47 protein-coding genes, 2 tRNA genes and 1 pseudogene (2 of these 50 only partly in view) are annotated in these 56,918 nt (G+C 71.7%); 18 read left to right on the top strand and 32 right to left on the bottom strand.

All coding sequences use genetic code 11. From position 1 onward, the window contains the following. The 3 genes from sigR to ACIBTS_RS30575 form a co-directional block, all read right to left on the bottom strand. On the bottom strand, positions 1-390 hold the 5' portion of the coding sequence (gene sigR / locus ACIBTS_RS30585) for an RNA polymerase sigma factor SigR (RefSeq protein ID WP_399323673.1). 306 nt of this gene lie to the left of the window's left edge; only the first 390 of its 696 coding nucleotides appear in the window; it begins with the start codon at positions 388-390; its stop codon lies off the left edge, out of view. A gap of 270 nt (positions 391-660) precedes the next feature. Next, complete coding sequence (locus ACIBTS_RS30580; RefSeq protein WP_399323600.1) at positions 661-1,290, bottom strand: alpha/beta family hydrolase; 630 nt, start codon at positions 1,288-1,290, stop codon at positions 661-663. Between the two features lies 1 nt (position 1,291). After that, positions 1,292-2,107 (bottom strand): SOS response-associated peptidase, encoded by an 816-nt coding sequence (locus tag ACIBTS_RS30575; protein ID WP_319670159.1) that lies wholly within the window; start codon positions 2,105-2,107, stop codon positions 1,292-1,294. Positions 2,108-2,158: 51 nt separating this feature from the next. Here ACIBTS_RS30575 and ACIBTS_RS30570 point away from each other — a divergent pair, with 51 nt between their 5' ends. The 4 genes from ACIBTS_RS30570 to ACIBTS_RS30555 all read left to right on the top strand — a co-directional run bounded on the left by ACIBTS_RS30570 (position 2,159) and on the right by ACIBTS_RS30555 (position 5,711). Next, positions 2,159-2,881: a M50 family metallopeptidase gene (locus ACIBTS_RS30570; RefSeq protein WP_319345817.1), complete on the top strand. Its 723-nt coding sequence runs from the start codon at positions 2,159-2,161 to the stop codon at positions 2,879-2,881. A gap of 48 nt (positions 2,882-2,929) precedes the next feature. Further along, on the top strand, positions 2,930-4,279 hold the full coding sequence (gene aroA, locus ACIBTS_RS30565; protein WP_399323597.1) for a 3-phosphoshikimate 1-carboxyvinyltransferase: 1,350 nt from the start codon (positions 2,930-2,932) through the stop codon (positions 4,277-4,279). A gap of 11 nt (positions 4,280-4,290) precedes the next feature. Continuing rightward, positions 4,291-5,301: a ribosome small subunit-dependent GTPase A gene (gene rsgA / locus ACIBTS_RS30560; RefSeq protein WP_099935996.1), complete on the top strand. Its 1,011-nt coding sequence runs from the start codon at positions 4,291-4,293 to the stop codon at positions 5,299-5,301. Positions 5,302-5,387: 86 nt separating this feature from the next. Next, positions 5,388-5,711: a multidrug efflux SMR transporter gene (locus tag ACIBTS_RS30555; RefSeq protein WP_079659776.1), complete on the top strand. Its 324-nt coding sequence runs from the start codon at positions 5,388-5,390 to the stop codon at positions 5,709-5,711. A gap of 75 nt (positions 5,712-5,786) precedes the next feature. Here the strand turns inward: ACIBTS_RS30555 and ACIBTS_RS30550 are convergent, their stop codons facing one another. After that, complete coding sequence (locus tag ACIBTS_RS30550) at positions 5,787-6,401, bottom strand: TetR/AcrR family transcriptional regulator (RefSeq protein ID WP_079659777.1); 615 nt, start codon at positions 6,399-6,401, stop codon at positions 5,787-5,789. Between the two features lie 140 nt (positions 6,402-6,541). Here ACIBTS_RS30550 and hisN point away from each other — a divergent pair, with 140 nt between their 5' ends. From hisN to ACIBTS_RS30530, 4 genes and pseudogenes are all read left to right on the top strand, one after another. Next, positions 6,542-7,342 carry a histidinol-phosphatase gene (gene hisN / locus ACIBTS_RS30545; protein ID WP_399323593.1) on the top strand — a complete coding sequence of 267 codons (801 nt, stop codon included), beginning with the start codon at positions 6,542-6,544 and terminating at the stop codon, positions 7,340-7,342. 201 nt (positions 7,343-7,543) lie between these two features. Then, a complete protein-coding gene (locus ACIBTS_RS30540; RefSeq protein ID WP_399323591.1) occupies positions 7,544-7,936 on the top strand; it encodes a cyclic nucleotide-binding/CBS domain-containing protein in 393 nt (130 codons plus the stop codon). Between the two features lie 148 nt (positions 7,937-8,084). Beyond that, a complete protein-coding gene (locus ACIBTS_RS30535) occupies positions 8,085-8,501 on the top strand; it encodes a Fur family transcriptional regulator (RefSeq protein WP_334577377.1) in 417 nt (138 codons plus the stop codon). A gap of 7 nt (positions 8,502-8,508) precedes the next feature. Then, positions 8,509-8,832 (top strand): annotated as a pseudogene (locus tag ACIBTS_RS30530) (hypothetical protein); the annotation flags it as partial. A gap of 187 nt (positions 8,833-9,019) precedes the next feature. Here the strand turns inward: ACIBTS_RS30530 and ACIBTS_RS30525 are convergent. The 4 genes from ACIBTS_RS30525 to ACIBTS_RS30510 all read right to left on the bottom strand — a co-directional run bounded on the left by ACIBTS_RS30525 (position 9,020) and on the right by ACIBTS_RS30510 (position 14,553). Beyond that, positions 9,020-9,093: transfer RNA gene (locus ACIBTS_RS30525), tRNA-Met, on the bottom strand. Between the two features lie 307 nt (positions 9,094-9,400). Further along, positions 9,401-11,236: a tetratricopeptide repeat protein gene (locus tag ACIBTS_RS30520; RefSeq protein WP_399323588.1), complete on the bottom strand. Its 1,836-nt coding sequence runs from the start codon at positions 11,234-11,236 to the stop codon at positions 9,401-9,403. Positions 11,237-11,442: 206 nt separating this feature from the next. Then, a tRNA-Met gene (locus tag ACIBTS_RS30515) sits at positions 11,443-11,516 on the bottom strand. Between the two features lie 40 nt (positions 11,517-11,556). Beyond that, entirely contained in the window at positions 11,557-14,553 is a 2,997-nt protein-coding gene (locus ACIBTS_RS30510) for a UPF0182 family protein (protein WP_399323671.1), read from the bottom strand. A gap of 164 nt (positions 14,554-14,717) precedes the next feature. Here ACIBTS_RS30510 and ACIBTS_RS30505 point away from each other — a divergent pair, with 164 nt between their 5' ends. Further along, positions 14,718-15,260, top strand: a complete 543-nt coding sequence (locus tag ACIBTS_RS30505; RefSeq protein WP_319676710.1) for a PPA1309 family protein — start codon at positions 14,718-14,720, stop codon at positions 15,258-15,260. A gap of 34 nt (positions 15,261-15,294) precedes the next feature. Here ACIBTS_RS30505 and ACIBTS_RS30500 read toward each other — a convergent pair whose 3' ends face one another. The 4 genes from ACIBTS_RS30500 to ACIBTS_RS30485 all read right to left on the bottom strand — a co-directional run bounded on the left by ACIBTS_RS30500 (position 15,295) and on the right by ACIBTS_RS30485 (position 18,554). Further along, positions 15,295-16,389, bottom strand: coding sequence for a PDZ domain-containing protein (locus ACIBTS_RS30500; protein WP_399323586.1), 1,095 nt, complete (start codon positions 16,387-16,389; stop codon positions 15,295-15,297). Positions 16,390-16,443: 54 nt separating this feature from the next. Continuing rightward, positions 16,444-16,608 carry a hypothetical protein gene (locus ACIBTS_RS30495; protein ID WP_319676712.1) on the bottom strand — a complete coding sequence of 55 codons (165 nt, stop codon included), beginning with the start codon at positions 16,606-16,608 and terminating at the stop codon, positions 16,444-16,446. Positions 16,609-16,810: 202 nt separating this feature from the next. Further along, on the bottom strand, positions 16,811-17,269 hold the full coding sequence (locus ACIBTS_RS30490; protein ID WP_319677096.1) for a molybdenum cofactor biosynthesis protein MoaE: 459 nt from the start codon (positions 17,267-17,269) through the stop codon (positions 16,811-16,813). A 175-nt stretch (positions 17,270-17,444) separates the two neighbouring features. Further along, positions 17,445-18,554: an SDR family oxidoreductase gene (locus ACIBTS_RS30485; protein WP_079659791.1), complete on the bottom strand. Its 1,110-nt coding sequence runs from the start codon at positions 18,552-18,554 to the stop codon at positions 17,445-17,447. Positions 18,555-18,746: 192 nt separating this feature from the next. Here ACIBTS_RS30485 and ACIBTS_RS30480 point away from each other — a divergent pair, with 192 nt between their 5' ends. Both ACIBTS_RS30480 and ACIBTS_RS30475 read left to right on the top strand, forming a co-directional pair. Continuing rightward, on the top strand, positions 18,747-20,219 hold the full coding sequence (locus tag ACIBTS_RS30480) for a zinc-dependent metalloprotease (protein ID WP_399323583.1): 1,473 nt from the start codon (positions 18,747-18,749) through the stop codon (positions 20,217-20,219). After that, complete coding sequence (locus ACIBTS_RS30475; RefSeq protein ID WP_399323581.1) at positions 20,216-20,731, top strand: NUDIX hydrolase; 516 nt, start codon at positions 20,216-20,218, stop codon at positions 20,729-20,731. The genes ACIBTS_RS30480 and ACIBTS_RS30475 overlap by 4 nt, the downstream gene beginning before the upstream one ends. 190 nt (positions 20,732-20,921) lie before the next feature. On the opposite strand, the gene ACIBTS_RS30470 is transcribed toward ACIBTS_RS30475, so the two are convergent. The 4 genes from ACIBTS_RS30470 to ACIBTS_RS30455 form a co-directional block, all read right to left on the bottom strand. Next, positions 20,922-21,677: an AIM24 family protein gene (locus ACIBTS_RS30470; RefSeq protein WP_319677092.1), complete on the bottom strand. Its 756-nt coding sequence runs from the start codon at positions 21,675-21,677 to the stop codon at positions 20,922-20,924. A gap of 18 nt (positions 21,678-21,695) precedes the next feature. After that, positions 21,696-22,376 carry an AIM24 family protein gene (locus ACIBTS_RS30465; protein ID WP_079659796.1) on the bottom strand — a complete coding sequence of 227 codons (681 nt, stop codon included), beginning with the start codon at positions 22,374-22,376 and terminating at the stop codon, positions 21,696-21,698. Positions 22,377-22,387: 11 nt separating this feature from the next. After that, positions 22,388-24,043 (bottom strand): TerD family protein, encoded by a 1,656-nt coding sequence (locus tag ACIBTS_RS30460; protein WP_399323578.1) that lies wholly within the window; start codon positions 24,041-24,043, stop codon positions 22,388-22,390. A gap of 148 nt (positions 24,044-24,191) precedes the next feature. Then, positions 24,192-24,788: a M48 family metallopeptidase gene (locus ACIBTS_RS30455; protein ID WP_079659800.1), complete on the bottom strand. Its 597-nt coding sequence runs from the start codon at positions 24,786-24,788 to the stop codon at positions 24,192-24,194. A 242-nt stretch (positions 24,789-25,030) separates the two neighbouring features. Between ACIBTS_RS30455 and ACIBTS_RS30450 the strand changes: the two genes are divergently transcribed. Together ACIBTS_RS30450 and ACIBTS_RS30445 are read left to right on the top strand one after the other, a co-directional pair. Continuing rightward, positions 25,031-26,245 (top strand): TOMM precursor leader peptide-binding protein, encoded by a 1,215-nt coding sequence (locus ACIBTS_RS30450; protein WP_399323576.1) that lies wholly within the window; start codon positions 25,031-25,033, stop codon positions 26,243-26,245. Next, entirely contained in the window at positions 26,238-27,626 is a 1,389-nt protein-coding gene (locus tag ACIBTS_RS30445; protein ID WP_399323574.1) for an ABC1 kinase family protein, read from the top strand. Before ACIBTS_RS30450 ends, ACIBTS_RS30445 begins: the two co-directional genes overlap by 8 nt. 21 nt (positions 27,627-27,647) lie before the next feature. Here ACIBTS_RS30445 and ACIBTS_RS30440 read toward each other — a convergent pair whose 3' ends face one another. The 5 genes from ACIBTS_RS30440 to ACIBTS_RS30420 all read right to left on the bottom strand — a co-directional run bounded on the left by ACIBTS_RS30440 (position 27,648) and on the right by ACIBTS_RS30420 (position 31,594). Next, complete coding sequence (locus ACIBTS_RS30440) at positions 27,648-27,860, bottom strand: hypothetical protein (RefSeq protein WP_399323572.1); 213 nt, start codon at positions 27,858-27,860, stop codon at positions 27,648-27,650. A gap of 136 nt (positions 27,861-27,996) precedes the next feature. Then, positions 27,997-28,320, bottom strand: a complete 324-nt coding sequence (locus ACIBTS_RS30435; RefSeq protein WP_399323571.1) for a hypothetical protein — start codon at positions 28,318-28,320, stop codon at positions 27,997-27,999. Next, the gene (locus tag ACIBTS_RS30430) at positions 28,317-28,685 is read right to left on the bottom strand and encodes a WhiB family transcriptional regulator (protein WP_019072119.1); all 369 of its coding nucleotides are present in this window, start codon (positions 28,683-28,685) and stop codon (positions 28,317-28,319) included. The genes ACIBTS_RS30435 and ACIBTS_RS30430 overlap by 4 nt, the downstream gene beginning before the upstream one ends. Positions 28,686-28,861: 176 nt before the next feature. Continuing rightward, entirely contained in the window at positions 28,862-29,179 is a 318-nt protein-coding gene (locus ACIBTS_RS30425; protein WP_399323569.1) for a hypothetical protein, read from the bottom strand. A gap of 210 nt (positions 29,180-29,389) precedes the next feature. Beyond that, positions 29,390-31,594 (bottom strand): ATP-dependent DNA helicase UvrD2, encoded by a 2,205-nt coding sequence (locus ACIBTS_RS30420; protein ID WP_399323567.1) that lies wholly within the window; start codon positions 31,592-31,594, stop codon positions 29,390-29,392. A gap of 196 nt (positions 31,595-31,790) precedes the next feature. Between ACIBTS_RS30420 and ACIBTS_RS30415 the strand changes: the two genes are divergently transcribed. Continuing rightward, positions 31,791-32,048, top strand: coding sequence for a mycoredoxin (locus ACIBTS_RS30415; protein WP_079659806.1), 258 nt, complete (start codon positions 31,791-31,793; stop codon positions 32,046-32,048). A 243-nt stretch (positions 32,049-32,291) separates the two neighbouring features. Then, positions 32,292-33,029 carry a hypothetical protein gene (locus tag ACIBTS_RS30410; RefSeq protein ID WP_399323565.1) on the top strand — a complete coding sequence of 246 codons (738 nt, stop codon included), beginning with the start codon at positions 32,292-32,294 and terminating at the stop codon, positions 33,027-33,029. A gap of 62 nt (positions 33,030-33,091) precedes the next feature. Here ACIBTS_RS30410 and nudC read toward each other — a convergent pair whose 3' ends face one another. The 5 genes from nudC to ACIBTS_RS30385 form a co-directional block, all read right to left on the bottom strand. Continuing rightward, positions 33,092-34,036 carry an NAD(+) diphosphatase gene (gene nudC / locus ACIBTS_RS30405; RefSeq protein ID WP_399323563.1) on the bottom strand — a complete coding sequence of 315 codons (945 nt, stop codon included), beginning with the start codon at positions 34,034-34,036 and terminating at the stop codon, positions 33,092-33,094. A 155-nt stretch (positions 34,037-34,191) separates the two neighbouring features. Further along, positions 34,192-35,604 carry a dipeptidase gene (locus tag ACIBTS_RS30400; protein ID WP_399323561.1) on the bottom strand — a complete coding sequence of 471 codons (1,413 nt, stop codon included), beginning with the start codon at positions 35,602-35,604 and terminating at the stop codon, positions 34,192-34,194. Positions 35,605-35,614: 10 nt separating this feature from the next. After that, complete coding sequence (locus ACIBTS_RS30395) at positions 35,615-39,175, bottom strand: UvrD-helicase domain-containing protein (RefSeq protein WP_399323559.1); 3,561 nt, start codon at positions 39,173-39,175, stop codon at positions 35,615-35,617. A gap of 44 nt (positions 39,176-39,219) precedes the next feature. Beyond that, positions 39,220-42,540 (bottom strand): ATP-dependent helicase, encoded by a 3,321-nt coding sequence (locus ACIBTS_RS30390; RefSeq protein ID WP_399323557.1) that lies wholly within the window; start codon positions 42,538-42,540, stop codon positions 39,220-39,222. A 159-nt stretch (positions 42,541-42,699) separates the two neighbouring features. Continuing rightward, a complete protein-coding gene (locus tag ACIBTS_RS30385) occupies positions 42,700-43,086 on the bottom strand; it encodes an MGMT family protein (RefSeq protein ID WP_319345860.1) in 387 nt (128 codons plus the stop codon). Between the two features lie 186 nt (positions 43,087-43,272). Between ACIBTS_RS30385 and ACIBTS_RS30380 the strand changes: the two genes are divergently transcribed. The 3 genes from ACIBTS_RS30380 (at position 43,273) to ACIBTS_RS30370 (ending at position 49,324) form a co-directional block, all read left to right on the top strand. Further along, positions 43,273-45,990 (top strand): lysylphosphatidylglycerol synthase transmembrane domain-containing protein, encoded by a 2,718-nt coding sequence (locus ACIBTS_RS30380; RefSeq protein ID WP_319675350.1) that lies wholly within the window; start codon positions 43,273-43,275, stop codon positions 45,988-45,990. A 74-nt stretch (positions 45,991-46,064) separates the two neighbouring features. Next, positions 46,065-47,609: an alpha/beta hydrolase gene (locus ACIBTS_RS30375; protein ID WP_399323555.1), complete on the top strand. Its 1,545-nt coding sequence runs from the start codon at positions 46,065-46,067 to the stop codon at positions 47,607-47,609. Between the two features lie 149 nt (positions 47,610-47,758). Further along, positions 47,759-49,324, top strand: a complete 1,566-nt coding sequence (locus tag ACIBTS_RS30370) for an alpha/beta hydrolase (RefSeq protein ID WP_399323553.1) — start codon at positions 47,759-47,761, stop codon at positions 49,322-49,324. 86 nt (positions 49,325-49,410) lie between these two features. Here the strand turns inward: ACIBTS_RS30370 and moeZ are convergent, their stop codons facing one another. The 6 genes from moeZ to ACIBTS_RS30340 all read right to left on the bottom strand — a co-directional run. Next, positions 49,411-50,589, bottom strand: a complete 1,179-nt coding sequence (gene moeZ / locus ACIBTS_RS30365; RefSeq protein ID WP_399323551.1) for an adenylyltransferase/sulfurtransferase MoeZ — start codon at positions 50,587-50,589, stop codon at positions 49,411-49,413. A gap of 63 nt (positions 50,590-50,652) precedes the next feature. Then, the gene (locus ACIBTS_RS30360) at positions 50,653-51,411 is read right to left on the bottom strand and encodes a spherulation-specific family 4 protein (RefSeq protein WP_399323549.1); all 759 of its coding nucleotides are present in this window, start codon (positions 51,409-51,411) and stop codon (positions 50,653-50,655) included. Further along, positions 51,399-52,361 (bottom strand): NAD(P)-dependent oxidoreductase, encoded by a 963-nt coding sequence (locus tag ACIBTS_RS30355; RefSeq protein ID WP_079659822.1) that lies wholly within the window; start codon positions 52,359-52,361, stop codon positions 51,399-51,401. Before ACIBTS_RS30355 ends, ACIBTS_RS30360 begins: the two co-directional genes overlap by 13 nt. Before the next feature lie 471 nt (positions 52,362-52,832). Then, positions 52,833-54,107 (bottom strand): hypothetical protein, encoded by a 1,275-nt coding sequence (locus ACIBTS_RS30350; RefSeq protein WP_399323548.1) that lies wholly within the window; start codon positions 54,105-54,107, stop codon positions 52,833-52,835. After that, on the bottom strand, positions 54,104-55,876 hold the full coding sequence (locus ACIBTS_RS30345; RefSeq protein WP_399323546.1) for a DUF3492 domain-containing protein: 1,773 nt from the start codon (positions 55,874-55,876) through the stop codon (positions 54,104-54,106). The genes ACIBTS_RS30350 and ACIBTS_RS30345 overlap by 4 nt, the downstream gene beginning before the upstream one ends. Before the next feature lie 310 nt (positions 55,877-56,186). Then, a protein-coding gene (locus ACIBTS_RS30340; RefSeq protein WP_399323545.1) for a DUF3152 domain-containing protein crosses the window boundary here: on the bottom strand, positions 56,187-56,918 show its 3' portion. It continues 711 nt past the right edge of the window; the window shows 732 of its 1,443 coding nt (coding positions 712-1,443); the start codon falls outside the window, past its right edge; it ends in the stop codon at positions 56,187-56,189.

Genomic DNA, 56,918 nt, shown 5'->3' with positions numbered 1-56,918 from the left:
CGACTCGGCGCGCGCCAGCTGCCAGTCCTCGATCTCCTCGGCCGCGGAGCGCTGGGGTTCGCGCTGCTTCTTGCGGTACGAGTTGATGAAGGTGTTGGTGAGGATCCGGTACAGCCAGGCCTTGAGGTTGGTGCCCTCACGGAACTGGTGGAAGGACGCGTACGCCTTCGCGTACGTCTCCTGTACCAGGTCCTCCGCGTCCGCCGGGTTGCGCGTCATGCGCAGGGCGGCCGAGTACATCTGGTCGAGGAACTCGAGCGCGTCCCGTTCGAAGCGCGCACTGCGCTCGGCGGTGGACTCCATGCCCCTCTCACCGCTCACGCCCTGGCCCTCGGGCAGCTCCGCCTGGCCGTTGTCGGTCCCTGCGTCGGTACCGGTGACCGGACCCACCTCCTCAAGATCGCGGGCAGGACCGAAACCGATCCCACTCGAATCGGAGGATAGACGACTACCCGTGCCCGCCGCCGCTCGAATAGGAGCGGTCTTGGCCGCATGCAGCACCGTCCAGTCCAGGTCGGCACGGCTGCTGGCGGTCGGGCAGATGGTCGAACCCATGCGGCGGACTTCCTCTCCCACTGACGTCGGTGCCGGATGTTCAGCACTTCTGTCCGCCTCAACATCGAGCCGCCCTTCCCCATTCCCCGGCCCTTGGGGCCTGTCCTAACCCAGTGACGCGATCCACTCGACGACCGAGGCGGTGACGACCTCCAGCGCCTGCTCCTGGGTGATCGAGGCCCGCTTGGGCACGGCGAACCCGTGATCGCCGTACGGCACTTCCACGAGCTCGTACGCGCCCTCGGGGAACTCCGCCGGCTTGCCGAAGGCGTCGTTGCCGCCCTGGACGACGAGGGTGGGCGCCCCGGCGCCGAGCAGTTCGTCGGCGCGGGACTTCTCCGGCCTGCCCGGCGGGTGGAGCGGGAAGCCGAGCGCGAGCACGGCGTGCGCCCCGAGCTCGGCCGCGGTACGGCAGGCGACCCGCGCGCCCGCCGAGCGCCCGCCGGAGATCACCGGCAGGCCGGGCCGGGCGACGGCCGGCCAGATCCCGCGCCAGCCGACGTCGAGGGTCTTCGGCGCGGTGGCGACCTTCTTGCCGGCCACCCGCCAGGGCTGCTCCACGAGGGCGACGCTCACCCCGTGCCCTGGCAGCACCGCGGCGAGGGCCTGAAGGTCGCGGGCCTCGATGCCGCCGCCCGCGCCGTGGCTGACGGCGAGGACGAGTTTCGGCTTCTCGGCGGGGCGCCAGGTGATGCGGGCGTCTCCCGCGTCCGTGCCGATGATCTCAGTGGTCACGCTAGAAGAGTGTGCCCTCTTCCGGCCCCTCCAGCTCCTTCAGCAGCTCCGGGCCGTTGTTGCGGACGTTGCTGACGGCCGTGGACACCGGGTAGGCGCGCATCAGGCCGGCCGGCGGGGGTTCGAGGAGCCGGCGCAGGTCCTCGACGTCGGTGCGCGCCGGGTCCAGCCAGGCGTCCCAGCGGTCCGGGGTGAGCATCAGTGGCATCCGGGGGTGGATGTCGGCGAGGGCGTGCGGCCCGTCGGCGGGGGCCACGGCGAGCGGGGAGGTCTCCGCCTCGGTCGTGATCACCGAGCAGGTCACCCACCAGGACCGCGGATGGTCGTCGGGCAGGGTGCGGTCGCGCCAGAACTCGTACAGCCCGGCCATCGCGAAGACCGAGCCGTCGGCCGGGAGCACGAAGTAGGGCTGCTTGCGCGGCCGCTTCTTCTTCCCCTCGACCTCGAGCTCCCGCTCGTCCTTGGCCGTGACCCACTCGTAGTAGCCGTCGGCCGGCAGGATGCAGCGCCGGGCGGCGAAGGCACGACGGTAGGAGGGCTTCTCGTGGACGGTCTCCGCGCGCGCGTTGATCATCCGGGCGCCGCCCTCGGGCGTCTTCGACCAGGAGGGCACCAGCCCCCACTTCAGCTTGCGCAGCTGGCGAACCGGACGCTGGTCGTCGGCGTCCTTCAAGGGACGGTCGAGGACGGCGTAGACCTCCTTGGTCGGCGCCACGTTGTAGTCGGGCTCCAAGGTCTCCTCGGGCTCCCACTTGTCGATCTCAAAGACTCCTGCGAGATCCTCGGGCCTGCGACTCGCTGCATACCGTCCGCACATACGTGCCACACTGCCAGACTCCGTACAACGAGAGGGAGCCACAGCCAAACCATGGAGAGCATCGCCGCCCTCGCGCTGCCCGACCTGTGGGACCGTCTCGTCGGCACCCAGTCCGACCCCGACCTGTGGGTGGTGATCGCGACCGCGGTCGCGGCCCTCGCGGTCGTCGTCCCGCACAGCCTCTGGCGCATCTCGCGCAACGCCATCACCATCGCCCATGAGGGCGGCCACGGTCTGGTCGCGCTGCTGACCGGCCGCCGGCTCACCGGGATACGTCTGCACTCCGACACCAGCGGCCTGACCGTCAGCCGCGGCAAGCCGCACGGCCTCGGCATGATCCTCACGGCTGCCGCCGGCTACACCGCCCCGCCGCTGCTCGGCCTGGGCGGCGCCGCCCTCCTCGGCGCCGGCCGCATCACCCTCCTGTTGTGGGTGGCGACGGCCCTCCTGGTGGTGATGCTGGTGATGATCCGCAACGCCTACGGCGCCCTGACGGTGCTCCTCACGGGCGGCACCTTCCTGCTGGTGTCCTGGCTGGCCGGCCCCCAGGTGCAGGCGGCCTTCGCGTACGCGGTGGTGTGGTTCCTGCTGCTCGGCGGCGTCCGCCCGGCCTTCGAACTCCAGGCGAAGCGCTCGCGCGGCGGAGCGGGCGACTCGGACGCCGACCAGCTCTCCCGCCTGACCCATGTGCCGGCGGGCCTGTGGCTGTTCCTCTTCCACGCGGTGAGTCTGTGCGCCCTGATGGGCGGCGGCAGGTGGCTGCTGGCCCTGTGACGTCAGCGGCGCCGCACTCGGATGTCGGCCGGAGACTAAAGTGGGCGCATGCCCGTGAACCCCGCACACACCGCCCTCTGGCCCGCCCCGCACGCGAGCGAGGCCGTCGACGCGACGGTCCACGTGCCGGGGTCGAAGTCCGTCACCAACCGCGCCCTCGTCCTCGCCGCCCTCGCCTCCGAGCCCGGCTGGCTGCGCCGCCCGCTGCGCTCCCGCGACACCCTGCTGATGGCGGCCGCCCTGCGCGAGATGGGCGTCGGCATCGAGGAGACCGTGTCGTCCAGTTCCTCCGGCGCGGGCAGCCCCGACGGCACCGGTGAGGCCTGGCGCGTCCTCCCCGCGGGGCTGTGCGGACCGGCCACGGTGGACGTCGGCAACGCCGGCACGGTGATGCGTTTCCTGCCGCCGGTGGCCGCCCTCGCCGACGGCCCCGTCCGCTTCGACGGCGACCCGCGCTCCTACGAGCGCCCGCTGAACGGCGTCATCGACGCGCTGCGCGTCCTCGGCGCCCGGATCGACGACGACGACCGTGGCGCGCTGCCGCTGACCGTGCACGGCTCGGGCGCGCTGGACGGCGGCCCGGTGGAGATCGACGCCTCCTCGTCGTCCCAGTTCGTGTCGGCGCTGCTGCTGTCCGCCCCCCGCTTCAACCAGGGCGTCGAGGTCCGACACATCGGCTCCTCGCTGCCGTCCATGCCGCACATCCGGATGACCGTGGACATGCTGCGCGCGGTCGGCGCCCAGGTGGACACCCCCGAGTCGGGCGGCGAGCCGAACGTCTGGCGGGTCACGCCGGGCGCCCTCCTCGGCCGGGACCTGACGATCGAGCCGGATCTGTCCAACGCCCAGCCGTTCCTGGCGGCGGCGCTGGTGACCGGCGGCCGGGTGCTGATCCCGGACTGGCCGGCCCGCACCACCCAGCCGGGTGACCGGCTGCGCGAGATCTTCACCGAGATGGGCGGTTCCTGCGAGCTGGCCGACTACGGCCTGGTCTACACCGGCTCGGGCTCGATCCACGGCATCGACGTCGACCTGAGCGACGTCGGAGAGCTGACGCCGGGCATCGCGGCGGTCGCCGCCCTCGCGGACTCCCCGTCCACCCTGCGGGGCGTGTCCCATCTGCGCCTGCACGAGACGGACCGGCTGGCCGCGCTCACCAAGGAGATCAACGAGCTCGGCGGCGACGTCACCGAGACCGCCGACGGCCTGCACATCCGCCCGCGCCCGCTGCACGGCGGGGTCTTCCACACCTACGACGACCACCGCATGGCGACGGCCGGTGCGATCATCGGCCTGGCCGTGGAGGGGGTGCGGATCGAGAACGTGGCGACGACGGCGAAGACCCTGCCGGACTTCCCCGACCTGTGGACCGGCATGCTCGGGGCGTCCGGGGTATAGGGACTCTCGCCATGCGCCGCTACGGCAAGCACACCGACGAGGACGACATCCGCAGCCGCCCCAACCGCAAGGGCAACCGGCCTCGTACGCACATCCGGCCCAAGCACGAGGACTCCGTCGAGGGCATGGTCCTCACCGTCGACCGGGGCCGGCTGACCTGCCTCGTCGAGGACCGTGTCGTCCTGGCGATGAAGGCCCGTGAACTGGGCCGCAAGGCCGCCGTCGTGGGCGACCGGGTCTCCCTGGTCGGCGATCTCTCCGGCAAGAAGGACACCCTCGCCCGCATCGTCCGCATCGCGGAGCGCACCTCGGTGCTCCGCCGCACCGCGGACGACGACGACCCCTACGAGCGGGTCGTCGTCGCCAACGCCGACCAGCTCGCCGTCGTCACCGCCCTGGCCGACCCGGAGCCCCGCCCCCGTCTGATCGACCGCTGCCTGGTGGCGGCCTTCGACGGCGGTCTGACCCCGCTGCTGGTGATGACGAAGTCGGACCTGGCGTCGCCGGACAAACTGCTGGAGCTGTACGGCCACCTCGACATCCCGTACGTCGTCACCAGCCGTGAGGAGCTGGAGAACGGCGACGCGGCGGAGCGGGTGCGCGAGCAGCTGGCCGGGCGGATCACGGCGTTCGTCGGTCATTCCGGCGTCGGCAAGACGACCCTGGTGAACGCGCTGGTGCCACAGGAGCGGCGGCGGGTGACCGGCCATGTGAACGCGGTGACCGGCCGCGGCCGCCACACCACGACCTCGGCGCTGGCGCTGCCCCTGGCGGGCACGGACGACTGGGTGATCGACACCCCGGGCATCCGGTCCTTCGGCCTGCACCACGTCGACCCGTCCCGGGTGATCCACGCCTTCCCCGATCTGGAGCCGGGCACCGAGGGCTGCCCGCGCGCGTGCAGTCACGACGAGCCGGACTGCGCCCTGGACGCATGGGTGGCCGAGGGCCACGCCGACCCGGCGCGGCTGTACTCCCTGCGCCGGCTGCTCTCCACGCGTGAGCGCACGGAAGGCGACTGACCACCGCGTTGTTTGCGTGGGCCCGAGTCCGGTAAGTGCATACTCGCACCGAGCCGGACCGGGCCGGACCAACGGAGGGACAGCACATGGCGTGGCTGCTGGTCGTCGTGGCCGGATTGCTCGAGACCGGTTTCGCCGTCTGTCTCAAGCTGTCCCACGGCTTCACCAGGCTCTGGCCGACCATCGCCTTCTGCGCGTTCGCCCTGGGCAGCTTCGGCCTGCTGACGCTCTCCCTGAAGAAGCTCGACGTGGGGCCGGCCTACGCCGTGTGGACGGGCATCGGCGCGGCGGGCACCGCGATCTACGGCATGGTGTTCCTCGGCGACCTGGTGTCGGTCCTGAAGATCGTCTCGATCAGCCTGGTGATCATGGGGGTGATCGGCCTCCAGCTGTCGGGCTCCGCTCACTAGGTCACTAGGCCACCAGGTCACTAGGCCACCAGGTCACCAGGTCACCAGGTCACCAGGTCACCAGGTCACCGGGCGCTATGCCTTGAACTGCCGGTGCAGCGCCCCCCGCACCAGTTCCGCGACCCCGTCCTCTCCCGGCGGCGGCACGGACAGGCAGGACAGGGCGAGGCGGACGGCGAGTTCGCAGGAGCGGGCCAGGTCGGCGGCGTCGGCCCGGACGGCGCCGGGGCCGGAGAGCACCGCCACGGCCCGGTCGCGGACGGCGCCCACGAGGTCGCCGGGAGAGGGAAGTGGCCCGTCTGCCCGCCGCTGCGCCGGCACGGCGGAGGAGGAGGGCACCGCCGAGAGGGTCGGCGCGGGCAGGCGCTCGCTCCAGAAGCCGGTGAGGACGGCCCGCACGAGGTCGTTCTCGCGGGCGGCGGAGGTAGTCCACTCGGCGGTCGCGGTGAGCCGTTCCCGGGCGTCGCCGTGCACGGCCAGCGCCCGCTCGACCCCGGCGAGGTACCCGTCGGCCTCGCGGCGGACAAGGGCCCTGGCCAGGCCTTCCTTGCTCCCGAACTCGTTGTACAGCGTCTGCCGGGACACCCCGGCCGCGGCGGCGACGTCCACCATCCGCACCGCGGGCCACGGCCGTTGCTCAAGCGCCTTGAAGGCGGCGTCCAGTAGGGATTCCCGCGCTGCAGGCATCATCGCCTCCCTGGGGCGAGCGGCTTGGTGCCCAGGTTTGACGCGCACGGGGGCACTGTCAAGGGTTCGCGGGGGCCGAAGGCGCCTGTCCGCACTCCGGCCGGGTGTGGCCCCGTCCTTCCCTGCCGGATACGGTTCGTCCCATGCCGGACTACCTCGACGACCTCCGTCTCGCGCACGTCCTCGCGGACGCCGCCGACGCCGCGACCATGGCCCGTTTCAAGGCCCTCGACCTCAAGGTCGAGACGAAACCGGACATGACCCCGGTGAGCGAGGCCGACAGGGCCGCCGAGGAACTGATCCGCGGCCAGCTCCAGCGGGCCCGTCCGCGGGACGCGATCCTGGGCGAGGAGTACGGCATCGAGGGCACCGGCCCCCGCCGCTGGGTGATCGACCCGATCGACGGCACGAAGAACTACGTACGGGGCGTGCCCGTCTGGGCCACGCTCATCTCGCTGATGGAAGCCGGCGAGGACGGCTTCCAGCCCGTCGTCGGCGTGGTCTCCGCGCCCGCGCTGGGCCGGCGCTGGTGGGCCGCGAAGGGGTACGGCGCCTTCAGCGGCCGCAGCCTCGCCTCCGCGAGCCGCCTGCACGTCTCCCGCGTCTCGAAGCTCTCCGACGCCTCCTTCGCGTACTCCTCGCTCACCGGCTGGGAGGAGCGCGGACACCTGAACGGCTTCCTCGACCTGACCCGCGAGGTGTGGCGCACGCGCGCGTACGGCGACTTCTGGCCGTACATGATGGTCGCCGAGGGCTCGGTCGACCTGTGCGCGGAACCCGAGCTCTCCCTCTGGGACATGGCGGCCACGGCGATCGTCGTGACGGAGGCCGGCGGCGCCTTCACGGGCCTCGACGGCCGCCCGGGCCCGCACAGCGGCAACGCAGCCGCCTCGAACGGCCTGCTCCACGACGAACTGCTGGGCTATCTCAACGAGCGGCACTGAACCTCACTCGTGTGAACATCGCACCGGAGAACCACAGATGAGCGCGTGCGCCCTCAATTGGACACGCGCGCCCTCTTGTTGACCCGTGCTTTACCTGCAACTCTGGGCTCACCCTCATTTGTGAACTTGTGCAGTCCCCGAGAGGCGCCCTCGGCGCCGGGCTCGAACTGCCAGGGATTCGTAGGAGGTGACTCCGAACCCATGCTCGTCCGCGACGCCATGAGCACGGTGGTCCTCACCATCGGCCCCGCACACACCCTCCGTCAGGCCGCTGCCCTGATGTCCGCCCGTCGCGTCGGCGCGGCCATCGTCCTGGACCCGGACGCCGGCGGCATCGGCATCCTCACCGAACGGGACATCCTCAACTCCGTCGGCCTGGGCCAGGACCCGGACACCGAACGCACCGACGCCCACACCACCAACGACGTCGTCTTCGCCGCCCCGACCTGGACCCTGGAGGAGGCGGCCCGAGCCATGGCCCACGGCGGCTTCCGCCATCTGATCGTCCTCGACCGCGACGGCCCGGCCGGCATCGTCTCGGTCCGCGACATCATCCGCTGCTGGGCGCCCGTCCGACAGCAGGTACCGGCCTGAGCACACCCCGAGCCCCCGGCGGCCCACCGCCCGCCCAGCCACGAAAACAGCCAGCCCTGGACCCGACTCTGGACTTTGTCCAATTCGAGATGAGCTCTAAAGTCACACCCATTCGGGACCTGGTCCGGCTGGCTGCTAGGCTGGAATCATGAGTGACCTTCTGGAACGGCTGCGCGGGCGCGGATGGCGTATGACCGCGCAGCGGCGCGTCGTGGCCGAGGTACTCGACGGTGAACACGTCCACCTGACCGCCGAGGAAGTGCACGCCAGGGCCGTCGTCCGGCTGCCCGAGATCTCCAGGGCGACCGTCTACAACACGCTCGGCGAGCTGGTCTCCCTCGGCGAGGTGCTCGAGGTCGCCACCGACAAACGAGCCAAGCGCTACGACCCGAACGCCCACCGCCCGCACCACCACCTGGTGTGCGCCCAGTGCGGCGCGATCAAGGACGTCCACCCGAGCGGCAACCCGCTGGCCGACCTCCCCGACTCGGAACGCTTCGGGTTCAGGGTCTCGGACGTCGAGGTGACGTACCGCGGCATCTGCCCGGCCTGCGCGGCGGCGTAACACCCTCTTCACGACCCCGTTGCAGGTCGCGCTCGACAAGGGCGAGTTCGAACGGGAGGGCCTGGACGTCACCCTCAAGGTGCTGCCCGCCCCCGAGGCCCTGCCGCTGCTGGCCAAAGGGGACGTCGACGCCCTGCGGGCGCCCCCGGAGGCGGCGGTCATGAACGGCGTCCGGGCCGGCTTCGACATCCGCTGGGTGGCGGGAAACTTCTCCCCTTCCTCCCACTCCAAGAGCGGCCTGTGGGTGCGACTGAAGGACGGCGAGACGGCGGCGGACGTCAAGATGTCCGACCGCCGGCTGAGCACGATGATCGGCAAGGGCTCGGGGATCAGGGAGATCCGCTCCCGGCACAACGGGCCGCCTCCAGGCCGCCTACGAGGCCCAGGGCGCCACCTCGGGATCGGCGCCCGCTCTCCCCGAGTCGAAAACGGTGGACCGCAGCCTGTACGAGGAGGCCGTGGGCCACGCACACGACTGAGGGCCGGAACCCTTTCGGATTCCGGCCCTCGGCCTTCAGTAGCGGGGACAGGATTTGAACCTGCGACCTCTGGGTTATGAGCCCAGCGAGCTACCGAGCTGCTCCACCCCGCGTCGATGAATGCAACGTTACGTGAAGCCAACCCGCAAAGGCAAATCAGTAAGCCGGACCCCCACCCGCACCTACTTTTCGCAGGCCAGGACAGACAGTCGGCCCGGTCGGCCCGCCACTTCAGCCGGTCCCGTACATCCGGCCGGTCCCGTACATCCGGCCGGTCCCGCACAACCAGCCCGTCCGGCGCTTGAGGACGAGGCCCCCCAGGGCCGACAGCGGGGGTCCGGGGTCGGCAGCCCCCGGGGCACGGGACCGCAACCCCGGGTGCCACTCACCCCGCGCAGCCAGGGCACCGTCACCGCAGCGTCACGCAGACAGTTCTTCCCGCAGCGCGTCCCGCAGCCGTGCCGCCCGCTCGGCCACCTCCCCGGGCCCGAGCGACACCGCCCGGTCCGCCCACCGCTGCCCCTCCGCCAGCTCACCGCGACGCGCGTAGACCAGGGCGAGCCGCAACGCCGCCCGCCCATGCCCGGCATCGGCCGCCCGCGTCCACCACACGGCGGCCTCGGGCTCACTCCCCTCCCGCGCGAGCAGCAGCCCGAGGTTGAAGGCTCCGTTGCGCGAGCCGGCCTCGGCGGCCGTGCGGTACCACCGGGCCGCCTCCACCACGTCACCCCGGGCGGCGGCCAGCATGCCGACCCGTACCTGCGCCCGCCGGTGTCCCTGCGTCGCGGCCCGCTCGTACCACTCCTCGCACTCGGTCTTCTCGTGCACGATCTCCCCGAGCTCGTGCGCCGGCTGCTGCGGCCGCCGCGCGTCGAGCACGGCCGCCAGCCGGTACGCGGCCTCCGCGCTGCCTCCGCCGGCGGCGCACCGCAGATGCCGTTCGGCTTCCTGCTCGTCGCCGTCCCGCAGTCGCGCGATGCCGACCTGCAGCGCCGCCTCGGTGTGCCCGGCGGCCGCCGCCCGCTCGTACCAGCGCAGCGCGACGCTCTCTTCGCCGCGCCCCGCGAAGAGGATCCCGAGGTTGAAGGCGGCGTCGACACTGCCGGCCTCCGCGGCCTTGGAGAACCATGGCTCGGCCCCGGCGGTGTCGCCGCCCTGGAGCAGCAGGATGGCGAGCGCGTTGGCCGCCTCCCGGTGTCCGGCGTAGGCGGCGCGCCGGTACCACTGCTCGGCCTGCGCGGTGCGGCCCTGCTCGGCGCAGAGCAGGGCGAGGTTGTAGGCGCCGTTGTCGTCCCCGGCGTCCATCGCGGCCCGGTACCAGCGTTCGGCGGTCTGTGTCTGGCCGCGCTCGGCGTGCAGCGCGCCCAGGGCGTTCGCCGCGTTGCCGTCGCCGTCCTGGGCGGCGCGCAGCCACCAGATGGCGGCGTTCTCGGTGTCGCCGGCGTCCCGCAGCAGGAACCCGAGCGCGCAGGCGGCCCGTGCCTCGCCGTCCTTGGCGGACGTCAGATACCAGCGCCCGGCCTCCTTCAGCTCGCCCCGCTTCTCCAGGATCGTCCCGAGGTGCAGCGCGGCCCGCCGGTGCCCGCGCGCGGCAGCCTGGCGGTACCACTGCTCGGCGTCCGCCCGCACGCTGCGCTCCTTGGGGTCCTCGCGCTCCTCGTGGTCCCGGTGATCAAGGGCGCGGGCCAGCCGGTATGCGGCTTCCCGGTGGCCGCGCTCCGCGGCGGCCCGCATCCACTGCTCGGCGCCGGGGTCCCCGCGGTGCTCCAGCAGGTCGGCGAGGGCGTAGGCGCCCAGCGCATGGCCCTGCTCGGCGGACTGGCGCAGCCAGTACTCGGCGGCCGGCTCGTCCCCGCACTCACGACGGTGGCGGCCGAGGGCGTGCGCGGCCGCGGCGGAGCCGGCGACGGCGGCGACCCGCCACCAGCCGGCGGCCTCGTCGGGGTAGCCGCGCTGATGGAGGAGGACACCCAGGTTGTTGGCGGCAGCCCGGTCACCCTCCGCGGTGGCGGTACGCAGATGGGGCTCGGCTCCGTCGAGGTCGCCACGGCGCAGCAGCATGGCCCCGAGGACGCTCATGGCCTCGGCGTCGCCGGCTTCCGCCGCGAGCCGCAGGCGCATCTCCTCGACGGCCTCCCCCGTCTCGACGGCGTCCGCCGTCTCGTCCCGGCTCTCGTCCGGGGTCGCTTCCTCACCGGAAGGCTGCACAAATCGCCCTGTCTCGAACAGAGTTGCCTTGTCCCCCATAACGTCCATCGTCGCACCACCTGCAACCCGGGTACACCTGGTATACCGCGGCCCGTAAGGTCACTTCAGCGTTTTGTCGACATGCCCACAGAGAGACAAGTCAAACACAGATCGCCCAACTCCCCACAGCGGCGCGGCCATCACTCTCCCCGGCACATGCGTTCGCACACCACGAAGGCCCGGATCCGTTTCCGGATCCGGGCCTTCGTTTTCAGTAGCGGGGACAGGATTTGAACCTGCGACCTCTGGGTTATGAGCCCAGCGAGCTACCGAGCTGCTCCACCCCGCGTCGTGTTCCACAACCGTACCACGACGCGGGGCGAACATGATCAGCCGCTACTTGGACTGGGACTGGGGCTCGGACTGGCCTTACTCCCGGAGCCGTTGCCGGCCCCGCTGCCCGACCCGCCGCTCGGGCTCGCCGAAGCCTTCGGACTCGGGCTGCTGCTCGCCTTGGCGCCCTTGTCGGCCTCCGCCTGCGCGTCCTCGGCCCGCTTCAGGGCGGCCTCGAGATCCTTCTGCGCCTTGGCGTACGCGTCCCAGTCGGGCTTCTTCAGCGCCTCCTGGCCGGCCTGGAACGCCTTCTGGGCGTCGGCCAGCGCCTCCCGGACCGTCGGGTTGCTGGACGTCGGCGGCGGTGGAGTGGTGCCGGTGCCCTCGTCCGTCGGCGGCGGGGTCGTACTCTCCGCGCCGAACACCTTGTTGAGGGCCTCGTCCAGGGTGTCCTCGAAGGCGGTGTTGCCGCCGTAGGTCACCAACACCTTCTTCAGCAGCGGGTACTTGAGCCCGCCACCGCGCACGTAGACCGGCTCCACGTACAACAGGCCGCCGTCCAGGGGCACCGTGAGCAGGTTGCCGTACTCGATGTCGGAGTCGCCGCCCTTCAGAAGTCTGATGGACTCGGCGATGTCCTGTTCGGAGTTGAACTGGCTCTGGACCTGTTTGGGTCCGTCGACCGTCGTGCTCGTCGGCAGTTTCAGGACTCTGATCTTGCCGTAGTCGGGTGTGCCCGCCTCGGAGTCGACCGCCATGAACGCGCTGAGGTTGTCCCGGCCGTTGGGCGTGAACGTCGTCGTCAGCGAGAACGCCTGCGACTTCTGGTCGGGCATCTTCATGCTCAGGTAGTACGGCGGCACCGCGTCGCCCGACTTGTTGCTCGGGTCGTCCGGAACCTGCCACACCTCGCTGCCGCTGAGGAACGTCGTCGCGTCCTTCACGTGGTAGCGGCTGAGCAGCTCGCGCTGGACCTTGAACAGGTCCTGCGGGTACCGGAGATGGGCCATCAGGTCGGCCGAGATGGACGACTTGGACTCCACCGTGCCGGGGAACGCCTTCATCCAGGTCTTCAGGACCGGGTCCTCGGTGTCCCACTGGTAGAGCTTGACCTCGCCGGTGTACGCGTCGACGGTCGCCTTCACCGAGTTGCGGATGTAGTTGACCTGGTTCTGCTGGGCGACCACCGCGCGGTTGTCGTTGGTCGCGGTCAGCGAGTCGGCCGTCGTGTCGCCGAGGGTCGTACGGGAGGCGTACGGGTATCCGTTGGTCGTGGTGTACGCGTCGACGATCCACTGGATCTTGTGGTTCACCACCGCCGGGTAGGCGTCGCCGTCGATGGTCAGCCATGGGGCGACCGCCTCGACGCGCTCCTTCGGCGTGCGGTTGTACAGGATCCGCGAACCCTCGCCGATGGCGCCGGAATACAGGATCTGCGGCTCGCCGAACGCCACCGCGTACGCGGCCCGGTTGACCGGGTTGGAGAGGTTGACCCCGCTGTTGCCGGTGTAACTGGTGGTCTTCTCACCCGCGTCGTCGGAGTAGTCGATCTCCTTCTGGGGACCGCCGACGATCGAGTACGTGGTCGTCTTCTCGCCGTAGTACACCCGCTGCTCGTAGGTGCCGAGCTCGCCCTCGGAAGGCAGGTTGGACTCGGTGAAGACCGGGCGGCCCTCGGCGTCGGAGGTGGTGCCCTTGGCGGCGACCACGCCGTAACCGTGGGTGTAGCGGAAGTGGTTGTTGATCCAGTTCTGCTTGTCGACGCCCGCGAGGTTCAGCTCGCGCAGACCGATGACGGTGTCCTCGTCGGACCCCTTCACGTTGTAGCGGTCCACGTCCAGGTTGGTCGGGAACGCGTAGTACTTCCGCATCTGCTGGAGCTGCTGGTACGTCGGGGAGACGATGTTCGGGTCCAGGACGCGGATGCTGGCTGTGGCGTCGACGTCGTCGCGCAGCGTCGTCTTGTCCTTGGTGGTACTCGTACCCGAGTACTCGGTGACCTGAGCGCCGTCGATGCCGTACGCCTCGCGCGTCGCCTTGAGGTTCTTCTCGACGTACGGGGCTTCCTTGGCCTGCTCGTTCGGCTGGACCTGGAACTTCTGGACGATCGCCGGGTACAGCCCGCCGATGAGGATCGCCGAGAGGACCATCAGGCCGAAGCCGATCACGGGCAGCTGCCAGGTGCGCCGCCACAGGGTGGCGAAGAACAGCAGCGCGCAGATGACGGCGATGCAGAACAGGATCGTCTTGGCCGGAAGATAGGCGTTGGCGTCGACGTAGCGCAGGCCCGTCCAGTTGTCCGTGGCCTTGAAGTCGCTGGACTTCACCGCAAGGCCGTATCGGTCGAGCCAGTACGCGACGGCCTTCAGCGCGACGAAGATGCCCAGCAGCACCGACAGATGGCCGGTTGCCGCGGCGGTGGCGCGCGCGCCCGGGCTGGTGACGCGCAGCCCGCCGTAGAGGTAGTGGGTGAGCGCGGCGGCGATCAGGGAGAGGATCGTGGCGGCGAAGCCGAAGCCGAGCAGGAACCGGTACCAGGGCAGGTCGAAGGCGAAGAACGAGACGTCGAGGTGGAACTGCGGGTCCTTCTGGCCGAAGGACACCCCGTTGACCCACATCAGCCAGGTCCGCCACTGACCCGCCGCGGAGGCACCGGCGATGAGGCCGACCAGGGCGGTGATGCCCAGCAGCAGCCACGTCTTGTACGGCGCGATGCCCATGCGGTAGCGGTCGAGGCTCTGCTGCTCGACCGACATCGCGCTCAGCGGCGGCCGCATCCGGTGGGCCAGCCAGATGTTGAAGCCGACCGCGAGGGCCATCAGCAGGCCGAAGACGAAGAACAGCCCGATCTTGGTCCAGAGCGTGGTCGTGAACATCGACGAGTAGTGCACCGAGCGGTACCAGAGCCAGTCCGTCCAGAACCCGGCGAACATGGTGAACGCCATGCCGAGGACGGCAAGGACGCCCAGTGTCATGAGCAGCGTCCGGACGCGCCGGGACGGGCGGCCCACTCTGATCCGCGGCCCCGTGGGGCCTCCGCCGCGGTCCGGCATCTGGAAAGCCAAGGTGCGCACCTCGAAAGTCGCAGTTGATCCGTCAGGCCCGCGTGTTCGTGGACCGTTCGTGGCCCCCCGTGATCGCGGGCCCACACCTATGCAACTTACTCACCGTTTACTCGGTTCCCGATTCAGGCCAGGAACGAGAGAGGATTGTGACCATGTCCAACACTCCCATGGCGGCGAGCCCGCTCACCCGGGCCGTACTCGAGATCGACGAGTACGCCTCCGGCCTCGGCTGGGACCAGCCCGCCCGTCTTTTCGCCCTCGTAGACACCGCTCGGCTGCGAGCCCAGGAACCGTCGCTCGCCGCCCAGCTCGGCCTTCAGGACGAGCCCGAGACCACCGGTCTCACCCCGATCGAGCAGGACGAAGTGCCAACGGACAAGCCGCTCGACGAGTTCCTCGCCACGATCGCGTGGCCCGACGCGGTCGTCGGCTGTGCGCTCACGGTGGAGCGTCTGATGCTGCCCCCGTCCGCCGAGGCGCAGGTCCCCAAGGGCCTGAGCGACGCGAAGCTCACGAAGTGGGTCGCGGAGCACCCCGACCGCCAGGAGGTCCGGATGACGGTCGGCGTCCTGCGCGACGGCACCCGTGACTCGGCCCTGCGCCTGCGCGAGAAGGACGCCCCGACGGAGGTCCTCACGGGCGCGGGCCTGGTGCCGGGCCTGGCGGAGGCGCTGTCGGCGACGTTCGCGGAGTAGCCCGCGCCTCGGTCGGCCTACCCGGCCACTTCGCCTACTTCGTCGTGCACTTGGGCAGGTCGGCGGTGTCGCCGCCGCGGATGTCCTTCAGGGCGGTGAGGGCGTCGTCGATGGTGTTCACCTTGACGAGCCTGAGCCCCGAGGGGGTGTCCTTGGCGGCGGCCGAGCAGTTGTCCGCGGGCGTCAGGAAGTACTGGGCGCCCTGGCTGCGCGCGCCGACGGTCTTCATCTCGATGCCGCCGATCGGTCCGACCTTGCCGGCGTCGTCGATGGTCCCGGTGCCGGCGACGAACTTGCCGCCGGTGAGGCTGCCGGGGGTGAGCTTGTCGTAGATGCCGAGCGCGAACATCAGACCGGCGCTGGGCCCGCCGACGTCGGCGAGCTTGATGTCGATGGTGAACGGGAAGGTGTGGTCGGTCCCGGCCGAGATCCCGACGATGGCCCGCTTCGTGCCGGTGTCGTCGGAGGTCGCGGTGGTGATGGTGACGTCCTGGGTCCTGGTCGCCGCCCGGTTCGCCTTCTCGGCGGCCGCCTGCTCCTTCGCCGGGACGATCCGGAAGACGACCTTCTCCCCCGGCTTGTGCTTGGTGACCAGCTTCGCGACGTCACCGGGCTCCTTCACCGCGGCGCCGTCCACTGCCTTGATGACGTCACCGGCGTGCAGTCTGCCCTCCGCCGGGGAGCCCTTCACGACGGTGGAGACGATCACCCAGGACGTCACCGGGATGTTCAGCTCCTTCAGGGCGGCGACCTTGGCGCTCTCCTGGGACTGGCTGAACTCCTCGGCGTTCTCCTGGGTCGACTGCTCCTCGGTCTTGCCGTCCGGATACAGCGTGTCGTGCGGCACGACCTTGTTGTCGTGCGCGAGCCATCCGTAGACGGCCTCGACGAGGTTCATGCGGTAGTCGGCGCTGGTGACCCGCACCGTGGTCATGTTCAGGTGGCCGCTGGTCGCGTACGTCTTGCGCCCGGCGATCTGCAGCACCGGCTCGCCGCCGTGGTCGCCGAGCGTGTTCACCGTCGGCCCCGGGGACATCTCCGCGTACGGCACGGGGATGAGTACGCCCGCGCACAGGAGCGCGATCAGCATCAGGGTGGAGGCGAGCATCGTCGCGGTGCGGCGTGGCATGCCTCGACAGTACGTGACGCGTCTGTCAGCGCACCGTCAGGGCTGCCACCCGGGTCACGTACGCGAGTGGGGCTTCTCCATGGCCGCGCGGAAGCGGGCGTATCCGTCCAGCTCAGGGCCGTCGCCACGGGCATTGCGGGTCCGGTTGGCCCAGCTTCCCCACAGGCCGGCGCCGATCGCGGCGACAAGCGGAATCAGCAACCACGCGAGCGCAGCCATGCCGACCTCCCAACCCCGATGTGCCACCACAACTGACTGATCAGCAGATTAACCATCCGCACTGACAACGCTCACGGCAGGGGGCCGGTTACGCAACCGGACGGTGGCGGTCGCAGGCCGTGGCAGGGCTCAGCAGCGGGCAGTACTCAGCAGGCCCCCACCCGCCCTCCCGTCGCCCGACCACCGCCCCTCAACGGCGGTGCTACGCACCGACCCATTCATCGGTACCGTCGGAGAACTTCTGGTGCTTCCAGATGGGCACCTCGTGCTTGAGGTCGTCGATCAGCTTCCGGCAGGCCTCGAAGGCCTCCCCGCGGTGCGGACACGACACGGCGACGACAACGGCGAGATCACCGACGCGGAGGTCCCCGACCCGGTGCACGGCGGCCAGCGCCCGTACCGGGTGGTCGGCGACGACCTTCTCGGCGATCCGCCGCATCTCCGCCTCGGCGCTGGGATGGCACGAGTACCCGAGCGCGTCGACGTCGGCGCCCCCGTCGTGGTTGCGCACGGTGCCCACGAACAGCGCCGTCCCACCGGCCGCGTCGTCCCCGACGGCCTTGAAGACCTCGTCCAGGGAGAGCGCCGTGTCACGAACGGCGATCAGCTTGATGGGATCCCGCGCTGCCTGCTCGCCGGGGTGATCGTTGGTGGCTGCCATACCCCCATCGTGCCGCACGCCGGGAAGCAGACGAAACGGCCGATCGCCCGGCACACGCGCGTGCCGTTCGGAACGGCCTGCAGAACCAGCACAATCGACCCGTCCACGGCTCTGCTCCGGCGGGAGGCTCCCTTTCCGGAGGGAACCCCGCCGTGTGCTCCCGCCACTCCCGCCGCTACCGCCGCCGGGCCTTCCGGGCCCGCCGCACCACGGCGGCCGCACCCAGCAGAGCGACCGTCGCCCCCGCAGCCCCCGCAGCCGTCGCGTCCTTGCGCCCCAGCCGCCGCCCGACGACCGTGTGCCGCCCGGACACCTCCTCCAGCAGCTCCGCGAGCACCTCCTCGTTGGTCCACTGGGGCCGCCATCCCGCGTCGTGCAGCCGGCTCCCGCTCACCACCCAGGGGTACATCGTGTACGCCAGGTCGCCCGCCGGAGACGGCGTCAGCCCGATCCGGTGCAGCCGGGCGGCGGCGCCCAGCGCGACCGCGGACGGCAGCTCCATCCGCCGGATCCCGCTGAGCTCCTCGACCTCCTCCTGCTCCAACCACCCGTCACAGCCCACGGCCAGTTCACCGTCGACCTTCTCCAGGACGGCGTACTCCAGAGCGCCCACCAGGTCCTCGACGTGGCAGAACTGCCAGGCCGGCCGCGACCCGGCGACGACCAGCAGCCGCGGCGACTCGAAGTACCGGGTCAGCGCCGTGTCGGTGCCTCCGACGAGCACCGCGGGACGCACCACGGTCACGTTGAGCCCCGGATGCGCCCGGGGCGCACGCCGGGCGAGCCGTTCGATTTCCAGGAGGTCGCCGACGCCGGTGGCCTCGGCCGTCGCCCGCAGCTCCGCGTCCTCCGAGAGCGGCAGCTCGTTGTCCTCCAGCGCTCCGTAGACCATCGCGGAGGTGCACAGCACGACGCGGTGCACCCCGGCCGCCGCGGCGGCCGTCAGCACGGTCTGCGTACCGCGCACGTTGTAGGCCGTCCGGGCGGCGGCGTCACTCCCCAGGTCGAGGTCGAGCGCGAGGTGGACCACGACGTCCGCTCCGCGGAGCTTTTCGGCGATCGCAGGGTCGCGGACGTCGAGGATGTGCCACTGTGCCGCGTCACACTCGCCCCGCCGCTCGTCGATGGCGACGACCTGCTTGACCTCCTCGGACGCGGCGAGCCGCTCGGTGAGCAGCGCGCCGACCCCGGTCGCGGCGCCGGTCACGGCGACTACGGGCCCGCGCGCACCGCCCGGGGTCGATCGGTTTCGCGCTGCGCGAACCTGCGGATCTGGGGAACTCACCAGGTGTCTCCAGCGGTTGTCTTGGCATACGGGCGCGAGTAACGCGTACGTACCAGTGGCATCCATCCTGCCGCAGGCCAGGAGTCGGCGAAGCACCGAGGCCCGATCGAGCCGGGGTGTCTACGCTGGGTGGTGTTGCAGGGCAGTCGCCGCCGGCCGAGAAACCGGTGGCCTTACCAGCCGAGGAACCCCGTGAGTGACACCCCATTCGGATTCGGCCTTCCGCCGGAGGAGCCGGAAGACGGCGACGAGGGCAAGAAGAAGGACTCGCAGAGCGGCGGTGGTCAGGGACCGGCCAACCCGTTCGGTTTCGGCGGGTTGCCCGGTGCCGGAGGCTTCGGCGGCCCGGGCGGTCCGGGCGCCGACAATCCGCTCGCCGCGATGTTCGGCTCACTGAACCCCAACGACCTGGGGGCCGCGTTCCAGCAGCTGGGCCAGATGCTCTCCTACGAGGGCGGCCCGGTGAACTGGGACATGGCCAAGCAGATCGCCCGCCAGACGGTCTCCCAGGGCACCTCCGACGGGGTGAAGGACGCGAGCGTCGGCCCCTCCGAGCGCACCGCGGTCCAGGAGGCCGTCCGTCTGGCCGATCTGTGGCTGGACGACGCGACGTCCCTGCCGTCCGGCGCGGCCTCGGCGGTGGCGTGGTCGCGCGCGGAGTGGGTCGAGGCGACCCTGCCCGCGTGGAAGGAGCTCGTCGACCCGGTCGCCGAGCGCGTCGGCGCGGCCATGGGCGATGTCCTGCCGGAGGAGATGCAGGCCATGGCCGGCCCGCTGATCGGCATGATGCGCTCCATGGGCGGCGCGATGTTCGGCTCGCAGATCGGGCAGGCGGTGGGCGTCCTCGCGGGCGAGGTCGTCGGCTCGACCGACATCGGTCTGCCGCTCGGCCCGGCCGGGCGTGCCGCGCTGCTGCCGGTGAACATCGAGGCGTTCGGCAAGGACCTGGGCGTGGCGAAGGACGAGGTGCGGCTGTACCTCGCGCTGCGCGAGGCCGCCCACCAGCGTCTGTTCGCACATGTGCCGTGGCTGCGCTCGCACCTGTTCGGCGCGGTCGAGGGCTACGCGCGCGGGATCAAGGTCGACACGGCCAAGCTGGAGGACGTGGTCGGTCAGTTCGACCCGCAGAACCCCGAGCAGTTGCAGGACGCGCTGCAGCAGGGCATGTTCCAGCCGGAGGACACCCCGGAGCAGAAGGCCGCCCTGGCCCGTCTGGAGACGGCCCTGGCGCTCGTCGAGGGCTGGGTGGACGCGGTGGTGCACGCCGCCGCGAAGCCGCGCCTGACGTCCGCCGACGCCCTGCGTGAGACGCTGCGCCGCCGGCGTGCGACGGGCGGTCCCGCGGAGCAGACGTTCGCGACGCTGATCGGTCTGGAGCTGCGCCCGCGCCGCCTGCGGGACGCCTCCCGTCTGTGGGCCTCGCTGACGGACGCGCGCGGGGTGGACGGCCGGGACGCCCTGTGGGCCCACCCGGACATGCTGCCCACGGCCTCCGACCTGGACGACCCGGACGGCTTCGTGCACCGCGAGCACATGGACTTCTCCGAGTGGGACAAGATGCTCGGCGAGGCGGCGAGCGGCGGCCCGGGCGAGAAGCCGAACCTGAAGAAGGACGACGGCGAGCACGACTCCGGACACGACTCCAAGGGCGACGACAGCGAGTGAGCCTGTACGACGACGCGGTCCTCGTCCTGAAGGAGTACGAGGGCCAGGAAGAGCTGCGCCAGACCTACCTGGACCATCTCGGCGCGCATCCGGACGGCATGTGGAAGGCCTGCGGGGACGGGCACATCACAGCGAGCGCGCTGGTGATCGACCCGGAGCACGGGCGGGTGCTGCTCACGCTCCACAAGAAGCTGCGCAAGTGGCTGCAGACGGGCGGCCACTGCGAGCCGGTCGACGCGACGCTGGCGGCCGCGGCCCTGCGGGAGGGCACCGAGGAGTCGGGCGTCCTGGGGCTGGCCCTGCTGCCCGGCGGCCCGGTGCGCCTAGACCGGCATCTCACGCCGTGCGCCTGGCACTTCGACGTCCAGTACGCGGCGCTCGCTCCGGCGGGGGCCGTGGAGGCCATGAGCGACGAGTCGCTCGACCTGCGCTGGTTCCCCTACGCCGAGGTGACTGGGGTCGCCGACGAGTCGGTCGTCCGGCTGCTGGAAGCCACCCTCGCGCGGCTGTGAGCCGGAACGGGTAAGGGGCGACCTTCCAGGTGGCCGCCCCTTACGTTTTGTTTTCCGGACGGTCCAATCGGCTTCAGTGAAGTCCGATGCGGTTCGGCAGCGCCCCAAAGGGGCGCGGGGAACTGCGCGACCAGCCACGACGGGCCCGCAGCCGATCGACGGGCCCATCGCGGTGCTACCGGCGGAGCGCTCAGCTCCAGACGTTGCCCTGGTTCTGACCGCGTGCCCCCTGCTGCCCCATGCCGTACTGGGCGGCCAGACCGGAGCCGATCGCCGCGTTCTGCGGCGGCAGCAGCTCGCTGGGCTGGACGAGCGCGTAGCCGGTGCCCATGAAGCTGAGCTCCCAGCCCTCACCGGTGTTGCCACGCCGGCGCCACACCCCGGAGGAGTGCGTCTGGGCCTGCATCTGCACCCGCAGCCCGGTCGACCAGGCGACGATCGCGTCGGCATCGCAGTTGACGTACTTGTCGGGCGTGACCTGCATCATCAGGGGCGCGCCCGAGGTCATCAGGGCGACCCTGCCGCGGCCGGTGATGTTGAGCTGGTACTTCCCGGAGCCGGAGATGCCGTACTGGCTGTCCACGGCGATGACGTCGTAGTGCAGCGAGGAGTCCATGGCCAGCACATAGCTGCCGTCGACGGTCAGCCCGTCCTGCTCCACATCCATCAGGTGGATGTGCTGGGCGAGGTTGGCGAGGTAGACCGTGCCCTGTCCGTGGCAGCGCATGAGGTCCAGGCCCTCGCCGGTGTACGCACGCGCGCGTCCCTGCTGGTTGCTCTGGTACTCGGCGTCGAACTCCATCAGGCCCTGGTAGGCGACCATCGTGCCCTTGCGGGCGAGGATGTCGTCGTGGCCCTCCAGGGTGACGCGGAGCATCTGCTTGTTCTGCAGACTCCAGCGTTCCTGGGTCTGCGAGTCGTTGTGCGCGAAAAGTGGACTCTGCATGGCGTTTCTGGCTCCCCCTCAGCCCCGGACCCGAAGGCGGTCCGTGCTGTCCTCGCTGGGCTGGACGACGACGATGCCCTGGCCCGAGAAGGCCATCTGGTAGGCCTCGCCGCTGCCCCGGCCGATGAGCGACTGCGCCTTGAAGCTGCGCTTGCCCTTCACCTTGAGGTTCGGCGACCAGGCGACGAGCGCGTCGGGGTCGACGTACGTCTCGTCCTCGCCGCCTCCGCAGTCGACGACGATCGGCTTGCCCCGGGAGGTCAGTGCGACCCAGCCCTGCCCGGAGATCTTGGTGTTCCACAGGCCCTGTCCGGCGAACTTCGCAAGCCCCTTGACGCGTTCGACGCCCCAGGTGAGGTGTGCGTCGAAGGCGAGCAGATTGGTGGCGTTGACCGAGATGCCGTCGCCGTTGAGGTTGATGACGACGACGTTCGCCCCGTAGTCGGCGAGGTAGAGCAGGCCGTCGCCGGTGCACTTCATCAAAGGCGCGCCCTCGCCGGTCATCCAGTCGCGTGCGATCTGACGCACGGCCGGCGGGTTGGGCTCGTACTGGACGAAGCCCTCGTAGGCGACCATCGAGCCCACGCGCGCGAAGAGGTCGTTCCCGGTCTGCATGGCGACCTTCAGCATGTGGTTGCCGTGGTTCTCCATGCGCGCGGTGACGGGTGCGGGGGCGTAGCCCGCGAGCGGCTGGTTCATGACGGGCTCCCTCAGACCTCGTACGGCTGGACGACGATGAAGTTGCCGGGAGCGCCCCGGAACTGGAGATTCACGCTCTCGCCGGTGTCGCCGGGATAGGCGTTGCGGCGCATCCGCACCTGGCTGGAGACGACCACCTGGGAGGCGGCCGACCAGGCGACGACGGCGTTGCAGTCGGCGAACGTGGTGGGCGTGACCGGCAGGACGACGGGCGTGCCGTGCGTCTTCACGACGATCGTGCCGGTGCCCTGGAACTGCATGGTGAACAGCGCGCCCCCGGGGATGCCGTGGCCCTCGATGCGGCGGACCTCGTACTGGAGGCTCTCGTCGAAGGCGAGGACGTTCTCGGCGGAGACGCAGAGGGCGTCGCCCTGGAGTTCGACGGGGTGGAGGTGGGTGGAGTTCTCGGCGAGGAAGACCTGCCCCTGGCCGGTGCAGCGCATCAGCTGCATTTCCTGGCCGGTCGCGTTGCCCACGATCCGGCCTGCGAACCCGGCGCCCTTGTAGCTGAAGTCGACCTTGCCCTGGTAGAGGACCATGCTGCCCTGCCGGGCGAGCACGGGCTGGCCGCCGACGCCGAGGTCGACGCGGATCAACTTCTTGTTCTGCTGCGTCCAGCGCTGTCCGGTGGGCGTCTCCTTGAACTGCTGGAGCGCGGCGGTCACACCGGCGCCGCCCTGGGGCGCGCCCTGCGGGACGCCGTACGCCCCCTGCTGGCCCGGGACCTGCCCGAACGGCGGCTGATGGCCGTAGCCGGGCGGCTGGTTCGGCTGGCCGTAGCCGGGTGGGGCCTGCGGGGCGTGGGGCTGCTGGCCGTAGCCGGGCGGCATGGGCGCGACCGGCGCGGAAGGCTGACCGTAGGGCTGCTGCTGGGGCGGCTGTCCGTAGGGCGCGGGGGCCGGAGCGGGGGGCGGGACCTGGCCGCCGCCGGGCGGGGTCATGGGCGCGACGATGGTCGGCGCGGCGTGCATCGACGGCGCGGGCGCCGGGGCATGCGGCGTTGTCGCGCCGGGCGGAGGCACGAAGCCCTGGGCGGCGGGCTGCGGGGCGGGGGCTGCCGGTGCGCCGAAGGCGGGCGGGGCGAAGCCCGGAGCGGCGGCAGCGGCCTGCGGCTGCTGCGGGGCGGCGGGAGCCTCCTCCTCGGCGACCTCGCCGCCGAAGTTCTTCAGCAGCGCCTCCAGTCCGCCGTCGAAGCCCTGTCCGACGGCCGCGAACCGCCACACGTCCTTCAGATAGAAGTCGCCCAGCATCACGGCGCGCTCGGTGGTGAACTCCGAGCCGTTGAACGCGTAGCGGGCCACTTCCTCGCCGCCGGCGACGATGCGGAGGTAGCCGGGGCCGATCTGTGACATCTGTCCGGCGCCGTCGAGGGTCGCCGTGAAGGCCAGCTTCTGGATCTGCGGCGGGATCCGGTCCAGCGTGATGCGGAAGGATTCCGTGTCGCCGGCCTGGGCGCCCAGGAGCTGGATGGACTCCTCGGGAGACTTCGGCTGGTTGAAGAAGACGAAGTACCGGTCGTCCGAGAGCCGTTCGTCGGCGTCGAGGCCGAAGCAGCTGATGTCGAAGGTCAGACCGGGACCGGCGATCTGCACGCCTACGTACAGATCGGTGCCCGCGGTGAGGTCACTGATCCTGGCCTTGTGGCCGCGTTGGAATTCCCTGGGCATGCGTAACGACCGTCCCCCATCCCGATTGCGAGTGCGTCGCGTCAGGCTAACGGCAAAGTCCGACAACGCACGATGTCGGTACAGACCCGGTACACAACCCGCGTCACGTGGTATCGGACGCGTTCACTGCGCGCGCGGTGCAGGTCACTCACTCGTCGCGTGCGCCGGGCAGGTGGGGCAGCCGTTCGGCCGCGACGACGCCCTCCAGGTAGCCACGGGCGCGCTCGGTGCGCGGGTACGCCTCCAGCAGTCGCCAGAAGTCGGGGCCGTGGCCGGGCACGAGCAGATGCGCGAGTTCGTGGGCGAGGACGTAGTCGATGACGTACTCGGGCATGCCCTTGAGGCGGTGCGACAGGCGGATGCTGCCCTCGGCCGGGGTGCACGAGCCCCAGCGGGTGTTCTGGTTGGTCACCCAACGCACCGAGGTGGGCCGGGCCCGACCGTCGAAGCACTGGGCCGACAGCCGCTCGGCGCGCTCGGCCAACTCCGCGTCGCCGGGCACCCGCCGGCTCTCCTGGGCGGCGAGTTTGTCGAGCATGACGCTCACCCAGCGTTGTTCCTCGGCCTCGGACATCCGGGCGGGGATGAGCACGATGGTGCGATCGCCCTCGCGGTACGCGGAGACCGTCCGACGTCGACGGGGACTCCTGCGGACCTCGATCGCGCTCACCCCGGAGCCGCTCGGCGGCTGGCTCGTCGGCTTCCGCTGTGGCGTTCCGGCGCGGTGCAGTGGGTCGGCGGGCACGCCCCGACGTTACCCGCTGCACACGGGGGAAGTCCCGACTCCGGGACGGTTCGGTTCCGATCTCTCCCGCCGCATTCGCCTCATACGATGGATCTATATGATGAACGCCCCTGCCTGTGGACAACTTTCGGCAGGCTCGGACGGGTCCGGGCATGCTGGCACTCGTCGGCGGAGCGAGGAGGACCCCACGCCCCTCGTTCCGCCGACGTGACGGGGAGTTTCCAGGCATACGGGGGCCTTTGATGCATCCGATGGTGAAGCCCGCGCTGCGGCGCGGCTGGCGTGACCTCAACACGGTGCAGTTCGGAATGACTCCGGCGCACGCACTGACGCTCGGCCCGGTGGACACGGCGACGGGCAGTTTCCTCGACCTGCTGGACGGCACCCGCGGGCTCGCGCTGCTGCGCGAGGAGGGCCGCCGCATGGACCTGCCCGACGGGCATGTCGACCGGCTGGTGGAGCGGCTGGCGCGGGCGGGGCTGCTCGACGACGCGCGCGGCGGCGGGCCGGAAGCCGCGGCCCTGCGGGAGAAGACGGCGGTCCTGGACCGGCTGCGCCCCGACCTGGCCGCGCTGTCCCTCATCACCTCCGATCCGGGAGACGCGATCGAGCAGCTCACCGCCCGACGCCGGCTGCGGGTCCAGGTACGCGGAGCGGGCCGGGTCGGCGTGGTACTGGCGGCGCTGCTGTCGGGTGCGGGGATCGGCGAGGTGGACGTGCGCGACGGCGGCCGGGTGGAGCCGCAGGACGTCGCGCCGGGCGGCCTGCCCGCCGAGGCGGTCGGCGAGCGTCGGGACGAGGCGGCCCGCCGCGCCGTACGCCGGGCCGCCCCGGACCGCCCGCCCCGCAGAAGCACAAGGTCACCGGCCGAGCCGGACACCCCCGGCTTCTCCCTGGTGATCCTCGCCCCACGGGACGACGTGTCCGTGCACGCGCCCGATCCCTCGGCGGCGGAGCCCCTCATCGCCTCCGGCACACCGCACCTCTATGCGGGGGTCGTGGAGGGAACGGGCGTTGTCGGGCCGCTCGTCCTGCCGGGTGAGACGGGCTGCGCCGGGTGCCTGCAGGAGGAGCGCACCGACCGGGACCCGGCGTGGCCTCGCCTGGTCGCGCAGTGGCACTCCGGGAGGAAACGCGCGGCGCGGGCCTGTGATGTGACGCTGGCCATGACCGTGGCCGGGCTCGCGGCCGCCCACGCGCTCACCTTCCTCGACGGCCGGACCCCGTCGAGCACGGGCGCCCGCTGGGAGGTCTTCGTTCCCACCCTCCAGTGGCACGCGCGTCCGGTATGGCCCCACTTGGACTGTCCGTGCGGGGCCGCGGAGAAAGGTAAGCGGGAACACACCTCCGAGGACGAGGCATCGCACGCGACAATGGCAGAGCAACGGCAATCGACGGAGTTACGCCGTACGACGGACGCGGCGCGGCTGGCTGGGACCTGGAGGGCGCATGTCTGATCTTCCCCGGAAGGCGGTTACCCGAACCGCCAAGCTCGCCGCGCTCCCGCTCGGCTTCGCCGGGCGGGCGACCTGGGGTCTGGGCAAGCGGATCGTGGGCGAGTCCGCGGAGATCGTCGGCCGCGAGCTGCAGCAGCGCACCGCCGAGCAGCTCTTCAAGGTGCTGGGCGAGCTGAAAGGGGGTGCGATGAAGTTCGGGCAGGCCCTGTCCGTCTTCGAGTCGGCGCTTCCCGAGGAGGTCGCCGGCCCGTACCGCGCGGCCCTCACCAAACTCCAGGACGCGGCGCCGCCGATGCCGACCCGCACGGTGCACTCCGTGCTCACGGACCGGCTCGGAGCAGACTGGCGCGAGCTGTTCCTGGAGTTCGACGACAAGCCGGCCGCCGCGGCCTCGATCGGTCAGGTGCATCGAGCGGTGTGGCACGACGGCCGGGAGGTCGCGGTCAAGGTCCAGTACCCCGGGGCCGGTGAGGCGCTGCTGTCGGACCTGAACCAACTCAGCCGCTTCGCCCGCCTGTTGGGCCCCCTCATCCCGGGCATGGACGTCAAGCCGCTGATCTCCGAGCTCCGGGACCGGGTCTCCGAGGAACTCGACTACAGCCTGGAGGCGCAGGCCCAGCAGGCCCATGCGGAGGAGTTCTGCGACGATCCCGACGTGGTGGTCCCGGCGGTGGTCCACCAGTGCGACCAGGTACTGATCACCGAGTGGATCGACGGCGTGCCCATGTCCGAGGTGATCGCCGACGGCACTCCTGAGCAGCGCAACCGTGCCGGCCAGCTGCTGTCCCGTTTCCTGTTCTCCGGTCCGGCCCGCACCGGTCTGCTGCACGCCGACCCGCACCCCGGCAACTTCCGCCTTCTGCCCGGCGGACCGGACGGCGAGGACGACTGGCGGCTGGGCGTCCTGGACTTCGGAACCGTGGACCGGCTCCCCGGCGGCCTGCCGGATCCCATCGGCCGGTCCCTGCGCATGACCTTGGACGGTGCGGCGGAGGAGGTCTACGAACTCCTCCGCACGGAGGGTTTCGTCAAGGAATCCATCGAGCTGGATCCCGACGCGGTCCTCGACTACCTGCTGCCGATCATCGAGCCGGCCGGAGTGGAGGAGTTCACGTTCACCCGCGGCTGGATGCGCAGCCAGGCGGCCCGGATCGCCGACCCCCGCTCCCCCGCCCACCAGCTGGGCAAGCAGCTCAACCTCCCGCCGGCCTACCTGCTGATACATCGGGTGACGCTCAGCACGATCGGTGTGCTGTGCCAACTCGGCGCCACGGTGCGGCTGCGCGAGGAGCTGGAGGAGTGGCTGCCCGGGTTCCTTGCGGAGGAGGTCCTGGAAGCACTGGAAGCCTTGGATGCGGAGGGGTCGGTGGCGGAGGCCTGAGGCACCCGTCTGTGACGCACCTCACCACCAGGCGGAGTCCAGTCGTCCTTCGATCGCCCTGAGGTTCTCGCGGGCGCAGGCCTCGCAGAAGTAGCGGCGGGCGCCGTTCTCCACGGAGCAGGTCCACGGGACGGGCGGCGGCTGCTCCGCCCGGGTGCCGCAGCGGGCGCACACAAGAGGGCGGGGTTCCGTCGGGGAACCGCCTCGGTCACTGTCTCCGGGAAGACTCGTCACCTTCGGGACGATAGCGCTGCGGCGGCGGATCGGCCGTACAACGCACCGCGGGGGTCGGTCCGTTCGGACGGACCGACCCCCGCGGGGTGAGCTTCGCCTCCCTCTGTGGGAAGGCCACCGCTTCAGGTGTGCGTGGTTACTGCATCACGGCCATGGCGAGCGCCCGGCGGGCGCGCAGCGAGGCGCGCTCGGCCCGAGCCTGCATCCGGCGAGCGGTCGCCAGGCGCAGGGCCCGGCGTTCCCGCTCGGCCTCGTGCAGTCGGTCGTGCATATGCGCACGAGCCAGGGCTTCTGGGATGAGTTGCATCTCGCGGGTCCTGTTCTGACGCGAGTCGTACGCGCCGGTGGTGCTGATGTCTTCGGTCGCGGAGCCTGCGGGCTCGCTGGTGAACGGCTTCATCGGGGCCTGCTTCTTGGGGTCTTGCGTGAGGGGGCGGTCGATCGTTCCTGTGGTGTTCATGCCGTGACCGGGTTCTTGCGCGGGCGACCACGCGGCCGCTTCCGGGCGACGACGACACCCTGGACGAACAGCTCGCCACCCCAGACGCCCCAGGGCTCGCGCCGCTCCTTGGCGCCGGCGAGGCAGGCCTCGATCAGCGGGCAAGTGCGGCAGAGGGACTTGGCGTACTCGACGTCTGCCGGCGACTCGGCGAAGAAGACCTCCGGGTCGTAGGAGCGGCAGGGGACGGGTACGCCGAGGTTCTCGATGGCGTCGTCGAGCGCGGTGAGCGCCGTGAGCGGGGTCAAGGTGGAGTCCTCCGTGAGGCCGGGCGGGGGGATCGTTTCGGAAGGCGGTACGGACGGGGCGTGCGCTTCGAGTTGCACGGTTCGTCTTCCTCGTCTGGTCGGTCCGGCCCTGTGGGGCCGAGTGGCGGCTGGTACCGGGTTCTCTTCTTGTCCCGAGGCCCCTTCGCTCCGTCGTCCCCGTGGGAGGACAAACAGAAGGGCCGCGGATCCCGGGTGGGGTTCCGCGGCCCTGAAGGCGCCGGCCTGATTGTCGATCAGGCTGGATCACTCCAGGGTTCTGGCCCACGGAAGGCCCACATCAGGTGGTGCTGCGTCGTCTGCTTCCGGGATCCGGCACCGGCTGCCGCAAAGGCATAGGCGTGCGCCTGTGCCCCTACTGCTTCCAGTGCCTTGGTCGGTCGCTCATTGCGCTCGCGGACGGGAAGACCCGCGGGGGCAACGGAGGAGGACGCCAGCCGGTCGGCACGAATGCCGGACAGACCGGTGCCCAGGACCGAGGTGCCGAGCATGCACGTGGAGACGACAGAGCGATCGTTCAGTTTGGCGGTGGAGCTGCTGTTGGTGATGATCACTGGAATCGCCTCCTCTCGGCGTCTCGGGGGACCGGGGTGAACCCAGTCCGACGGATATGCAAGTACAGCACGGAATCAGGGCCTTCGAGAAGGCCGCCGTCCCCGTGGCTTAGAACCTATGGGGATTGCCGGGGCATGCGCAAACTATTTTTCCGACGAGTTCGGATCAGTTCCCCGTCCTCCCTCCATCCGTCCCCCATGCGCTGTTCCTCAGCCGCTGTCTTCGTCTCCTCCGACGTCTTGGCCTGCGCAGATGGCCAGGACGTCGGCTCCGTAGCGGTTGAGCTTGCGTATGCCGACTCCCGGAATCCGCGCGAGCTCGCCCTCCTCGTCGGGGACGGCCTCGGCGATCGCCATCAGCGTCTTGTCGGTGAAGACGCAGAACGCCGGCTGGCCGCCGCGCTGCGCCTGGGCCGCGCGCCAGTCCCGAAGCCGTTCGTAGAGCCCCTCGTCCATGTCGGACGGGCAGTCCTCGCAGCGCATCAGCTTCATCTCGCCGGCGTCGGTCAGGGTGCGTCCGCAGACCCGGCAGCGGGCGGGGGTGCGCTGGGTCCGGCGCGGCACGACGGGGGCACCCACGGCGGTCCCGGTGAAGCCGCGCTCGATTCCTCCGGCGCCACCGGCGCCGACGCGGCCGACGGCGACGCCCGAACCGGGGCGCAGGCCGTCGAGGAAGCGGCTGGGGCGGCGGCTCGGGCGGCCGCCGGGTGAGCGGGACAGCGCCCAGGAGACGTGCAGGCGCTCGCGGGCGCGGGTGACCCCGACGTAGAGGAGCCGGCGCTCCTCCTCGATCTGCTCGTCGGTTCTGGCGTAGGTGATCGGCATCATGCCCTCGGCGACGCCGACCAGGAACACGACGTCCCACTCCAGGCCCTTGGCCGAGTGCAGCGAGGCCAGGGTGACGCCCTGGACGGTCGGGGCGTGCTGGGCGCCGGCCCGTTCGTCGAGCTCGGCGACCAAGTCGGCGAGCGTGGCGCCGGGCTGGGCGGCGCAGAAGTCATGGGCCAGGTTGACCAGCGCGGCCAGTGACTCCCAGCGTTCTCTGACGGCTCCGGAACCGGCCGGCGGCTGGGACGTCCAGCCCTCGCCCGAGAGGACGGCCCGCACCTGGGAGGGCAGGTCGACGGCGTCTTCGAGGAGGGTGTCGTTGCCGCCGAAGCGGGCCGCGCCGCGCAGGGCGACACCGGCCTTGCGCACCTCCGGGCGGTCGAAGAAACGCTCGGCACCGCGCAGCTGGTAGGGGATGCCGAGGTCGGCCAGGGCCTGTTCGTAGGTCTCCGACTGCGCGTTGGTGCGGAACAGGATGGCGATCTCGGCGGCCGGGACACCGGCGTCGAGGAGCTCGCGGATGCGGCGGGCCGCGCCCTCGGCCTCGGCGGGCTCGTCGGAGTACTCGGTGTAGCCGGGGTCGGGTCCCGGGTCGCGCTGGGAGACCAGCTCCAGGCGGTGGTCGGCGGCGCGGCCCCTGGCCTGGGAGAGCAGGCCGTTGGCCAGGTGGACGACCTGGGGGGTGGAGCGGTAGTCGCGGACGAGCTTGACGACCGTGGCGCCGGGGTGGCGGGTGCGGAAGTCGAGGAGGTGGTCGGGGGTGGCGCCGGTGAAGGAGTAGATCGTCTGGCTGGCGTCGCCGACCACGCACAGGTCGTCCCGATCTCCGAGCCACAGCTCCAACAGGCGCTGCTGGAGGGGGCTGACGTCCTGGTACTCGTCGACCACGAAGTGCTGGTACTGGGCGCGGACCTGTTCGGCGATGTCGTGCCGGTCCTGGAGGACGGCGACGGTCAGCAGCAGGACGTCCTCGAAGTCGATGACGGCGCGCTCCCGCTTGAGGTTCTCGTAGGCGGCGTAGAGCTGGGCGATCTCGGCGGGGTCCCGGGGGATCGCGCGGCCCGCCTTGGCGGCGGCCAGGGCGTAGTCGGCGGGGACGGTCTGGGTGACCTTGGACCACTCGATCTCCGCGGTGGCGTCCCGCAGCTCACCCCGGTCGAGACGGATGCGGCAGGCGGCGGCCGCGTCGGCGACGAGTTGGATCTTCCGGTCGATGAGTCGGGGCAGGGAGCCACCGATCGCTTTCGGCCAGAAGTACTGCAGCTGGCGCAGGGCCGCGGAGTGGAAGGTGCGGGCCTGGACGCCCTGGGCGCCGAGTTGGCGGAGCCGGCCGCGCATCTCCCCGGCGGCCCGGTTGGTGAAGGTGACGGCGAGCACACTGGAGGGGTGCAGCATGCCGGCCCGCACCCCGTAGGCGATGCGGTGCGTGATGGCCCGCGTCTTGCCCGTGCCGGCTCCTGCCAGCACGCACACCGGGCCGCGCAGGGCGGTCGCCACCTCGCGCTGCTCGGGGTCGAGCCCTTCGAGCACCGCGTCGGCCGAGTCCGGTACCTGCGGGAAAAGGGGGGAGTGCGTTGCTGCTGTCACATGGCCATGCTGCCAGGTCGGCGGAGACGGGCGGGCCGGTTGTCCACAGGCGGGGCCTCGCAGTCGTACTAATGCGGCGAGCGTCACCTTCGGCCTTCGCGCCGCACAGCGCCTCTCGGGAATGGTGGCTCTTCGGCGTACGTTCTCTCCTCTGCGACCGCCTGTACCCCCGACCCGCCGAAGGAGCACAAGAGACATGCTGGGCACTGTGACGATGTACAGCACCACGTGGTGCGGCTACTGCCAGCGGCTGAAGAAGCAGCTCGACCGCGAGGGCATCGGATACACCGAGATCAACATCGAGCACGACCCGGCGTCCGCGGCGTTCGTGGAGAAGGCGAATGGCGGAAACCAGACGGTGCCGACAGTGCAGGTGGTTCCCGCCAACGGTGGGGCCGAGGTCGTGATGACCAACCCGAGCCTTGCCCAGGTGAAGCAGGCACTCGGCGCCTGACCCTTTCGACGCGAAACCCCTGACCGGCCTTGGTGCTGGTCGGGGGTTTCATGCTCCCTGGGCGTACGTGCGTACCGGAGGCGGCCGAACGCGAGACCTCTCGGCCGGCCCGGCGGTAGAGTCCGCACGTGCGTTGATCTTCCGGGCGGCGGCCGAGCGCTGCCGCAGACGGTGCGGGTGTCCCCGATGACTTCGGGGCCGCCCGGTCGGCATGCCCGTCATCACTCCACCGGAGATCACGCAATGACTGCTCAGCAGCCCCTCGCCTACGAGGCGTTCGTCGAACTCGCCGCCGCCGATCCAGCTGTCGTCGGCCTTGTCCTCAAGGGTTCCCGGGCCCACGAGGGCATGCTCACCGAGCACTCCGACCACGACCTGTACGTCGTCCTCGCCGATGGTGCGACGACGGCCCTCACCCGGTTCACGGGGCACCGCACCCCGCAACTCGACCTCGTCGTCCTCTCCCTCGACGAGTTCCGCGCCGCCGGAATGCCCGGCTTCGAGCGGTACGCCCTCGCCCGCGCCCGGATCGTGCTCGACCGGCTCGACGGAGGCATCGCCGAGATCCTGGCCGGCAAGGCACGGCTCGACGCCGATGAAGCCTTCGAGGAGGCGGGCGGATGGCTCGACGCCTACGCCAACTCCCTCTACCGCTCGGTCAAGAACGACCGTGACGGGCAGGCGCTCGCGGCCCGTCTGGACGCCGCCGACAGCGTCCGGTTTCTGCTGGAGTCGCTCTTCGCTCTCGACCGCCGCCCCCGCCCCTACAACAAGTACCTGGAATGGGAGCTCGCCCGATTCCCCCTGCCCGGCTGGGACACCGGCATGCTGCTCGACGCCGTGGACCGCGTCTCGGGAACGGGCGACGTGTCCACACAGCGTCATCTCTTCGCCCAGGTCGAGGCAGTGGCCCGGAGAGCCGGGCACGGCGCTGTACTGGACGCATGGGGTGAGGACTTGCACCTGATGCGACCGCAGTAGGAGCGCCGCGGGCACCCGGGGGTGGCCGTCCCCGGGCCGGGACGGCCACCTCTACGTCGTTCTCAGATGAAACTGCGGGTCGGCAGCGGCTTGCCGTACCAGAGCTCGATCAGCCGGGCCGCGATGGAGATGCCGTACGGGGGCAGCACCTCGCCGGACTCGAAGGCGACGCCGAGCTCGTCACGGGAGAACCAGCGGGCCTCGTGGATCTCGTCTCCGTCGACGTTGATGTCGGTGGAGGTGGCGCGGGCCATGAAGCCCAGCATGAGGCTGGACGGGAAGGGCCAGGGCTGGCTGGCGATGTACTCGACCTCGCCGACGGTGATGCCGGCCTCCTCGAACACCTCACGGCGCACGGACTGCTCGATGGACTCGCCGGGCTCCACGAAGCCGGCGAGGGTGGAGAACCGGCCCTCGGGCCAGTGGACCTGGCGGCCGAGGAGGATGCGGTCCTCCTCGTCCGTGACGGCCATGATCACCGCGGGGTCGGTGCGCGGGTAGTGCTCGGCGCCGCAGGCGGGGCAGCGACGGATGTGGCCGGCGGCGGCGATCACGGTGCGCTCGCCGCAGCGGGAGCAGAAGCGGTGGGTGCGCTGCCAGTTCTCCAGGCCGACCGCGTGCACCATCAGGCCCGTTTCGCGCGGCGCCAGCAACAGGCCGGCCTCGCGCAGTCCGGCCGGGCGCGCGGACTGGTCAATGCGGCCGGGCAGGGCGTCCTTCTGGAGGGCGAAGTAGCTGACGCCTTCCTCGTCGGTCCCCAGGAAGTAGCGGTGCGCCTCGGTGAGGGGCGCCTCGAACGACGGGGTCATGACGAGTTCGGTGCGGCCGTCGGGCGTCTCGTCGATGAGGACCTGGCCGCCCGAGACGACGAAGCAACGCGTGGTGGGGTGGCTCCACGCCGCGGCGAGCCAGGCCTCGTCGAGCCGGTGGTGGGCGGCCCGGTCGATGCCGCTGGGCGCGGTGAGCGAAACGGGTCGATCGGCGTTCTGGTCGGTCCAAGTGGTCACGGGTACTTCCAACTCCCCCGGTGGAACGGTTGTTTCGGCGGGCGGTTCAGCGGGACGTACGGCAGGGGACGACCGGTGGCGGTGAGGTCTCGCGGTGCGGGCCGGTCCGTCCAGTGTGCCCCGCGCGCGTGTCCCCTCCGGACCGAGCGCGGGCGTCAGGGCGCATGACGCCAGCTCTCGGCGAGGTCGCCCCACAGGTACGCGGTGGTCTCGACGCCCTTGAGGAGGAGGTCCAGCTCGATCTTCTCGTTCGGCGCGTGCCAGCCGTCCGAGGGCACGGAGACGCCGAGGAAGAGGACCGGGGCGCCGAGGACTTCCTGCAGGTCGGCGGCGGGTCCGGAGCCGCCCTCGCGGGTGAAGCGGACGGGTCCTTCGAAGGCGCGGCCCATGGCGCGGACCACGGATTCAAGGGCCGGGTGGTCCAGTGGGGTCAGGCACGGGCGCGTGGCCGGGCTGAACGCGATCTCGTGGCGGATCCCGGCGGGCACCTGCTCCTCGGCCCAGGCGCGGACGGCCTTCTCGATGTGGTCGGGGTCCTGGCCGGCGACCAGCCGGAACGACAGCTTCACGAACGCCGAGGACGGGATGATCGTCTTGCTGCCGGGGCCCTGGTAGCCGCCGCCGATGCCGTTGACCTCGGCGGTGGGGCGGGCCCAGATGCGCTCCAGGGTGGTGTGTCCGGCCTCGCCGTGGGTGGCGTGCGACCTGGCGGTGCGCAGCCACTCGTCCTCGTCGAAGGGGAGCTCGGCGAAGAGCTCGCGCTCGCGATCAGTGAGTTCGACGATGCCGTCGTAGAAGCCGGGGACGGCCACGCGCGTGTGTGTGTCGTGCAGGGCGGCCACAAGGCGAGCCGCCGCGGTGGCCGGGTTGGGCACGGCGCCGCCGAAGGAGCCCGAGTGGATGTCCTGGTCGGGGCCGAAGAGGCGGATCTCGCACTCGGCGAGGCCGCGCATGCCCGTGCACACCGTGGGGGTGTCCTCGGACCACATGCCGGTGTCGGAGACGATCACGGCGTCCGCCGCGAGCTGTCCCGCCCGCTCCTCGATGAGCGCTCGGAAGTTCGGGGAGCTGGACTCCTCCTCGCCCTCGATCAGCAGCTTGAGGTGGACGGCCGGGGCGGTCCGGCCGGTGGCGGCGAGGTGGGCGCGCACGCCCAGGGTGTGGAAGAAGACCTGGCCCTTGTCGTCAGCCGCCCCGCGCGCGTGGAGGCGGTTCTCGCGGACGACGGGCTCGAAGGGGTCGGTGTCCCAGCCGTCCTCGCGGGCGGCGGGCTGCACGTCGTGGTGGCCGTAGACCAGGACGGTGGGGGCCTGCGGATCGCCGGAGGGCCACTCGGCGTAGACGGTCGGGGCGCCCGGCGTCTGCCAGACCTCGACGGTCGGGAAGCCGGTCTCCTTGAGCTTGGCGGCGAGCCAGTCCGCGCTGCGCCGTACGTCGGGCGCGTGGTCGGGCTGCGCCGACACCGACGGGATGCGCAGCCACTCGGCGAGGTCGTCGAGGAAGGCGGCGCGGTGCTGCTCGATGTACGTGCGTACGGCGCTGACGGCACTGTCAACGGGATGGCTCATGGTCACGAGCCTATCGGCCCGCACCGACATCCTCGCCGGGCCCTTGCGCAGGGTTTACCTGCCCGACCGGTCCCCCGGGGTCGCCGCCGGCGCCCTCTTCCCCCGTCAACAGGCGCTCCAACGCGGCACGATCGGGCAGACCCTCCGGTCGTACGACGTCACCGGTGCGCACGTACAGGAACGCCGCTGTGACGGATTCCACGGGCACCCCCTGCTGCTCGGCCCAGGCGAGCCGGTAGAGGGCGAGCTGGAGAGGGTCGGCGGTGCGGGCTCGGTGCGTCTTCCAGTCGACGATGTCGTACGTCGCCGCGTCGCCGTCGCCCTCCTTGTAGACGGCGTCGATACGGCCCCTCACGACGCGGCCGGCGAGGGCGAGCTGGAAGGGGGTCTCGACGCGGTAGGGCGTGCGGTGGGCGTACTCGGTGCGTTCGAACGCTTCCTTGAGGGCTTCCAGGTCCCGTTCGTCGGCGATCTCGGCGTCGGTGGTCTCGGCGTCGCCGCCGGGCAGCTCGTCCGGTTCCAGCAGGGGGAGCGTCAACGCCTCGAAGCGGGCCTCCACCCAAGCGTGGAACCGGGTGCCCCGGCGCGCGGCCGGTTGCGGGGGGCGCGGCATGGGGCGCGCGAGTTCCTGCGCGAGACCGTCCGGGTCGGCGGCCAGACGCAGCACCTGCGAGGCGGTCAGGGTCGTCGGCAGGCGGACGTCCGTGACGCTCCGGCGGGCGCGCAGAAGCTCGCCTGCCAGCGCGTCGAGGTCGCGGTCCCAGGAGCCGACGGTGCGGGCTTCCTCGGGGGTGAGGGAGCTCCGGCGCGGGTGGGCGGCGCGGGGGCGCGCGACGGGGGGTTTCGGGGCCGTGGCCTGGTGCGGGACGGCGGGGCGGTCTGCGGTCCACTCGTCCCAGTCGCCGGGGTCGTCCTCGAAGGCGTCGTCCTCGAAGGGAGCGGCCTCGTCGTAGGGCGGCTCGTCGCCGTGGGCGAGCTCGTCCTCGCCGGGTGGTGCGGGCCAGTCCGGGTCGTCGTAGGTGTCGGGATCGTGGGTGGCGGTGGGGCCGTCGCCGGGCGAGGCGAGGTCGTGCAGGTGGGCGAGGACGGTCTCGGCGGCGGCGCGACGGCGGGCCAGGGCGGTGTCGTCCAGGGGGAGCGGCCAGACCTGGTCGGCGCTCGCGCGGTGCAGGGTGGGATTCTCCTCGTCCTCCTCCGGCTCGTCCGCCCAGGCCTCGATCTCGCCGTGTCCGGCCGCGCAGTGGTCGTGGAGGGCCTGGAGGAAGTCGGAGGGGCCGCGGGGTTTCTTCTGGGTGGAGCCCCACCAGTGGCCGGAGCCGAGCAGCAGGGAGCGGGGGCGGGTGAAGGTGACGTAGCCGAGGCGGAGTTCCTCGGTGTGCTGGTGGTCCTTCATGGCCTCGTGGAAGGCCTTCATGCCCCGTGCGTCCCAGGAGTCGAGGTCGGGGAGCGTGTCGGCGTCGCCGCGCAGTTCGTGCGGCAACACCTTGGCCTGCGCGGTCCACTTCTCTCGGCCCTGGCCGCTGGGGAAGGTGCCGCTGACCAGGCCGGGTACGGCGACGACGTCCCACTCCAGGCCCTTGGACTTGTGCGCGGTGAGCACCTTGACGGTGTTCTCGCCGCCGGGGAGGGCGTTGTCGAGGCCCTTCTCGTACTGGGCGGCGGTGCGCAGGAAGCCGAGGAAGGCGAGCAGGCTCGCCTCGTTCTCGCCTGCGGCGAAGGAGGCGGCGATGTCGAGGAAGTTGGACAGGGTCTCGCGGCGGCGGGCTGCCAGGGCGTGTGGGGACGCCGACAGTTCGACCTCGAGGCCGGTGACGGCGAGGACGCGGTGCAGGACGTCCATCAGGGGGTCGGCCAGGGAGCGGCGCAGGTCGCGCAGTTCGGTGGCGAGCCGGGCGAACCGCACGCGCGCGTCCGGCGAGAAGGGCAGTCCGTCGTCCTCCCCCGCTCCGTCCGCGCCGTATAGGGGCGACTCCAGGAACGTGTCGAGGGCGTCCGCGAGCGATATCACCTCGGACGGGTCGACTCCCTCGACGGCCTCGGCGAGGCGGCGGTCCGGGTCGTCGTCGCCGTCGCCGCGCGCGTGGCTGACGAGCAGTCGGGCCCGTCGGCCCAGGAGGGCGAGGTCGCGGGGGCCGATGCGCCAGCGCGGGCCGGTCAGCAGCCGCACCAGGGAGGCGTTGGCGCCGGGATCCTGCAGCACCTCGCAGACGGCGACGAGGTCGGCGACCTCGGGCAGGTGCAGCAGCCCGGACAGGCCCACGACCTCGACGGGGACGTCCCGGGCCACCAGCGCGCCCTGGATCTGCGCGAAGTCGGTGGCCGTGCGGCACAGGACGGCGATCTCACCGGGCGGCGTGCCCGTGCGCACGAGATGGGCGACGGAGTCGGCGATCCAGTCCATCTCCTCGGCGTGGGTGGCCAGGAGGGCACAGCGGACCACTCCGTCGCGTTCGGCGCCGGGGGCCGGGCGCAGCGCCTCCACGCCCGCGTGCAGGGCGCGCAGCGGCTCGGCCATGCCGTTGGCGAGGTCCAGGAGGCGGCCGCCGCTGCGGCGGTTCTCGCTGAGCGAGTGGCGCCGCGCCCTGCTTCCGTCGGTGTGTGCGAAGTGCTCGGGGAAGTCGTCGAGGTTGGCCACGGAGGCGCCGCGCCAGCCGTAGATGGCCTGGCAGGGGTCGCCGACGGCCGTCACGGGATGGCCGGTGCCGCCGCCGAACAGGCCGGCCAGGAGGATGCGCTGGGCGACGGAGGTGTCCTGGTACTCGTCGAGGAGGACGACGCGGAACTCGTCGCGCAGGATCGGGCCCACTTCGGGGACCTGGCCGAGCCGGGCCGCCATGGCGATCTGGTCGCCGAAGTCGAGCAGGTCGCGCTCGCGCTTGGCGGCCCGGTAGCGCAGCACCAGGTCGGCCAGCTCGCGCCGCGCGGCGGCGGTCTCGGGGACCTTGCGCAGGTCGGCGTTGGTGAGCTTGGCGCCCTCCAGGGTGCGCAGCAGCCCGGCGTCCCACGCGCGCAGGTCCTCGGGCCGGACGAGGTGTTCGGCGAGTTCGGCGTCGAGCGCGAGGAGGTCGCTGATCAGGTCGGCGAAGGAGCGGGTGAGCGAGGGGTAGGGGCCGGGGGCTTCGCGCAGCACGCGCGCGGCGAGCTGGTAGCGGGTGGCGTCGGCGAGCAGGCGGGAGGTGGGCTCCAGGCCGATGCGCAGGCCGTGGTCGCTCAGCAGACGGCCCGCGAAGGCGTGGTAGGTGGAGATCACCGGCTCGCCGGGCGGGTTGTCGGGGTCGATGACGTCGGGGTCGGTGACGCCCGCCTTGAGCAGGGCCTTGCGGACGCGTTCGGCGAGTTCTCCGGCGGCCTTGTTGGTGAAGGTCAGGCCGAGGACCTGCTCAGGGGCGACCTGGCCGGTGCCGACCAGCCACACCACGCGGGCGGCCATCACCGTCGTCTTGCCCGATCCGGCGCCGGCCACGATCACCTGCGGGGCGGGCGGCGCGGTGATGCAGGCCGTCTGCTCCGGGGTGAAGGGGATCCCGAGGAGCTCCTTGAGCTGCTCGGGATCGCTGATACGGGCGGGCATGGGGAGAGGCTAACCGCGGGCACTGACAGCCGAGGACCCGGCGGTCACTCCACGACGTGCCGTCCCTCGGGCCGGGCGCTGCACGAGGCACGGAACGCGCAGTGGGTGCACTGCTGGCCGGCGGTCGGCGTGAACCGTTCGTCGAGGACCTTGCCTGCCGCCGTGGCGAGCAGGTCGCCGACCCACTCCCCCGCCGCGCCCTCAAGGGCTTCCTGCGCCTGCACCTTGGGCAGGCGCTCGCCCCCGTCGCGCTTGGCGGCGCCCTGGCGCAGCTGGACGAGTTCGGCGCCGCCCGGTGCAGGCCGTACGCCGTCGAAGGCCTCGTCGACGGCGCCTTCGCGGACGGCGAGCTGGTACACGGCGAGCTGGGGGTGGCGTTCCACCTCGCGGGCGGTCGGCGCCTGCTTGCCGGTCTTGAAGTCGACGACATAGGCGCGGCCCTCGCCGTCCGCCTCGACGCGGTCCATCTGGCCGCGGATGCGGACCTCGTAGTCGCCCGCTTCGAGGGTGACGTCGAAGTCGTGCTCGCTGGCGACCGGGGTGCGGCCCGTGCGGTCCATCACATGCCACTTCAGGAAGCGTTCGAGTGCCGCACGCGCGTGTGCCTTCTCCTGCGCGGACTTCCACGGAGCGTCGAAGGCGAGGGCGTTCCACACGGAGTCGAGGCGCTCCATGAGGACGTCGAGGTCGGCGGGGGTGTGCCCGGAGGCGACCTCGTCGGCGAGGACGTGCACGACGTTGCCGAAGCCCTGGGCGGCGGTGGCCGGGGCGTCGGCCTTCACCTCACGGCCCAGGAACCACTGCAGGGCGCAGGTGTTGGCGAGCTGGTCGAGGGCGCTGCCGGACAGCACGACGGGCTGGTCTCGGTTGCGCAGCGGAACCTTGCTCTCGGTCGGCTCGAACATGCCCCACCAACGGTAGGGGTGGGCGGACGGCACCAGGGGCCTGCCGTCCTCGTCGGCGAGCGCGGCCAGCCGGGCCAGGCGGCGGGCGGCGGCCTCCCTGAGGGTGGCGGAGGCGCGTGGGTCGACCGTCGTGGCACGCAGTTCGGCGACCAGCGCGGCGACCGACAGGGGGCGGCGCGGACGGCCCGTGACGTCCTTGGGTTCGACGCCGAGTTCGGTCAGGAAACGGGAGGGCTGGTCGCCGTCGTCGGCGGGCGCCTTGACGGCGGTGACGACGAGCCGCTCCCGCGCGCGTGTGGCGGCGACGTAGAACAGGCGGCGTTCCTCGGCGAGCAGCGCGCCCGGGGTGAGCGGCTCGGCGAGTCCGTCGCGGCCGATGCGGTCGGCCTCCAGGAGGGAGCCGCGGCGCCGCAGGTCCGGCCACAGGCCCTCCTGGACGCCTGCCACGACGACCAGGCTCCACTCCAGGCCCTTGGCGCGGTGGGCGGTCATCAGGCGTACGGCGTCGGGGCGCACGGCACGCCGGGTGAGGGTGTCGGCGGCGATGTCCTCGGCCTCGATCTCGGCCAGGAAGTTCAGGGCGCCCCGGCCGCCGGTGCGCTCCTCCGCGCGCGCGGCGGTGGCGAACAGTGCGCACACGGCGTCCAGGTCCCGGTCGGCGTTGCGGCCGGCCGCCCCGCCGCGCCGGGCCGCCCGTTCCAGGCGCGCAGGCCAGGGTGTGCCGTCCCAGAGGTCCCACAGGGCCTCCTCGGCCGTGCCGCCGCGCGCGAGGCGCTCACGGGCCGTCGCCAGCAGCGCGCCCAGGCGCTGGGCGCCGCGCGCGTACGTCGGGTCGTGGGCGACCAGCCGCTCGGGCTCGGCCAGGGCGCGTGCGAGCAGTTCGTCGGAGGGCGGCGGCAACGGGTTGCCCGCGGCGCGCTCCTCCTCGCGCAGGGCGCGTCCGAGTCGGCGCAGATCGGCGGCGTCCATGCCGGCGAGGGGTGAGGTGAGGAGCGTGAGGGCGGTTTCGGTGTCCAGCAGGCACGGAGCGTCGGCCCGGACGTCGTCGGAGTCCTCCTGCGGCCGTACGGACGCCTCCGCGACCGCCCGCAGGGCCGTCAGCAGGGGGGCCACCGCCGGTTCGTGACGCAGGGGGAGGTCGTCGCCGTCGATGTCGAGGGGGACGCCCGCGGCGGTGAGGGCGCGGCGGACCGTCGGGATCGTGCGGGAGCCCGCGCGCACCAGGACGGCCATCTCGCCCCAGGGCACGCCGTCCTCCAGGTGCGCTCGGCGCAGGATGTCGGCGACGTTGTCCAGCTCGGTGCCGGGCGTCGGGTACGTGTAGACCTCGACGCGGCCCCCATCGCGTGCGGCGGCCAGTTCACGGTGGGCGCGGACCTTCTCGGCCGGCAGGCGGGTCAGGGGCATCCGCCGGGTCAGCAGCCGGGTTGCGGCCAGCAGGGCCGCGCCTGAGCGGCAGGAGGTGCGCAGGACCTCGACGGGAGCCGGACGGCCGTCGGGGCGGGGGAAGGCCTGCGGGAAGTCCAGGATGCCGTTCACGTCGGCGCCCCGGAAGGTGTAGATCGACTGGTCGGGGTCGCCGAAGGCGACCAGGGTGCGGCCGCCGCCGGCCAGGGCGTGCAGCAGGCGCACCTGGGCGGGATCGGTGTCCTGGTACTCGTCGACGAACACGGCGTCGTACTGGGCGGCGAGCCGCTCGGCGGCCTCGGGGCGGTGGGCGAGGAGGACCGCGCGGTGCACGAGTTCCGCGTAGTCGATCACGCCGTGCAGGTCGAGCACGTCGAGGTACTCGGCGAGGAAGGCGGCCGCGGCACGCCAGTCGGGGCGGCCGATGCGGTGGGCGAACGCGTCCAGGGCCACGGGGTCGAGGCCCAGTTCGCGGCTGCGGGCGATGACCGCGCGGACCTCGTCGGCGAAGCCGCGGGTGGTGAGGCAGGCGCGCAGTTCGTCCGGCCAGCGCACATGCGCGAGGCCGAGCCGTTGCAGGTCGAGCTGTCCGGCGAGCAGCTCGCGGACGGCCACGTCCTGCTCGGGGCCGGACAGCAGCCGCAGGGGTTCCACGAACAGGTCCGCGTCCTGGTGGGCGCGGATCAGGGCGTAGCAGTAGGAGTGGAAGGTGGTCGCCTGGGGCGCGCGGGCGGCGCCCATGCGAAGCGCCATCCGGTCCCGCAGCTCGACAGCCGCCTTGCGGCTGAACGTGAGGACCAGCACGCGCGCGGGATCTGCGCCACGAGCGATCCGGGCCGCCACGGACTCGACGAGCGTGGTCGTCTTCCCGGTGCCCGGACCTGCGAGAACGAGCAGCGGGCCGGACCCGTGGTCAACCACGGAGCGCTGGGCGGCGTCCAGACAAGGGGGACCCACCCGGGCCGGCGGGGTATGCACCAGTCGGTAAGCGCCACGGTTCCCCTGTCGCCCCTGGGGGTGCGACAGGCGCCTGGTGGAGGAAGAGGAGCTCACGTGGTTCGCCGGTCCTGGTGGGTGTGCTGGTTGGCCGGGGGCCGCCTTCTGCGCCCCGCGCCCCTCGAACGTACGTCATGCCACCGACGTGCCCGGTTTCGCCGGTTTCCCTCGTACGGGCCCAAGGCTCCCCTCAGGCGCCTCCGATGGCGGAAGCTGTCAGGTGTGACCTTCCGTGCGTTCGCCGCCGTCCCACCGCGCCCGCCTCATGTCGAGGCGCGGCACATGGCCCTCGGCGGCCCTGCTCGCCTGCTTCAGGGGCGTGCCCTCGGCGCGGTAGTGGTCCAGCGCCCGCAGTTCGTGCCCGGGCAGGAGCACCCCGTCCGCGCGCACGACACGCCACCACGGGACAGCGCCCCCGTAGAGGGCCATCACACGTCCGACCTGTCGGGGGCCGCCCTCCTCGAGCCATTCGGCGACGTCCCCGTACGTCATGACCCGCCCGGGCGGGATCAGCTCCGTGACCTCGAGGACCCGCTCGGCGTACTCCGGCAGCGCGTCCGTGTACTCCGGGCGGGCGTCGTCCGGAAGGCTCTGCTCGCTCATCCGCCCCATCCTGCCCCACCCCACCGACAATGCGACGAGCCCGCGACCCCGGGTGACCCTCGCCCCCGGGCGGCGCTTCGGGCAGACTGTGCGCCCCCGCATTTGCACCCTGATGCCCCCGTGTGTCGGTGGGGCATGCCACCATCGTGCGAGCGGTGACCGGTGATACGAGATCAAGAAGAGACGATGAAGCAGCAGGGTGTGCAGCCTGAGGGCGCGGAGGACGCCTCCGAGGCCGCGTCGCGCCCTGGCATCGCCGAACAACCGCAGGGCCGGGAAGCACGGGAAGAACAGACACCGGAAGAGGTGCACATCGACGAGGTCGAGGGCGACGAACCGCTGCTCCCCGCGCGCGTGCACCGCCCTTCCGACCTCATGCGGCTGCTGGTCGGCGTGCTCGCCGTCATCCTGCTCCTGGCCATCGCCGCGTTCGCACACGGAACGACCTCTGGGCTCGAACAGGACATCAACAAGGGCACCGGGCAGGCCCCCGATCTCCTCATCAAGATCGCCGGTCTGGCGTCCAGCATCGCGATCCTGCTGGTGCCGGTCGCGTTCGCGATCGAACGGCTGATCAAACGGGACGGGCTGCGCATCGCCGACGGTGTGCTCGCCGCGGTCCTCGCCCACGGTGTGACCCTCGCCACCGACCTATGGGTCGCGAAGGCCGCGCCGGACTCGATCCAGGAGGCCCTCACCCAGCCCTCCCCCGGCGACATCCACGCCCTCACCGACCCGGTGCACGGCTACCTCGCGCCCGTCATCGCGTACATGACGGCCGTCGGCATGTCCCGTCGGCCGCGCTGGCGCTCGGTGCTGTGGATCGTGCTGCTCCTCGACGCCTTCTCGATGCTCGTCACCGGCTACACGACACCGTTCTCGATCATCCTCACCGTGCTGATCGGCTGGACGGTGGCCTACGGCACGCTGTACGCGGTCGGCTCGCCGAACGTGCGCCCCACAGGGCGGACGCTGATGGCGGGCCTGCGCCACGTCGGCTTCCGCCCGGTGAGCGCGGCCCGCGAGGACAGCCCGGACGCGGCGGAGGGCGACCGCGGCCGACGCTATTTCGTCACCCTGGAGGACGGTCCGCCGCTGGACGTCACGGTCGTCGACCGGGAACAGCAGGCCCAGGGGTTCTTCTACCGGGCATGGCGCAATCTGACCCTGCGCGGCTTCGCCACCCGCAGCAGCCTGCAGTCGCTGCGCCAGGCGCTGGAGCAGGAGGCGCTGCTCGCCTACGCGGCCATCGCGGCCGGCGCCAACGCGCCGAAGCTGATCGCGACCTCCGAACTCGGCCCCGACGCGGTGATACTCGTCTACGAGCACACCGGCGGCCGCACGCTCGACTCGCTGGCGGACGAGGAGATCACCGACGACCTGCTGCGCAACACCTGGCGCCAGGTGCGGTCCTTGCAGTCGCGGCGCATCGCGCACCGTCGGCTCGCGGGTGACGCGATACTGGTGGATCGTTCCGGCACGGTGATCCTCACCGATCTGCGCGGCGGCGAGATCGCGGCCGGCGATCTGCTGCTGCGGATGGACGTCGCCCAGTTGGTGACGACGCTCGGCCTGCGGGTGGGCGCGGAACGGGCGGTGGCCTCCGCGGTGGGCGTGCTCGGACCGGACGCGGTCGCGGACTGTCTGCCGATGCTCCAGCCCATCGCACTGACCCGCTCCACGCGCGCGACGCTGCGCCGACTGGCACGCGAGCGTGCGCAGCGCGAACGCGAGGCGGTCCTGGAGGCCTCTCAGCAGGCCAAGCAGGCCCGCCTGGAGGCAACCGGCGACGACATCGAGACCGTCGCCCCGGAGAGACCCGACAAGAAGGCCGTCCGCGCGGAGGCGCGGGCCGAGAAGCGGGCCATCGACGAGGCGCTGGAGGGGGCACGCGAGGAGGACCTGCTGACGCAGATCCGGCACCAGGTGCTGCTGATCCGGCCCCAGGCACCGGTGGAGCCGGCCCGCCTGGAGCGGGTACGGCCGCGCACCCTGATGAGCTTCATCGCCGGAGCCATCGGTGCGTACTTCCTGCTGACGCAGCTCACCCACATCGAGTTCGGTCCGCTCGTCGCCAACGCCGAGTGGGGCTGGGTCGCCGCGGCCGTGTTCTTCTCGGCGCTGAGCTACGTCGCCGCGGCGATGAGCCTGCTGGGGTTCGTGCCGGAGCGGGTGCCGTTCCCGCGGACCGTGGCCGCGCAGGTCGCCGGGTCGTTCGTGAAGATCGTGGCCCCGGCCGCGGTCGGCGGGGTCGCCCTCAACACGCGCTTCCTGCAGCGCGCCGGGGTGCGGCCCGGCCTCGCGGTGGCCAGCGTCGGTGCCTCGCAGCTGTTCGGGCTCGGCTGCCACATCCTGATGCTGCTGTCGTTCGGCTACCTCACCGGCACCGAGAAGACGCCGTCACTGTCGCCGTCCCGCACGGTCATCGCGGGTCTGCTCACGGTGGCGGTGCTCGTGCTCGTGGTGACGTCGGTGCCGTTCCTGCGGAAGTTCGTCGTCACGCGCGTGAGGTCGCTGTTCGCGGGCGTCGTGCCGCGCATGCTGGACGTGCTGCAGCGGCCGCAGAAGCTGGTCACCGGCATCGGCGGCATGCTCCTGCTCACCGCCTGCTTCGTGATGTGCCTGGACGCGTCGATCCGCGCGTTCGGCGACGAGTCGACCTCGCTCAGCATCGCCAGCGTCGCCGTCGTCTTCCTCGCCGGCAACGCACTCGGCTCGGCCGCCCCGACGCCGGGCGGAGTCGGAGCCGTCGAGGCGACCCTGACGGTCGGTCTGATCGCGGTGGGACTGCCCAAGGAGGTAGCGGCTCCCGCGGTGCTGCTGTTCCGCCTGCTGACGCTGTGGCTGCCCGTGCTGCCGGGCTGGCTGGCCTTCAACCACCTGAGCCGCAAGGGCGCCCTGTAACAGGGCGTGAGCGCCCGTACCTCGTACGGCCCGCGCCCCGCGCGCGTGCCCGCGGGCGACCGCACGATGGGATCATGCCGAACCCGTCCCGCCTACGTGCCTCCGCCGTGACCGCCACCGCCCTTCTGCTGTCCTCGCTGGTGACGGGCTGCGGCGACGAGGCGCAGGACGGGGACCTGACGGCGCAGAAGCTGAGCTGGCAGGACTGCCCGGCGCCCTCTCCGGCCGAGGGCGGCGGCAGCGCCCCGTCCCCGCTGCCGGACGGCGACCAGTGGCAGTGCGCCACGATGAAGGCGCCCGTGGACTGGACCGACCCCAAGGGCGACACGATCGGCATCGCGCTGATCCGGGCCCGGGCGAGCGGCGACGCGAGCGGGCGGATCGGCTCACTGGTCTTCAACTTCGGCGGCCCCGGCGGCTCGGGCGTCTCCACCCTGCCCGCGTTCGGCGACGAATACGCGGCCCTGCGCACCCGCTACGACCTGGTGAGCTTCGACCCGCGCGGGGTCGGCCGCAGCGCCGGTGTGCGGTGCGAGAACGACCAGCAGCTCGACGTGTACTTCCAGCAGGACGCCACGCCCGACGACGCGGCCGAGCGCACCGCGCTGCTGGACAACACCAAGCACTTCAACGCGGCCTGCGAGAAGAACTCCGAGAAGATGCTGCCGCATGTGCGGACCACGGACGCGGCCCGCGACATGGACCTGATGCGCCAAGTCCTCGGCGACGCGAAGCTGCACTACTTCGGCATCTCCTACGGCACCGAACTGGGCGGCGTGTACGCCCACTTGTTCCCGAAGAACGTGGGGCGTGCCGTCTTCGACGCGGTCGTCGACCCGACGCAGACGTCCGAGCAGAGCTCGCTCGGGCAGGCCAGGGGATTCCAGCTCGCGCTCGACAACTTCGCCGAGGACTGCACGTCCAAGGCGGCGGCCTGCCCCGTCGGGGGCACCGCGCAGGACGTGAAGGACCGGATCGCCAGGTTCCTCAACGACCTGGACGGCAAGCCGATCCCGGGTATCTTCCCGCGCGAACTGACCCAGAGCGCCGCGACCAACGGCATCGCGCAGGCCCTGTACTCCAAGGACTTCTGGGAGTACCTCACCGAGGGCCTGGAGCAGGCCTACGCCGGGGACGGCAGGATTCTGCTGCTGCTGTCCGACCTGATGAACGGGCGCAGCGAGAACGGCGAGTACAGCAACATCACGGCCGCCAACGTCTCCATCAACTGCGCCGACGACAAGCCGCGTTACTCCACCGCCTACGTGGAGAAGAAGCTGCCGGAGTTCCGGGCCGCCTCCAGCCTGTTCGGCGACTTCCTGGCCTGGGGCATGGTCGGCTGCACCGACTGGGCCGTGCCGGGCGCGGCCGACCATCCGGACGTGAGCGCGCCAGGCTCGGCGCCGATCCTCGTCGTGGGCAACACCGGTGACCCGGCGACCCCGTACGAGGGGGCGCGGAAGATGGTGGAAGCGCTGGGCAAGGGCGTCGGGGTCAAGCTGACGTACAAGGGGCAGGGGCACGGCGCGTACGACAGCAAGAACAAGTGCGTGCGGGCGGCGGTGAACGGCTATCTGCTGAACGGCAAGACGCCGGCCGCGGGAACTGTCTGCTCCTGACCTCAAGCCTCCGACCTCTCCCACTTTCCGGAAAACCAGCAGGTCAAAAGGTTATCCACAGGCTCAGACGGTCAGGCTTGACTCCGCCTAATATGGCCTGACAGCCGTCCGCCGCTGAGTGCGGGCGGCCTGCGAGGGGGGACATGCACATGGCGCGATTTGTACGGTGGGCGGCGCTGGGGGCGGCCGCCGCGCTGCTGGGGGCAGGCTGCAGCAGCGGCACGTCGGACGGCGGCGAGGACGGTAAGGGCGGCTCGGCCGGCGCCCGCCCCTCGGCCGCCGCCTCCGGGGCAACGGCCACGGCGGCGGCCCCGCCCGCCGCCCTGACCGGGCAGAAGCTCGACTGGGGACGCTGCAAGGCCACCAAGGACTCCGCCGCACCGGACAGCGACTGGCAGTGCGCGACCCTGAAGGTGCCGCTGGACTGGTCGAAGCCGGATGGCAACACCATCGGCCTCGCCCTGGTGCGTGCCAAGTCCCGCGCCGGCGGAGGCGATCGGACCGGCTCGCTGCTGTTCAACTTCGGCGGCCCCGGCGGCTCGGGCGTATCGACGCTCCCCTCCTACGGCTCCGCGTTCTCCTCGCTCCGCGACCACTACGACCTGGTGAGCTGGGACCCGCGCGGCGTCGGCGCCAGCGAGGGCGTCCGCTGCCGCAGCGACAAGGACATCCAGACCGCCGAGTCCCTCGACTCCACCCCGGACACCCCGGCCGAGGAACAGGCCTACTTCCAGGACGCCACCGACTTCGGCAAGGGCTGTCAGAAGGCCGCGGGCGAACTGATGGCCCATGTGTCGACGACCGACACCGCCCGCGACATGGACCTGATGCGCCAGGTCCTCGGCGACGCGAGGATGCACTACTTCGGCATCTCCTACGGCACCGAACTGGGCGGCGTGTACGCCCACTTGTTCCCGAAGAACGTGGGACGGCTGATCCTCGACGCGGTCGTCGACCCGAGCGCCGACGCGGTGGGCCACGCGCAGAACCAGGCACGCGGCTTCCAGCGGGCGCTGAACGACTACCTCAAGTCGACGGGCCAGGACCCCGCGAAGGGCAGCAAGAAGATCGCCGACCTGCTCGACGGGATTGACGCCAAGCCGCTGCCCACGTCGGACGGGCGCAAGCTGACACAGACACTCGCGGTCACCGGCATCGTCCTGCCGCTGTACAGCAAGTCGGGCTGGCCGAGCCTGACCAGCGCTCTGAAGGCGGCCGAGGCCGGGGACGGCTCCGAGCTGCTGACGCTCGCCGACGGCTACAACGAGCGGGACACTTCGGGGCACTACGGCACGACCACCCACTCGCAACGGGTCATATCGTGCTTGGACGACAAGCAGCGGCCGACCGCCGAGGAGACGAAGAAGCTGCTGCCGGAGTTCGAGAGGATCTCGCCCGTGTTCGGGGACTTCCTCGGCTGGGACACGGCCGGTTGGTGCCACGACTGGCCGGTGGCCGGGCAGTACGACACCCCGGAGGTGAGCGCGGCCGGCGCGGCGCCGATCCTGCTGGTCGGCAACACCGGCGACCCGGCGACGCCGTACGAGGGCGCGCGGAAGATGGCGGACGAGCTGGGCCAGGGCGTCGGGGTACTGCTCACCTGGAAGGGCGAGGGGCACGGCGCGTACGGGAGCGGGAGCAGCTGCGTCGACTCGGCGGTGAACGCGTACCTGGTGAAGGGGACGGTGCCGAAGGACGGCACGGTCTGCTCATGACGGCGGCGGGGGCTTCGCGCACTCGTGGTACGCGAAACCCCCGCCGATCCGACCGGGAAGACCGGTGGGCAGAGCGTGCGGCCGGGTCAGTAGATCGGCTTGCTCGGCTCGATCTGGTTGACCCAGCCGATCACGCCGCCGCCGACGTGCACGGCGTCCGCGAAGCCCGCGGACTTCAGCACCGCGAGGACCTCCGCGCTGCGGACACCCGTCTTGCAGTGCAGGACGATCTTCTTGTCCTGCGGCAGGCCCTCCAGGGCGGTGCCGAGGAGGAACTCGTTCTTCGGGATCAGCCTGGCGCCCGGGATGGAGACGATCTCGTACTCGTTCGGCTCGCGGACGTCGATGATCTCGATGTTCTCGCCGTCGTCGATCCACTCCTTGAGCTGCTTGGGAGTGATCGTCGCGCCGGCGGCCGCCGCCTGGGCCTCTTCGGAAACGACGCCGCAGAAGGCCTCGTAGTCGATGAGCTCGGTGACGGTCGGGTTCTCGCCGCAGACCGCGCAGTCGGGGTCCTTGCGGACCTTGACCTGGCGGTACTGCATCTCCAGGGCGTCGTAGATCATCAGACGGCCGACCAGCGGCTCACCGGTGCCGGTGAGGACCTTGATCGCCTCGGTGACCTGGATGGAGCCGATGGACGCGCACAGCACGCCCAGCACGCCGCCCTCGGCGCAGGAGGGGACCATGCCCGGCGGCGGGGGCTCCGGGTAGAGGCAGCGGTAGCAGGGGCCGTGCTCGGACCAGAACACGGAGGCCTGGCCGTCGAAGCGGTAGATCGAGCCCCACACGTACGGCTTGTTCAGCAGCACGCACGCGTCGTTGACCAGGTAGCGGGTCGCGAAGTTGTCCGTGCCGTCGACGATCAGGTCGTACTGGCTGAAGATGTCCATCACGTTCTCGGCCTCGAGCCGCTCTTCGTGAAGGATCACGTTCACGTACGGGTTGATGCCGAGGACGGAGTCGCGGGCGGACGCCGCCTTGGAGCGGCCGATGTCGGCCTGGCTGTGGATGATCTGGCGCTGCAGGTTCGACTCGTCGACCTCGTCGAACTCCACGATGCCGAGCGTGCCCACGCCCGCCGCGGCCAGGTACATCAGCGCCGGCGAGCCCAGGCCGCCGGCGCCCACACAGAGCACCTTGGCGTTCTTCAGCCGCTTCTGCCCGTCCATCCCCACATCCGGGATGATCAGGTGGCGGGAGTACCGTCGAACCTCGTCTACGGTGAGCTCAGAGGCTGGCTCGACCAGGGGTGGCAGCGACACGGGGACTCCGTTGGTCGGTCGATCACTACGGTTGTTCTCTCCGTAACACTGCCATGGCCTTCTTCATTCCGAGACACCTGTTCCGATCCGCGAGACGAGTTCGTCCCAGTAGCCGGGCATGGTCTCCCAGGGGTCGGTCAGGCCGCCGCGGTCGGTGCCGTCGGTGAACCAGATCGTCGCGGCGCCCTGCCAGCGGGCGATGCGCAGCGCCTCGTCGAGGTGGCCGCGCGGCACGCCGTGCACGAAGTGGCAGAAGCGCTCGGGTGGATGGTCCGAGGTCCACTCGGCCACCTGCGACCAGCGGTAATCGCTCCAGGGGCCGGAGAAGGTCACCAACTGGTCGGCGTGCTCGACATATCCCGGGTACGGGTGGGTGCCGTGACCGAGGACGATGTGGGACGCGTCACGCAGCGCGCGGAGCGTGCCGACCGTGCGGCGCAGCTCGGGGAGGGCGGTGCGGTCGGCCGGACAGCGGTCCAGGAGGAAGCCGTCGACCCGGTACCAGTCGAGGTACCGCTGCGCGTCGGAGACGACCTCGGCGAAGGCGCGCGCCCCGTAGCAGGTGTCGATGTTGCCGAGGACCCGGATGCCCGCGTTGCGCAGCCTACCCGCGGATTCCAGGCAGCGCGGGTCGGGGCGGACGCCGGGGCCGTCGGCGACGTCGAGGACGACCCAGTGCAGCGGCTTGCCGGGGCGGGCGAGTTCGCCCCACTCGGCGGGCGCGAGGAGGGGGTGCGCGATACCGGGAACGCCGAGGCCGGTGCGGACGTCGGTGGTACCGGCGCTCGCGGTGCCCACCGGGGTTCCCGTCAGATACGACATGCCGCCTCCATCCAGATGTCGGCGAGGGACTCCTCGAGGTTGATCCGGGGCCGCCAGCCGAGCCGGTCGCGGGCGGTGCGCACATCGGCCTGCTGCCAGCTGCCGCAGCCGTCCGGGTACGGGAACGCGACGGGGCCCGCGTGGTCGGACTCCGGGCGGGGGTGGCCGATGGCGGGCCTGAGGTGGCCGCCGGGCGGGCCGTCCAGTTCGTGCAGGGCACCCGCGTACCCGGCCACCCGGGCGAGGATCGACGCGGCATCGCGCAGCCGGACGGCGCGGCCCGAGCCGATGTTGATGACGCCCTGCGCGGCGGAGAGGGAGGCGGCGTGCACGGCGCGGGCCACGTCGCGGACGTCGATGAAGTCGCGTTGCACACCGAGCCCGCCGAGCTTGAGCTCGCCGTCGCCGGACTGCATGGCGCGGCGCATCGCCTCGGCGAGTCGGCCCAGCGGGGAGCCGGCGGGCGTGCCCGGACCCGCGGGCGAGAAGACCCGGAGCACGACGGCGTCCAGACCGGAGCCGAGGACGAGTTCGGTGGCGGCGAGTTTGCTGACGCCGTACGGGCCGCCGGGGCGGGGCACGGCGTCCTCGGCCGTGGAGGAGCCGGGCTGGCTCGGGCCGTACTCGGCGCCGCAGCCGATCTGTACCAGCCGGGCGCCGCAGCCGCTGCGTCGCAGGGCCTCGCAGACGGTGGCGACGGCGACGGTGTTGTGCCGGGTGAGTTCGCGGGCGCCGCCGCGGGTGGTGCCCGCGCAGTTGACGACGACCTGGGGGTGGACCGCGTCGAGGAAGCGGGTGAGCGCGCCGGGGCTGCCGGACGCGAGGTCGAAACGGACGTCGGCGTCGTCGCCGCGGCCGAGCGCGGTGAGCTGGACGGCCGGGTCGGCGAGCAGACGGTCGGCGACGAAACGGCCGAGGTAGCCATTGGCTCCGATCAGCAGAACCCTCATCGTGCGGCTCCCGGGGTGTGCGCGGCGACTGTCGCCTGGGCTGCGTGGGCTCCGGTCGCCCGGTGTGCTCCTGCTGCTCCTGTGACCGCGGGGGCTCCTGCGACCGCGGGTGCCCCGGTGGCTCCGGTCCCTCCGGATCGGGAGGTGGTCATCTGGTCTCTCCTTCAAGGGTGATGCGCTGGGTTGCGGCTGGGTGGAGGAGCGCGTGCGTCGTGCGGTCGGGGCACGGTGGGGGTTGCGCTGCGCGCGATGGCGGCGGTGCGGACGGCCTGCGCCTGGCAGGGGCGGGCGGCCGTTGACCGGCGGAAGTAGAAGAGCGACGCCACGAAGTCCCCTCGCCCTGCGAACTTGAGGCCGACAGGCCGGCATCCCGACCCGGCGGGACGGCCGTCGGGCTCGGTCGGGCGGGTTTTTGAGCCGGTAGGACAGGTGCCCGGGGCGCCCGGTGGGGGAGGCGGGGGTGGGTTCGGGTCAGCACGGTTGGTCCGTCCGGGCGTGGGCCGAGGCTCTGGTCAGCGTGCGGGTGGCGTGGACGAGGAGGGTCAGAGCGGCGGCTGCGCAGATGAGGGACGGCACACGGTCCGGGCCCCAGGTGGTCACGAGGCTCTCCACGGGCGCCGCCAGGAAGCCGCAGCCGGGCAGGCGGCCGGCGAAGACCATGGCCGGGGCGAGCACCTCGGCCGTGCCGGCGGCGCCGAGGACGACCGCCGGAGCGTGGGTGAAGCCGTGCACGCTGAGGAGGCGGGCGAGGAAGAGGAGCGCGCCCAGGGCGAGGGTGTGACCGTAGTCGGCGGGCTCGCCCAGGGCCGTGACACAGAGGGCGTGCAGTGCGGCGAGCGCACACAGGAACAGGGTGACGGTGCCGAGCAGCAACGGCCGTACGGAGGCGGCGAACTCCTCCAGGCCACGGCTGGTGTCCAGGCGCCGGCGCGCGCGCACGGCGAGGAGGTGGGCGCTCCAGGCGGCGGGCGCGCAGGCCAGGGCGAGGGTGAGCAGCGGGGCGGCGGCGAGGGGCCAGGGGCCGTGGGCCGTTCCGTCGGGCAGGCCGTCGGGTCCGCCTCCGACGGCGGCGCGCAGGAGGCCGTCACCGAGGGCTGCGTAGCCGAGGAGCCAGCAGGTCCAGGCGTCCGTCCGGTGCCGGCCGGGGTGGGCGCCGCCGTGCGGGCGCAGCGGGCCCCGGCGCAGGGCCGCGTGCAGGGCGAGGGTCACGGCGAGGATGCCCGCGGCGGCGACGAGGAGACACGTCCGCCCCTGGGTGAGGCGTACGCCGGTCACGGTCGCGGCGCACAGGACGCCCGGGAGGAGGGTGAGCAGCGCCCAGTCCAGACGGGGTCGCGGGATCGCGGTCGACGGACTCGGCGGGGGTGCGTCGCCGTCGCGCGGGACGCGGGCGTACATCTCCTCCGCGAGGGAGAAGACGTCCCGGTGCCGGAAGCGGGCGGCGGTGCGGTCGGTGACTCCGTGGGCCTCCAGGCCCGCGGCGATCTCCAGCGGGTCGACGGCCCGTTCGCACAGCTCACGGTGCCGGTGCATCAAGGCCTTCACCGGGTCCACGACGCCACGGCGGGGGGCGGCCGGCTTACGGCCGTCGGAGACCGTATCGGCGCCGGAGACCGTATCGGCGCCGGCGTGCGCGCCGGTAGGCGTATCAGTGCGCGCGTCGATAGGCGCCTCGGTACGCCCGTCGATACGCGCCTCGGCGCTTTCCGTCCGCCCCGGTCTGTCCAGTTCTTCGAGCCCGCTCATCGTGCTCCCTCCGTCGCGGCGACCGGTGAACTGCCTCGTGCCGGCGGCCTCTCCGCCCAGGCCGGGGTGTGCCCTGCGGTGACACGCGTGCCCAGGTCGGTCCACAAGCCCGGCAGCCTGGCCTCGGGCGGAACGGCGAACGGCCGGGGTTCGCCGTCGTGGCCGAGGACGAACCGACGAAACGGGGCCCGGGAGACGAGCTCCAGGTAGATGCCGTGGAACGCCGCGATGTTCTGCTCGACCGTGAACAGTTCGAGGGCGCGGGCGCGGGCGGCCGCCCCCAGGCGCGCACGGCGCTCGGGGTCGCAAAGCAATGCCCCACAGGCCTCCGCGAGCGCCCGTGGATTGCGCGGCGGGACGACCAGTCCCGTGCCGCCGATCACCTCGACCACCGCGCCGACGTCCGTCGACACGGTCGCCCGGCCGCAGAACATCGCCTCCACCAGGCCGACCGGGAACCCCTCGACGACACTGGACAGGACGACGACCGCACCGGCCGCGTACGCCTCGGCCAGGGTGGGCGCCTCCGGGCCGCCGATCTCCTCGAAGGAGACCGGGTTGTCGCCCACGGCGTGCGGTCCCGCCGCCTCGTCGGGGAAGAGCTGTGCGGCCAGCATCCGGCAGTGGCCGAGGTAGGCCCGGCCCTCCGTGCCGGCCGGCGCGCCGATGATCCGCAGACGGGCGCGCGGCTCCTCCTTGCGGACCTCCGCGAAGGCGTGCAGCAGCGACACCAGGTCCTTCGCCGGTTCCACCCGGCCGACCCAGACCAGGGTGTGCGGATCGGCGGTGTCCGGGGCCTCGCCCACCTCCGCGAAGCGGGACGCCGCCATGCCCGGGTAGACGGTGCGCAGTTTGGCGCGGTCCGCGCCGCACCGCTCCTGCCAGCGCCGGGCGTGCGTGTTGCCCGGCGTGACGCACGCCGCCCGCCGGTAGACCTCGGCCGCGAGCCGGCCGTGGAAGGCGGCGAGCAGGGCACGAACGGCGGGGGCCTCGCCGGAGCTCAGATAGTGCGTCCGCAGCCGGACCCCGTACTCGGTCACCAGCAGCGGCACGTCGAAGAAGTGCCGGGCGAGCAACCCGGGCAGGGCCGCCGGGCCGCCGGACGTGGCATGGCACAGGTCGACCGCGCCGAGGCCCTCTCCCCCGTCGCCCGTCTCGTCGTCGTACCAGTCGAGCGAGAGGGGGCGCAGGGCGCGCTCGAGATGTGCGGCGACGGTGAGCAGGTCGGGGACGCGCGCCTCACGCGCCGTGCGCAGCGCGCCGGGTGCGCGGCAGGCACGTTCCAGGGCGCGCACGGCGCCCTCCGAGCGGAGCGCTCCCACCAGTCCGCCCTCGTCCCGGGCGAGTTCGGCGAGGCCGTACAGCGCGTTGGCGAAACGGTCCGCCTGAACGGCGGGACCGGCCCCGAAGGAGTGCGCCGAGCCGTGCGAAGAGTCCGCCGAGGAGTGCGCCGAGGAGTGCGTTGGGTCCGGGGACTCGCCCTCACACAGGGCGGTCACCAGCTCGCCGTAGAACTCCGCGAAGCGGCGGCGCGCGCGTCGGCCGTATGCGACTCCGTCCTCCTCGGCCGTCCACAGCGGCGCCGTGTGCACCCGGCTGACCTGCGGCGGAAGCTCGACCCAGCCCGCGTCCTCCTGGTGTTCGGCGCGGCTGAGGGCGTAGACGTCGAAGTCGTGCTGTCCGAGCCCGCGCACGAGCCGGTCGCACCAGACCCCGGCGTCACCGCTCACATACGGATAGCCACCCTCCGTAAGCAGTCCGATGCGCACGCGCGCCCCCGATCTCCCGTTTGGGGAGCCGCCGTTGACCCGGCGGCTCGCAGCGGGACGAACGTATGCGGACAAGGCGGTGGCGCGACGGACGGTTGTCCGTCGCACCACCAAAAGGGGTGAACGGTCGTAACTTTCCCGTGCGGGTCGCGTTCGGTCGCGCTAAGAGATCATCCGACCGCGAAACGTTACGCCAGGGGCCGCGCGACGACTCGTACACCTCGCGCGGCGCCGACGCGCCGGCGCCGACCGCCGCTGAACTCATGGGCAGGTCAGCGTGACCCATGCGGCGTCTGTCCACCCGAGAGGGTCAACTCTTGGGATAGGGCCAGGGGTTGGGCAGACAGTGAATCCCGTTGTGGTCGAGGAATTTGGTCTGCTGCTGCATGACCGGCGCGAGGTCGCCGTTCTTGTCGCAGGTGACATGGCCGTAGCGGAGCCGGTGGCCGACCTCGTGGTTGATCAGCATCTGCCGGTAGGCGTACATCTTGTCGCCGTAGGTCTTCGAGCCCTGCGCCCACCGGTAGGCGTTGATCATCACTCGTTCGGTGGCGGCGGAGTCGCAGGAGACGTTGTCCTCGGTGGTGTCCAGGCCCGACTTGGCGCACCAGTCGGCGGTGGTGCCGGGACTGGCGAGGGTGATGACGAAGTCCGGTTTGCCCGAGTGGATCCGCTCGAAGGTGCGGGCGCCGTTGTGGGCCCAGCTGCGGTCGTCGTTGAGCGTCTTCTGCACGGCCTGTGCGAAGAGTTCGCCGTCGAGCCCGAGGCCCTGCTCCACGTCCACGCGGTAGGTGTACTTCTGCCCCTTGCCGGGCGCCTTGTCGATGCCCGCGATCGCGTCGAACTTCCCCGAGCCCTTGAGCTTGGCGCCGAGCGGGTACCGCAGGTCCATCCGCTGCGCGTACGTCAGTGTGGCCATGCCGGGGGACACGGACGGGCTCGGCCGGTCGTCGCCGCGCGCGGCGTCGTCGAGGCCGTCGCGGGCCTGGCCGGTGGCGGACTGCGACTGGACGGCGTCGTCGTCCCGCCCGCCGGTGACCTG

The organism is Streptomyces sp. NPDC050121, assembly GCF_044460385.1.
GTDB lineage: Bacteria > Actinomycetota > Actinomycetes > Streptomycetales > Streptomycetaceae > Streptomyces > Streptomyces soliscabiei.
The sequence above is the reverse complement of the archived record's forward strand: the minus strand, read 5'-3'. Positions and strand labels throughout refer to the sequence as shown.

Excerpts from the sequence above, each read along its gene's own strand:
- ACIBTS_RS30460 (WP_399323578.1), bottom strand. The coding sequence starts at position 24,043 with ATGCCCAGGGAATTCCAACGCGGCCACAAGGCCAGGATCAGTGACCTC.
- ACIBTS_RS30370 (WP_399323553.1), top strand. The coding sequence starts at position 47,759 with ATGGCGCGATTTGTACGGTGGGCGGCGCTGGGGGCGGCCGCCGCGCTG.
- ACIBTS_RS30495 (WP_319676712.1), bottom strand. The coding sequence starts at position 16,608 with ATGGCTGCGCTCGCGTGGTTGCTGATTCCGCTTGTCGCCGCGATCGGC.
- ACIBTS_RS30350 (WP_399323548.1), bottom strand. The coding sequence starts at position 54,107 with ATGAGCGGGCTCGAAGAACTGGACAGACCGGGGCGGACGGAAAGCGCC.
- ACIBTS_RS30375 (WP_399323555.1), top strand. The coding sequence starts at position 46,065 with ATGCCGAACCCGTCCCGCCTACGTGCCTCCGCCGTGACCGCCACCGCC.
- ACIBTS_RS30465 (WP_079659796.1), bottom strand. The coding sequence starts at position 22,376 with ATGAACCAGCCGCTCGCGGGCTACGCCCCCGCACCCGTCACCGCGCGC.
- ACIBTS_RS30510 (WP_399323671.1), bottom strand. The coding sequence starts at position 14,553 with ATGCCGGACCGCGGCGGAGGCCCCACGGGGCCGCGGATCAGAGTGGGC.
- aroA (WP_399323597.1), top strand. The coding sequence starts at position 2,930 with ATGCCCGTGAACCCCGCACACACCGCCCTCTGGCCCGCCCCGCACGCG.
- ACIBTS_RS30490 (WP_319677096.1), bottom strand. The coding sequence starts at position 17,269 with ATGGCAGCCACCAACGATCACCCCGGCGAGCAGGCAGCGCGGGATCCC.
- ACIBTS_RS30500 (WP_399323586.1), bottom strand. The coding sequence starts at position 16,389 with ATGCCACGCCGCACCGCGACGATGCTCGCCTCCACCCTGATGCTGATC.
- ACIBTS_RS30470 (WP_319677092.1), bottom strand. The coding sequence starts at position 21,677 with ATGCAGAGTCCACTTTTCGCGCACAACGACTCGCAGACCCAGGAACGC.
- ACIBTS_RS30410 (WP_399323565.1), top strand. The coding sequence starts at position 32,292 with ATGACTGCTCAGCAGCCCCTCGCCTACGAGGCGTTCGTCGAACTCGCC.
- ACIBTS_RS30520 (WP_399323588.1), bottom strand. The coding sequence starts at position 11,236 with ATGGACGTTATGGGGGACAAGGCAACTCTGTTCGAGACAGGGCGATTT.
- ACIBTS_RS30360 (WP_399323549.1), bottom strand. The coding sequence starts at position 51,411 with ATGTCGTATCTGACGGGAACCCCGGTGGGCACCGCGAGCGCCGGTACC.
- rsgA (WP_099935996.1), top strand. The coding sequence starts at position 4,291 with ATGCGCCGCTACGGCAAGCACACCGACGAGGACGACATCCGCAGCCGC.
- ACIBTS_RS30555 (WP_079659776.1), top strand. The coding sequence starts at position 5,388 with ATGGCGTGGCTGCTGGTCGTCGTGGCCGGATTGCTCGAGACCGGTTTC.
- ACIBTS_RS30535 (WP_334577377.1), top strand. The coding sequence starts at position 8,085 with ATGAGTGACCTTCTGGAACGGCTGCGCGGGCGCGGATGGCGTATGACC.
- ACIBTS_RS30505 (WP_319676710.1), top strand. The coding sequence starts at position 14,718 with ATGTCCAACACTCCCATGGCGGCGAGCCCGCTCACCCGGGCCGTACTC.
- ACIBTS_RS30575 (WP_319670159.1), bottom strand. The coding sequence starts at position 2,107 with ATGTGCGGACGGTATGCAGCGAGTCGCAGGCCCGAGGATCTCGCAGGA.
- ACIBTS_RS30380 (WP_319675350.1), top strand. The coding sequence starts at position 43,273 with ATGAAGCAGCAGGGTGTGCAGCCTGAGGGCGCGGAGGACGCCTCCGAG.
- hisN (WP_399323593.1), top strand. The coding sequence starts at position 6,542 with ATGCCGGACTACCTCGACGACCTCCGTCTCGCGCACGTCCTCGCGGAC.
- ACIBTS_RS30395 (WP_399323559.1), bottom strand. The coding sequence starts at position 39,175 with ATGCCCGCCCGTATCAGCGATCCCGAGCAGCTCAAGGAGCTCCTCGGG.
- ACIBTS_RS30540 (WP_399323591.1), top strand. The coding sequence starts at position 7,544 with ATGCTCGTCCGCGACGCCATGAGCACGGTGGTCCTCACCATCGGCCCC.
- ACIBTS_RS30355 (WP_079659822.1), bottom strand. The coding sequence starts at position 52,361 with ATGAGGGTTCTGCTGATCGGAGCCAATGGCTACCTCGGCCGTTTCGTC.
- ACIBTS_RS30570 (WP_319345817.1), top strand. The coding sequence starts at position 2,159 with ATGGAGAGCATCGCCGCCCTCGCGCTGCCCGACCTGTGGGACCGTCTC.
- ACIBTS_RS30385 (WP_319345860.1), bottom strand. The coding sequence starts at position 43,086 with ATGAGCGAGCAGAGCCTTCCGGACGACGCCCGCCCGGAGTACACGGAC.
- ACIBTS_RS30550 (WP_079659777.1), bottom strand. The coding sequence starts at position 6,401 with ATGATGCCTGCAGCGCGGGAATCCCTACTGGACGCCGCCTTCAAGGCG.
- ACIBTS_RS30400 (WP_399323561.1), bottom strand. The coding sequence starts at position 35,604 with ATGAGCCATCCCGTTGACAGTGCCGTCAGCGCCGTACGCACGTACATC.
- ACIBTS_RS30415 (WP_079659806.1), top strand. The coding sequence starts at position 31,791 with ATGCTGGGCACTGTGACGATGTACAGCACCACGTGGTGCGGCTACTGC.
- ACIBTS_RS30445 (WP_399323574.1), top strand. The coding sequence starts at position 26,238 with ATGTCTGATCTTCCCCGGAAGGCGGTTACCCGAACCGCCAAGCTCGCC.
- ACIBTS_RS30435 (WP_399323571.1), bottom strand. The coding sequence starts at position 28,320 with ATGAACACCACAGGAACGATCGACCGCCCCCTCACGCAAGACCCCAAG.
- ACIBTS_RS30450 (WP_399323576.1), top strand. The coding sequence starts at position 25,031 with ATGCATCCGATGGTGAAGCCCGCGCTGCGGCGCGGCTGGCGTGACCTC.